Below are 57,671 nucleotides of genomic sequence, written 5' to 3'. Positions count from 1 at the left end.
GCTGGGACCGGAAGTCCGGTTGGTGAACTGGATATTTCGAGACTGTGCGATTTGGGGTTGTGCCCGAAAATTTTCCACATCATCATCTCTATTACTCATTGGTGCTAAATGTTTTAGCGCCCGTATTTTGAGTGCCAAGCTGTTCGGCGGAATCAAAGGAAAATATCCGTTTCCAATCTCTTTTCATGCTGATCACAATCCAGTTTCTTTTTTTCGCCGTTTTATACAATGATTCGGAAAAAGCGCCGACTTTGGTGTCAGGCAGGCCTTCTGCGGGTCCGTAGGCGTATTCGCGTTTGGCGTCATCGTGGAGCACCAGCATCTTCAGACTTGATTTACTTCCTGCATCGGTCCACTCCAACATCTGGCGGTCACCGTCGGAATTGCCTATGGCGACGACAGGGCGCTTGCCGATAAAACGGTTAATGGCAACGGGTTTCCCGGCTTTGTCGCTGATAAAATCGATTTTAGCCTGCCGCATCAGAACCGGCTTTCCCTGCTGCAATTCGTACTTGATCTCTATGCTTGAGCCGATGACCTGTTCTGGGGGGATACCGTAAACTGCTTGTGTCATTGGTCTCATGAATTCAATGCCACCCCCGGAAACGATATACGTTTTGAAACCATTGTGACGCAGATATTTGAGCAGCTCGATCATCGGTTGGTAGGCCAGTTGAGTGTAGCGCTTTTTGAAGTGGGGATGCTGCGCGGTTTTAAACCATTCTGTGACAATGGCTTCGAATTCGGCAGTGCTCATTCCCGCGTGGGAGGCCATTACGAGTTGTGCGACACCTTCCTCGCCCGAACTCGCCAGAGTGTCCATATCATTTTCCAGGACCGCTTTGAAAGGTTGTTTTGTCTTCCATTCCGGGTGTTGCGGCGCCATTGCCTTTATACGCTCTATGGCAAACGCGAGCTGGGTATACATGGGATGGGATGGCCAGAGAGTGCCGTCATTATCAAAAGTGGCAATGCGATGCTCCTGCGGGATAAAGTCTGGGCTGGATTGGTTGGTTGTCCGGTTCACGAAGGCGGTGATGGCCTGTTTTGTCGGGCCTTCGTTCCATGAGGGGAGGGGATCTGCTGCTGCAAGAAGCGTATTGCTTAATATGAGTGTTGTGGATGCCATTAAAAGGCTGAGTAAAACTGAGTGGCGGTAAGCTCTCATGGGTTGTTCACCACTGTTGGGTCAAGAAGCGCTCTGTGCTTTTCAGATAAGTACACCGCATTCGCATCCGCAACATTGCGCGATCCCGCCTCGGCAATGTGGTTTTGGGCCTTGCGAAACCATTCGCTATTGGGATAGGCGCTTGCGGGCACATTTTGTGCTTTTCCACCCATCACCGGAGGCTTTCATAGGGACCCAATATGTCACTACAGCCAGAAAGCGAATTCAGCAGAAGTTTCTTAAACAATAGGTCATTCTGTTTGTGCTATTAAAAAGGGGCGCGTCTTCTTACCTTTCAGCGGGTGCCGGGGCACAGTATTCTGCGGTCGTGGGTATATCATCGTGATTCAGCCCGCCAAACTGCGGTCATTAAGGATCTGTTGTTGGATAAATTGGAGATATGACTCAAAAGTGCGCTATGGGTCACGGGCAGAGGAAAAGTCCATAGAACAGTCGCGGCACAATAGAATCGTTTGTTGCCTTCTACGGACCTGTTAGGGAACCTCTGATTAATTCGCGTGGACACTATGGTAGCTTCCGGGGCGCTCAGGCAATAGGACGGACATTTCGAAAACGTACGAGTACTTCCCTGTAGCTCCGACGGATACATCCCTGTATCCGACGGTTTCGAAATGCCCGTCCTATCACCTGAGCTTCACATCCGCCCCCGAAGCGCCTCTGCCACCAGAAAGTGACTTAATCAGAGGTTTCTTAGATGAACTCTGTTTGGGTCTTGTGATCCCCGGGAGCAGTCGCTAGTCTTCCCGCTTTGCTGCAGTGGCAGCCCAAATGCACAAGATGTAAGCAGGTTTATGAGCACCAAAGATAAACGCCCCCTCTATATCCCGCACGCCGGACCTTCTCTGTTGGAAATGCCGCTACTCAACAAGGGCAGTGCCTTTACGTTGAAGGAGCGGATTGAATTCAACCTCATCGGCCTGCTGCCGAATAATGTGGAATCTATCGAGGAGCAGGCCCGCCGGGCCTACCGTCAATACCAGCAGTGCAAGACGGATCTGGATCGCCATGTTTATCTGCGCGCTATCCAGGATGATAACGAGACACTGTTTTTCCATTTGATCGAGCAGCATATCGAAGAGATGCTGCCGATTATTTATACGCCGACGGTGGGTGCCGCTTGTGAGGAATTTTCCAATATTTATCGCAATCACCGTGGGCTTTTCGTTTCCTACCCCGATCGTGAACATATGGACGACATACTCCGCAGCGCGACCAAGGAGAATGTCAAAGTGATCGTGGTGACTGATGGCGAGCGCATTCTCGGTCTGGGAGACCAGGGGATCGGCGGCATGGGTATCCCCATTGGCAAGCTGTCCCTGTACACCGCCTGTGGTGGCATCAGCCCCGCCTATACATTGCCGGTGATGCTGGATGTGGGCACCAATAATCGCGCGCTGTTGGACGATCCCATGTATATGGGGTGGCGGCACGAGCGCATCTCTCAGGAGGAGTACGACGAGTTTGTGGGCGAGTTTATCGCCGCGGTCAAGCGCCGTTGGCCGCGGGTATTGGTGCAGTTCGAGGATTTCGCCCAGGCCAATGCGATGCCGTTGTTACAGCGCTACCGAGATGAGCTGTGCTGCTTTAACGATGATATTCAGGGCACCGCCGCCGTGAGTCTGGGAACCATACTCGCGGCCTGTAAAGCGAAAAAGGAAAGTCTTGCCGAGCAGCGCGTTGTGGTGGTGGGAGCCGGCTCCGCCGGCTGTGGTATCGCTGAGCAGATAGTTACCGCCATGGTGGATGAGGGGCTGAGTGAAGAGCAGGCCAGAAGCCACATCTATATGTTTGACCGTTACGGCCTGGTTACCAAAGACATGAAGGGGCTGCATGATTTTCAGGCCCGGCTGGCCCAGGACCCCGCTAAACTGGAAGGCTCGACTGAGTGGGAGCTGACCGATCTGATTGCGCAGGTAAAGCCCACCGTTCTCATCGGCGTGTCGGGGCAGGGTGGACTGTTTACCCGCGAGGTGATCGAGCGCTTGCACGAGGGCTGCGCGCGGCCCCTGGTGCTGCCCCTCTCAAACCCCACTTCCCGTGCCGAAGCCAGGCCTCAGGATATCTTCAACTGGACTCAGGGCCGGGCAATGGTGGCCACCGGAAGTCCTTTTGAGCCTGTGGAACTGGACGGGCAGTGCCATGTGGTTGCACAGTGCAACAACGTCTATATCTTCCCTGGGATCGGTCTCGGCGTGATCGCCGCCGGTGCCCGCCGGGTGACCGATAATATGCTGATGGCGGCTTCCAATGCGTTGGCGGAGCAATCGCCAGTAGTGAAAAAAGGGGAGGGGGCACTGTTGCCGCCACTTTCGGAAATCCGCGACTTGAGCCGCAGCATCGCCTTTGCGGTGGCTAAGCAGGCCCAGGAAGATGGTGTGGCTCCAGTGGTGGACGATGAGCGACTTTTGCGCGCTATCGAACGCAATTTCTGGACCCCCTGTTATCGGCACTACCGCCGCCGCTCCTTCTAAAGCCTTCTGATCATTGGCGTGAGCGCTGCCGTTGCGTCGGCGCGCTCAGGGCCAGAGCAGAATCACTGCCAGTCCGGAAACAAATGGCGCGGCAAAAAGCAGTAGCAGTCGGCGGAACAGTAACTGGCCACCAAGCACACCCGCTGCTGCGGCTTTTAATGCCAGATTGGCCAGCAGGGCGATAACCATGGCACGCCATGCGGTGGAAGGGGAAAGCGTGCCGCGCTCGGCGAGATTGGCACTGGAAAGCGTAATGGCGTCCACATCGGTAAAACCAGAGATCAGGGCGACTACGTAAATCCCCCGGTCGCCGAAATAATCACGGGCGGCTGCAATGGCCAGCAGAATGACGGCAAAGAGTGCGGCGAACAGCAGCGCCGGCACCAATTCCGCGGGGTTGCTCTGTTCTGGCATTTCACTATTGCGGTGTTCCGCGAAGCGGTAAGCCACCGCGCAGGTGGCGACATTGACCGCCAGTAAAAATACCAGCGGTGGCAGCAGCCTGGACATCATGTGTGGGCTTACCACGGCAATTTCGACAAACATGCGGATAAACATGCTGGTAGAGGCGATCAGTATCACCAGTGCCACCATGTTCACCACCCCCTTTTCGGTCTTTGCGCGGCGCGCGTAGCTGACTGTGGTGGCAGTAGAGGAGATCAGGCCACCGATCAAGCCGCTCAGCAGAGTGCCGGCGCGTGCGCCCACGAGCTTGTAGGCGCCGTAACCCCCAAGACCAATGCCGACAATCAAGACCACTAAAAGCCAGATTTTAAAAGGGTTGAGCACGTCATAGGGACCGAAGGTACGGTTGGGCAGTACCGGCAGAATGATCATTGAGATCAGCGCAAACTGCATGATGGCATGCAGGTCCTGTTCCGGTAGCTTGTGGGCGAACCGGTGCATGCTGGGCTTCAAGTGCAACAGCACGGCGGTGGTACCGCCGAGGACAACAGCCACCGACAAATCGCCGAGAATCAGAAAAGCGCCCAGCAGGTACATCAGCAGGGCGGACACTTCTGTGGTGATACCACTGCTTTCCTGCTCGCCGCGAATCCGCTCCAGATTGCCGAGTACGATCAGTGTCGTCATGCACAGCAGTCCGGTGGGTACCAGCCAGGGAATGTCGTTCAGTGCGCCGATTCTAGCGGCGAGGGCGCCGAAAATACCGATCAGCGGGTAGGTGCGAATCCCGCCAAGGCGGTCTTTCGTCCTTTCCTGCTGCAGTCCTATTAACAGGCCCAGTCCCAGCGCAATGGCAAAGGCGATGACACTTTCCGAGTCGATAAATGCTTTTAGCGATTCAGGTATTGCGTCTTTGGTGCTGGCTGGAGGTGGGGGTTGCTGCATCGCTACTCCGGTGGCCTCTCAAAGATGCCATTGCATGATTTTAGAGAACCTCTGATTGAAGTGTGCGAATGCGCGACAGGAGACTGCTTTTCGAGGTAAGTGTCGGGTTGCTGTGAGGTGCGGGGCAATATTCCGGGCACAACAGCACCGCGCGCGGGGCGCGGCGCTGCCAGAGAAAGCGGATTACTGCTCCTGCTTCTCCACTTCGGGTTCGACCACTGTGGGCAGGGGTGCCTCTGTCATGCGGATTTGCAGGTACTTATCCCAGCTGAAACCCTGGTTGGGGTCGGCCGGGTCCTTGCGCAGAAAGTCGATGGCTGCGCGGGCGCCGCACACGAACAGGTGCTCCAAGTGTGATTGTGGCATGGAGAAATCCAGCCAGTGCGGGCGCTCACCGTTCGCCAGTCTGGTGATTGCGATTTCTTTAACCAGCTGGTTGTACTCCGCGTTCACACTGGCGCGGAAGTGGTTGTCGAGCATGTTCCGGCAAGTGTTGATCAGCCCCATGGTGAAACGGCCGATTTTGTTGCTAGTCGGCTGGTACAGATCCAGTTCCAGTTTGACGCCGAAGGTAGGCAGCTTGGGTACGCCGGATTTGATATGGAAAATATCAAAGGGAAAGTTGGAGACCAAGCCGCCATCGACAAACTCCACGCTTTGGGGGAAACCCTTTTTAAAGAAGGTTTTCGGGTTCCTGATCCCCTTGAACTTTTTCCAGTTCTCCGCCACTTCGCTGTGGAGTTCGATATGGGGAATATTGCGCACTCGATGCGGTTCGAAGAAACCGGGTACCGACATGGACGCGCGCACATACTCCGCGGGGTTGACCGCATCGGGATTGGAAAAGTAAAGCTGAGCGATCTCTGGGAATATGGCCCGGGTTTCCGTACGGATATCCGCGGCGACCAGGGCAACGGCGCCATTGCCCACCTGGGTGTCCTTCTTGCCACGGTATTTCAGGGCCGGAAACTGATTAATTCGCGTGTTGAGTTGCGCGGTGGACTCTATGCCCAACTGCTTGAGCTGATCCTGCAGCCACTGCTTAAAGTTGTCGCCGGGATTTAATCCCTTGTGCTTGAGTAGGTATTGCAGGGTGCGGAAGGCATCGATCGGATGCAAGGCGAGGGCGCCGAAGAAACCCTTGCCGGAGAGCAGTCGCTGGACCGTTTTCTTACTGAAATCCCTGCCGTCTTCGAAACTGGAGAAGTCAGTATTGGACAAAATCGTCAACAGTCGCTCGCTCTTGATTTCATTGGGCTTACCGGCTGCGGCGAGGAACAGAGCGTTGATGGCGCCGGCCGAACTTCCCGCTATTTTGCGAAAGCGGATGCCGGCTTTTTCCAGGACGTAGGTATAGCCGACCAGCGCGATGCCCAGCATACCACCGCCTTCCAGAACCAGGTCGACATATTGATGGCCCTCGTCGTCGCGAACATCGCTGTAGGTATTGCCAATAATGTGGGACTTGGATAGTTCCCATTGCGCATCCGCCTTGGCGATTGCGCTCTCAAACCAATTTGAACTTCCCATATGAATCTCCTTTGCCACCCGGCATTTTTGTTCAGGGAGTATTTGAACCACACATCGATTGCGCCACCGGTCCCGAGGCATTGCGGCTAACGCCAACCAGTGGTGGGAAACGATGAACCTTGGGGGGAATTACAGCACCCGGTCGGATGTCATTGTGCGACTGATGGTCCGATCACAGGCCGCTATCAATGTAGATCATCGGTTCAGAATCCGGACTGGATTTTTGCGCAGCTGGCGCCTGACTTTCCACCGGACAGCGGATTTTAACCCCGAGTGGCTATCGCCTTTTGAGACTGCACACTGGGTGGTGGGTAAGCCTTGTGTTTATCGGAGGCTGCGTAGAGCCAGGCCGAGGTTTGCAGAGCAGTGGGCGATAGCTTTGGACTTCTGGCCGTAGCGAAGGCTGGCTCCCGGTCAGCCGCTGTCGAGCCGGTCGAACAGTGCCAGGGCGCGGGTCAGGACAGCCGCCGCTGCCGGGTCTGTCACCGGATGCTGTCGCAGCAGCGCCAGCCCGCGAGGGGAGAGCCGCCGCAAGCCCCAGAGACTGCGGCGCAGGGCCTCCGCTTCCCCCTCCCGGCGCAGATAAAGCGGCAGGTTGGTATCAAAATAGGAGAGGCTGTCCGCGTCCCGGAGCAGGTCCGCATCTTCGTTACCGCCCACCTCATGCAGGCGTACCAGTTGGCAGGAGCGCTCGATGATTGCCCGCTCCACCCCCTGTTCCTCCAGCAGCCGTTCCAGTAGCTGTGCCCCATGGTGGGCGTGGGCCGCTTTGAAGGCATCGTAATCGGCAAAGTCCTGGCGGCGGACCTTGTCGGGGGAGGCTCGGTCGATATCGTGCCCTAGAGCCGCCAGCTGCAGGGCTGGATCCGCGTCCGCCCTGAGCCGCAGCAACCACTCCAGAGTGTTGTCCGCATGGGCCGGATCCTCCTCGGTGGAGGAGCCGGCGATATAGCGGCGAATGGCCGCCATGGCCTGTTGCAGAACCCTATCCACGGCAGACCACCATACGGCGGATCGCTTCCCCGTTCATGGTTGTGGCGATCACCACCAGGGTGGTGAGGGGCAGGTTGAAGAGGGCCCCCAGGGCGATCACCAGCAGGCGCAGATCCCGCCCCAGGCGGAAGCGACTGCCGCCCTTGTCACGCATGAGGCCGTCGTACTTGTCCGCCGTATAGCTGAGCACCAGAGCCCCGGTGACCGCGAGAAAGCCGATGGGGATGGCAGCCGGAGTACCGATTTGCCAGCAGTGCAGGGCGAGCGCGGTGAGCAGCAGGGCGTCGGAGTAGCGATCCAGTACCGCATCCAACCAGCCGCCGTAGTCGCTCTGCTGGTGTTTGAGCCGGGCGATTTCCCCATCGCAGCCATCCACAATGGACGCCCCCTGGGCCAGAATGCCGCCCAGTAATAGCCCCCAGTAGTGGGGGATCAGCATCAGCGCTGCACCGAGCAGCGAGAGCCCAAAGGAGAACAGACTGATCTGATTGGGCGTCAGCCCGGTGTAGGCCAGGCGTTTAGACAGCCGCGCCGAGAGGGGGCGGTTCAGATAGCGGGAGACGGGGCCGTCCCGCTCCTTGCCCCGAGCCAGCCCCAGCAGGGCCTCTTCCGCCCGGCGGAAAGCGGCGTCATCATCTACATCGATCCAGAAGGCACCGCTCACATCCAGTGTTCGCGCCTGTCCCTGGTCGGCCAGTCTGCGCACGGCACCGCTAAGGGTGCTGTCACCGGTGTCGATGGCCTCCTGGAGCCGGTCGAGAAAACCGGGTGCACAGAGAAACAGGCCGGTGTCAAAGGCGTTGTAGTCCGCCAATCCCTTGCCGATTGCCTGGATGGCTCCGCTGTGGGTATCGACCCGTACTCGGGTGACATCCTCCAGATCCACCAGCGGATTGCACCGGTGGTGGTCGCAGGCCAGCAGGATGCCGCCCTCCGGCAGGGAGGCGCCCAGCAACCGGCGCACCGTATCCGCCTCAAAGAGGTGGTCGGCCATAGTCAGCAGAAAGGGGGCCTGCTGCAGATACGGGCGGGCGCAGAGTAACGAATAGCCGTTCTCCCGGTGTTCCCAATCCGGGTTGTTTACCGTGGTGACCTCGACCTGTAGCCGTTCTCCCAGAGCCCTGACAAAGGTGCTGACCCGCTCGGCCTGGTAGCCGGTCACCACGACAAATCCCGTGACACCGCCCTCCATGGCGGTGCGCATGGTCCTCTCGATCAGGGGAAGACCCAACAGGGATGTGAGGGGTTTGCTGTCAGACCGCTTCAGCCGCCGGCCTTGTCCAGCGGCCAGTATGACGCACTTCATCGAGGTCCACCCTGTTGTCCTGAATAAAGGCTTCTGTCATGCGATAGGCTTCGTCATCCGGGTACTGCTTCATCGGATGCTTGCACAGGTAGGCACTGGGCCCCTCTAGAACTCCGCCGATACCCCGGTCCAGCGCCAGTCGGGCAAGGCGGATGGAGTCGATGGCCACCCCGGCGGAGTTGGGGGAGTCTTCAACGGACAAGCGCATCTCCAGGTTCATGGGTACATCCCCAAAGAGCTTGCCTTCCATGCGCAGGAAGCAGACCTTGTTGTCCTTCTGCCAGGGGATGTAATCGCTGGGACCCACATGGATATTGGCTTCGTCCAGCCGCTTGGCGGCAACGGATTGTACCGCTTCGGTTTTGGACTCCTTCTTGGAGGCGAGGCGGTCCTGATTCTTCATGTTGAGGAAGTCCGTATTACCACCGGTATTGAGCTGGTAGGTGCGCTCCAGTTTGACCCCCCGCTTCCTGAACAAGTCGGTCAGGGTGCGGTGGGTGATGGTCGCTCCCAGCTGCGCCTTGATGTCATCACCGATGATGGGCACCTTTTTCTCTGCGAAGCGTTTGGCCCATTGCGGGTCGGAAGCGATGAATACGGGGATGTTGTTGACGAAGGCGACCCCCGCTTCCAGGGCACACTCGGCGTAGAAGCGGCTGGCCTCCTCGGATCCCACCGGCAGGTAGTTCATGAACACCTCGGCGCCGCTCTCCTTGAGCAGAGAGACCACCGTATCCTTGTCCGGCTCCGGCTGGTCCGCCAGTACGAAGGTGTGCTCCTGGGGATGCTGGGCCATGTGGTCGGAATAACCGTCGAGGATTCGGCCCATGCGCACCTTGACGCCAGTGGGCGGAATATCCTTGCAGAACACCTGGGTGCAGTTGGGCGGGGCAAAGATGGCCGTAGCAACATCCTGCCCGACCTTGCGGGCGTCAATATCCCAGGCGGCGACAATGTCGATGTCACTGACACCGTAGCCACCAATCACCGGGTGCATGAGTCCGGCCGCCTCTTGTGGATCCCGGTTGCGGTAGTAGTGGATACCCTGAATCAGAGAGCTGGCGCAGTTCCCAATGCCGGCAATGGCAACCTTGATTCTTTTCATGCTTCACCTCTGTATTGTTCAGTGTGTTGGTCAACAAGACTGGATTCCCTGTTTTCGCCACGGAGCGGACACGGCCCGGCTGAACACAAAGGAGCAGCGGCCATCAGGACAGTGCGCCGTTGGCAAATGAAGGGACTACAGAAAGTGGAGGCCGTCGAAAAAAGGTCGGCTCCGGAGATCAACTAGGGCGGATTCGTTGCGGGAGTGGAATCCCCGCCAAAGGAAAACGTCATGAAGTGGTTTGGGTGACCAGATGATTTTTCCATACAACCTCCGTAAAGATCATAAAAAATCAAATGGTAAAAAGATGTGCGCGCCTCCTCGGGGCGCATACAGGGGCGAGATGTGGGTGTGAAATCGAATTTTTCAAGGGCGCGAAATGATTTTTTTTCGTAGCCGCTGGATAGGCCGGTAAGAACAGAACCATCGGGGTTCAGTGGCGGGCAGCCTGCGGAGTATCTATGTCTTGTCGGGCTGCTCGTAGCGGATATCTACAATGTAGTAGCGAGTCCAACGGTCACTGTTCTTGAGCTCCACCTCGTCGTCGAGACGTCGGCCCAGCAGGGCGCGGGCCACGGGGGAGTCCATGGAGATCAACCCAGCCTTTACGTTGAATTCGTCAGGGCCGACGATGCGGTAGGTTTTACTATTGCCCTCGTCGTCTTCGAGAGTTACCCAGGCGCCGAAGAAGACCTTTTCCGTATCTTCCGGGATGCGGTCCACCACAGTGACTTCCTCCAACCGCTTGGTGAGGAAACGCACCCGGCTGTCGATTTCGCGCAGGCGTTTCTTGCCGTAGATATAGTCCGCATTTTCGGAGCGATCCCCCAGCTTGGCGGCCTCGCTGACAGCGTGGGTAACGCGGGGTCGCTCCACTTCCCACAGTTGTTTCAGTTCAGCGCGCATACGCCGCGCGCCTTCTGGTGTGATATAGCGGGAGCCGCGCGGGCGCGGTGGTCTCCATCTTGCCATTGTGTATTACTCGTTATTACAGGTTCTCAATGGTAATGCCGGGGCCGGATTCCGGCAGAGGGAAATTGAAAATGCGGCTGTAGAATTCCAGCTCGCCTTCCAGTGACATTTTTATGTTTTCGCCACTGCGGAATCCGTGCCCTTCATTTGCGAAGGTAATATAAGCCACCGGTATACCGCGCCGTCTCAGCGCATCGGCCATGGTTTTCGCCTGGCTGGGAGGCACTACCTTGTCTTCTAAACCCTGGAAGAAGATTACCGGGCAGTTCAGCTGTTCCACGTGTTGGATCGGCGACCGTTCTCGGTAAATGGCTTCCGCTTCCGGCCAGGGGCCCACTAACTTGTCCAGATAACGGGATTCGAATTTGTGCGTGTCCCGAGCCAGTGTGGTGAGATCGCCGATACCATAGTGACTGGCTCCGGCCTTAAATGTATTGTGGAAAGTCAGTGCCGCGAGTACCGTGTAACCGCCGGCACTGCCGCCCTTGATCAACAGCCGCTCCGGGTCCGCCAGCCCCTTGGCGACCAGGTATTCAGCCCCGGCGCAGACGTCCTCTACATCGGTGATTCCCCAGCTGCCGCGCAGACGTTCCCGGTAAGCGCGGCCAAAGCCGGTGCTGCCGGAATAGTTGACATCCAGAATGGCAAAGCCGCGGCTGGTCCAGTACTGGATTTTCAGATTTAGCCCGGCGGAGGTGGCTCCGGTGGGACCGCCATGGCTGAATACAATCAGCGGTGGTTTTTCACCTTCCGGCGCTGTGTAGGCCGGATTGTGTGGCGGATAGTAAAAGCCGTACACACTGCGTCCGCCAGCGGGGAATTCAATTTCTTGGGCAATGGAGAAAAGCGCTGGTTGCAGAGTGGTGTTATTGCTGCTGGCGATGGTCTCGAATTTACCGCTGTGGCTGTTGTAGGACACCACCGCCGGGAAGCGATCGGCGCCAGCGGCGATCATCACGGCGCTGTGGCTTTCACAGCGGACACTTTCGATGTCGCAGTAGGGGAGTGCCAGCAGCCGGTGCTCGCCGCTGTGAATATCGATGGTTGCCAATTGCCAGCGGCCGCTTTCGGTGAAAGTGCACAGGATTTCGTCTGAGGTTAGAAAACCGTAGGTGGACATACCGAATACCCACTGCGGTGTGGCGAATTCGGCTTTTTTTTCCCACAGTGGACGCTCGCTGCCCAGGCGGTAGATGTTCCACCAGTTGCTTTTGTCCGAGACATAAAACAGCTCCCCCTCCGGGGACCACTGTGGCTGGAAAATCGATTCCCCGCTGCCACCGGCGACCTGGGCGACATCACTTACGTTTCCATCGGCATCCAGTTCGGCCACACAGAGTTCAGTGGCATCCCAGGGCATGTCCGGGTGGTGCCAGCGCAGAAAGGAGAGCCGGTCGCCTTTGGGGTTCAGTCGGGGATTGGAATAAAAGTCGGCGCCCTGAGCGAGAATGCGTGGTGCATTCTGCAGTGGTCGGTCCAGATCAATGGACAGTATGCGTGCCACCGGCTGTCCGCCTCGGGCGCATGGAGTGTGGTCTTCCTCCACGCACAATAGGCGATTGCGTTTGCGGTCGAGGGTGAGATCAGCATAGCGGCTGTTGTTTTCCGCGGTAATGGGTTCTGGCAGCTGGCTGTTCAAATCCATGCGGTAGATTTGCTGGTCGTCCGCCAGTACAAAGTAGACGGTGTTGCCGTCGACCAAATAGCTGCCACCGCCGTATTCGTGCGCTTTGGAGCGGATACTAAGGGGCGCCGGGAGCACATCGCGCCTGCCTTCTTGCGGGGAAAACTGCACTAGCACAGAGCGGCCCTTTTCCGCCGGGCGGGATTCCAGCCAATAGTAGCGCCCGTCCACCAGGCTGGCTTCACTCAGGCGCACACTGCCTTGGACCAGCAGATCCGCATCTATGGAGGATCTCCAGCTGCCGAATGGAGCGGTTTTTACTGCGGTGGCGTCGCTCATGGGGTTGCTTCCTTTTTTTGCCTGGGGCGGTTCGCGGCGAATTCTGCCGGTCGCCGGCAGGCAATACAAGCCGTTGGGGAGGCGGTCGCTGGTCATCTACTTTAGTGCGCGCGCGGATCAATATGTGGGCTCCTCGAAAGAGAGGCGTGTGTGTAGCAGCGCGGCGTATGGGGAAGCCCCTCTCCGTGTGTATTTTCACGTCGTGCATGGGGCGTGCTACTCAGTAAAGACGGGTTTTTTTCTCTTTGAATCTGTGCGCCCCACCGGCTTTTGTAAAAAACGCCGCCAGTGGCCATTCCGTTGAGAACCAGTGCTCACCCTATGCTGGCGGAATCCATTAGGCTCCGCCGCTCATTCGGTTCAAATGTGACACTGCCTGTCACTTATTGTCTGGGGAGCGCGCAATGTCCGGGCAGGAAAAATATCAGCTGGTTTCCGCGGGAAAGACGCTGCGTGCCAGGGCGCCGGAGGAGGTGCTGCGGGATGCGGCACAGGCTTTTTCCATTCCTCTGTCCCAGGCGCGTAGGTTGTTGCTCAAGGGTTGGGTGATCAAGGACCAACTATCGTCGAAACAAGCGCTGGAATACCGCGTACGGCTGCAGCAAATCGGCCTCAAAGTGGAGGTGTTTCCGGCCGGAAAGTTTGATAACCGAGCACTGGTTGCGCGGATGCAGTTCGCGCAGAAGCGGCGGGCGCGAGCCTCCGCCCAGTCAGTAAAAAAAGCGGCGCGGGTCAAGCCGGACTCCCCTACGGCGGCGGCGCCTTCGGCAGAGAAGCCACGCGACAGTGCCAGAGCGCAGATCGATGCGCTATTTGTCGAAGCGTCACCGGCCGTGAGCGAGTCTCCGGCGGAAAAAATGCAGCTGTTGCTGGGGCTCTTCCCGGCGGCACTGGTTCCGGCGCTGTTTGTTTTTTTGGCGGGAGTGTGTGCATACGGCGCGGCAAGCGCGCTGTGGCGGATTCCCCAGGCGGTTTTTGCGGGGCAATTCAGTGCGCTCACCGCTGTCGGTAGTTTGTTTGCGATATTGATGGCCGCATTTGTCGCAGCACTTTTCGTCTGGCCTTTTTTTGCCGGTCGGCGTCTGGCGCAGCCGGAGTGGCGCGCGGTGCCGCTGAAGCGGCAGGAGGCGCCGGGTTTATACCTTTTACTGGAGGTGTTGGCCGAAAAGGCCGGCCTGCCAGTCGCGGACCGCATATCCGTAACTGCCGGTGTAGAGGTGCTGACGCAGCCCGGGCTGACGGATATTCGCCACCAGCGACTGCCTCTCAACATCGGGTTGGCAGCGGTGCGCTCGCTGAGTGGTGGTGAAATGCTGGCCCTGGTCGCCCAGGCACTGGGGATTTACCGGGGCCAGTTGAGCGGGCTTGCCACTTGGCTGGTACTGGATAGCGCACGGCGACTGCAGCAAATGCAGTGGGCGCTGGAAAACGAGCGCCATATACTCGCTCCCAAGGGGGAGCCCCGTGGGCTCAAATCACTACACACTTTCTTCGCTGCCTGTGGTGGGGTACTACTGCCCCTGGTGGATCGCTTGTGTGAATGGCACCGCCTGTTGACGGGGGCTCTTGCGCGTCTGTTGGTGCGTAGGGGCGATGCCTGGGCCGCGCAAATACTCGGCAGCGAAGGCTATGCCCATTTCGCGGAAAAGTGGCACCAGTTGATTCACGCGGAGTTGCTCGTATCGGAAATCAACCGCGAGGCATCGGTATCAGGGCAGCGGCTGCGGGATTACCCCGAGGCGGTGCACTGGATATTGAACAACCTCGACGGCGAGACCCGCTCCAATATCGAATTGGCAATGGCGCAGACCAGCGATGCCTGGGATGTTACCCAGCCGCCTGACAACGACCGTATTGCCGCGGTCGAGGCGCTTAATCTGCAACCGCTGGTCGGGCGGGATTTTTCCTTCCGCAAGTTGTTTGACAACCCCGAGGCCGCTGCCGAGGCGGTCAGTGCTTTGGTGGCTCCCGATGGGGCACGCCCAGTGGAAAACCGGCAGCTGCTCTGCGTCAGCAAGGAGGCGGAGCAGGCGCAAAAGGTATTGGGAGAGTACTTCAATCAAATGCCCCCGCGCCGCTTCCTGGCGCTGGAGCTGCCCGCGGGTGAGACGATGCAGTCGATGGATTTGCAAGAGACGGTTGACTGGTTGCGGAGCAAGCTGGTCGAGCTGCGGGAGCTGGAACAGCGCGGCGAGGAGTTGCGTGCACGCGGCGCGGCCATGCAGCTGGGCACAGGCCTGATCAAAATTCAGGAAAAGATCGATCCGCGGGCGTTCTTCCTCAGCGGTGCCACGCCGGCGGCGGCGGAGGAATGTATCCGCGACAACCGGGTCCAGCGGGGAGAGCTGCAGCAACAGTTAACGCAGATTCACCGGGTTTTCTTTTTGCGCGTGCAGCGCGCGCTACAATCCATGTCCGCAGCTGAGCGGCAGCCGGCCCAGCGGCAGCTTGCGGCATTGCGCGCCTATTCGGATCTGGCGCTGCGATTGGAGAAGTTGGAGAGCTACGTGGACATTCTTAGCCTGATGATCGACCGCTTGTCTCTCCAAGCCGCTCAGCGCGAACTGGTACAAAAATATTTTTTAATGGCGGGGCAGGCGCTGGAGGGGCTCCTCACAGCGGTAAAGGCTTCCGCGGATCTGCGCGCTCTGGGCCTGGATACGGCGCTGCGGGAGCGCCTGGGTGACACTGCGTCAATGGCACTGCCGCAGCGGCGCCAGGAACTCGTGGATGCTTTGCAGGCACTGGAACTCAGAAGCAAGAATGCCTGTGCGGCCATTTACGAACACTACCGGATACAGTTGGCGCGGTTGGTGGAACTCTGCCTGAAAAGAGAGCAGGCGCTGCAGATTCGCCCGCTGCGCTTGGTGAAGCAGGTGTAGAGGCGGCTTCAGCCGCCCGCCATCTTCACTGTGAAACCCTTCGCCTCGAGTAGGGCTTTGACTTCGCTGCGCTTGTCGCCCTGGATCTCGATCACCCCGTCTTTGAGAGCTCCGCCGCAGCCACAGCGTTTCTTCAGCTCCGCCAGCAGCAGCTTCAGTTCTGCATCGGTGCCGCCGAGGCCGCGCACACAGGTTACTCCTTTGCCTTTGCGCCCCTTGGTTTCACGCTGGATGCGCACTACGCCATCGCCCTCGCGGCGGATTTCCGTTTTAGACGTTTCCTTGATGCGCCCCCGGTCGGTGGAGTAGACGAGGCGGCTTTCTTTTTTCATGGCAACCACTATTTCACCCGTTTTCGACCGCGCAAGGGTACGGTACCAGGCCGGGTCTGTCACCTGTCGCTTCCGGTAAAAAGGCGCCGGCGCTATAGTGCGGTTTTTTCCGGAGGAACCATGGCACTGACAGGTAGACGAAAATGGCTCAATGAGGTGATTTTCGGTACGGATACACCGGCCGGAAGAAACTTCGATGTTTTTTTGATCTGGGCCATCCTGGTCAGTGTCGGGCTGGTGTTGCTGGCTTCGGTGGAGCGCATTGCCGGCCGTTACGGTGAAACCCTCTTTGCGCTCGAGTGGTTTTTTACCGCTTTGTTTACCGTCGAGTACTTCTTGCGTATCTACTGTGCCGTGGAGCGCCGCCGTTATATCTTCAGTTTTTACGGTATTGTCGATCTGCTGGCGATATTACCGAGTTATTTGGCACTGGTGTACACCGGAGCAAGCTATCTGCTGGTTGTGCGGTTGTTGCGGGTGTTGCGCATATTCCGTGTGCTCAAGTTGGTGCGTTATCTGCGCGATGCCAATGTGCTGTTGCGATCATTTGGCCTGGCGCGGCGCAAGATATTGGTCTTTTACGCCAGCGTACTGGTAATGTGTGTGATATTCGGTGCGCTGATGTTCCTGGTGGAGGGCCCCGGACACGGCTTCACCAGTATCCCGAAGAGCGTTTACTGGGCCATTGTGACCATTACCACCGTGGGCTACGGCGATATTTCGCCACACACCGTGCTGGGGCAGGCGATTGCCTCCATGACCATGTTGATCGGCTATTCCATTATTGCCGTGCCCACCGGCATAGTGACCGCGGAACTGGCTTCCGAGCTGCATCAGGAACGCAGTCTGCGCCGCTGCGATAACTGCAGCCGGGCGGGGCACGATCGGGATGCGGAGTACTGTAAGTACTGTGGCTACAAGTTGGAGGACCTCCATGCGGAGCTGTAGCCGTCGCATTTGCGCTATCGTTACGGCACTGCCGCGCCCGGATTACCAGTTGTCCGGCACCCGCACTGCCACCACCTCGGCCGTGGCGCAAACGCGTCCACTGCTGTAGAGGGTGCAGTGCAGCAGCGTTTTTCGATTTGAGCGTTCGATGATGGTTGCCTCGAGAATGACCGGCTTGTCGATGGCTGCCGGTGCGCGGTAGTTCACCTCCAGTTTCCCGGTGGCATACCAGATTTTGTCTCCTGTGCCCGGGTCTCGTCCCGCCTGCCGGTAGGCATCGGCGATGGCTGTGCACACCGTGTGGCAATCGATTACGGTGGCTATGATACCGCCGTTTAGGTATTGCTGTGGGCCCGCATTGTGATGGGGGAGCGGCAGGAACTCGCAGCGGGTTTTATCTTCACCATCCCAGTAGCTTTTGATGCGCAGTCCCCGTTCATTTTCCGGGCCGCAGCCGAAACAGTGGTTGCCCGGGATCTGATCCTGTATTGCCTTTTGTTCACTCATTGTTGTGTTCCCAGTTGATTCGGCGCCATGCTAACGATTTGAGCCGGGCTGTGGAAGAAACTACTATTGCGCCTCATTTTACCCCGCAGGATGGAGACCCATGGAGATCTATGGTTTTTGCGCCCCCGGTTTGGAGCCGCTGTACGATACCTTTGCCGCCAATTTCCGCGAGTGCGGCGACAGCGGTGCAGCTTTTGCGGTGCGTCAGCACGGTGAACTGGTCGTGTCCCTGTGGGCGGGTAGCGCGGACCGCAACGGTGAAACTCCCTATACCGAAGATACTCTGGCCAATGTTTTCTCCTCTTCTAAAGGGGTATTGGCGCTGTTGGTACTGCAGCAGGTGGCAGAGGGCAGGCTGGATCTGGATCGGCCAGTGGCGGATTACTGGCCTGAGTTTGCCGCGGCCGGCAAGGCGCAAGTTACTGCGCGGCAGTTACTGTGCCACCGCGCGGGCCTGGTGGCATTCCGCGAAAAGGTTGCTGACAGCCTGATCTATGACTGGCCCGGGGCCTGTGCCCAGGTGGCTGCTACCGAACCCTGGTGGGAGCCCGGCAGCAAGCAGGGCTATGCGCCATTCCTATACGGCTGGAGTCTCGGCGGTCTGCTCGAGCGTGTCGCCGCCACCGGACTGCTGCAACTGTATCGGCAAGGGCTGGGGGGGACCCTGGATCTGGATGGGGGCTTCGGCGCCGTGGGCCATAAATCAAGCCGGATTGCGGATGTGGGGCCACTCAAACAGCCGTTGCCTGAATTGCGTGAGAATGCCGTGGGCCGGGCGATCAAGGAGGATCGCAAGGGTCCGGTGGCCATGGCCTTTACCAATCCCATGAGCCTGATGATGGGCACCAACAGTGCCGAGTGGCGCGGTGCACTGATACCTGCCGCCAACGGTCACTTCAGTGCCCGTGACCTGGCCACAATCTACGGGGATCTCGCTGCAGAACAACCGCGGACTCTGCCCAAAGTGCTGGTGGAAGAGGCCGGGCGGGAACAGAGTCGCGGGCGCGACGCGGTGCTGCAAGCAGAAGTGAGTTTTGGTTGCGGTTATATCCTCAGTGGCAGGGCTGCGGATCTGCGCTTTGGCGGCGAGCACGGCTTCGGCCATCCCGGTGCCGGTGGCAGTGTCGGATTCGCCGATCCGGATCGGGGCCTCGGCTGCGGGTATGTCACCACGCGCCTGGGCCAAAGCCTGTTTATGGATCGGCGTTCGGTGCGTTTGGTGGAACACCTGTATCAATTGTTGTGAAGGGCGGTACGGTTATGGAACAACGTATGGCGGAATTGTCGGCGAGGGTGGAGGAGTTGGAGAGCCGCGTTGCCTTCCAGGAGGACCTCCTGGGGCAGCTCAACGATGTGATTGCCGCACAGGATGCGGATATCCGGCAGCTGGTGGCACAAGTGCGTGAGCTGGCGGAAAAGTACCGGGATCTGACGTTTGAGATACAAGGTGGCGCCGGTAGCCGGAACGAAAAGCCGCCGCACTATTAGGGATAGGGAGCCTCTGATTAATTGGCTCCTGGACGACAAAGAGACATATCACCCAAATGAGAAGCTCAGGTGGTGGGATGGATATTTCGAAACCGTCGGATACAAGGAGGTATCCGGCGGAGCTACAGGAGAGTGCTCGTGCGTTTTCGAAATATCCATCCCATTACCTGAGCTCCCCGGAACCAACGACTGTGCTCAGGTGAATTCATCTGAGGCTCCTTAGGATCTTCTGCTGAATTCACACGGGAGCTATGCCGCTTTCGCGCGCTCGGGCCAAGGGGGGATAGCGGGAAAACGCATCTTTTCTTCCCCATCGCTCAGGGCCTGTGTCCGAGGGGGCAAAGTTTCAGCCTCGTGATACTCGGCACGTGTGTTATCCCTGCGCGGAAGCGGAGACGACAGAATGAGTAGTCGCCAGGGGGATTTCTGATTGGTACAAACGTACCTTAATTACCAGCACGCTATAGTCCACTGTCATCTAATCATAAATTTTTCTTAAAAATTTATTTCCCACCTGGAAGTCAAGTATTGACAAAATTTTTTCCACATGTATTTGGCAATTGTGCGTGTTTATCCTCAGCTTGCGCCAAAGTGGTACGAAAGCACTTTAATACGACGTAAGCTACTGATTTATAAGGAAAAATTTAAAAAGGTTAAAAAGTGTTCGATTCGCTAAGGGTAAGAAATTTCGCTGGCTAGCGCTGACATTAAGCGGTTCTTGCACAGAGTTATCCACAGAATTTGTGGAAGAAAGAGCGCGCTTCGGGTGGCGTATGGGTCGACGGCATCTTAACAATCCCTGACACTTCTGCCGTCGAGATTTGAGCGGTAAGCAGTAGACGTGCCTGCTTTTTCGCCATAGGCTTCGCTACCGAAATGAAGGGGCGATTCAGCTGCCAGACAGCTGTATCCGGCATACTTCCCCTCACTCGACACATTTCATCGAAAAAAAGCGTTAGGAGAGTCTTAGATGAAAAAAATGGTAGCAATTCTCGCACTGGGCTCGCTGGTAGGCTGTACCACGCTGGATCCTTACACCGGGGAGAGCAAGACCAGTAACGCCGCAAAGGGGGCCGGTATCGGTGCCGTGGCGGGAGCCATCGTCGGTGCGGCTACCGCCAGCAAAAAAGACCGTGAGAAGGGCGCTATTACCGGCGCACTGGGCGGTGCGGCCATCGGCGGTGGTATCGGCTACTATATGGATCGTCAGGAAATGGCGTTGCGCCAACGCCTGGAGGGAACTGGCGTACGAGTACAGCGTGAAGGCGACAACATCCGTTTGATTATGCCGGGCAACATTACCTTTGCCACCAACCGCGCGGATATTCGTTCCGACTTCTATGACACCCTGGACTCCGTCATTCTGGTACTCAAGGAGTTTGACCAGACCGCAATCCGCGTCAGTGGTCACACCGATAGCACAGGTTCTGATGTTTATAACCAAACACTGAGTGAGCGCCGCGCCAATTCCGTTGCCAACTTCTTTGTCAGCCGTGGGGTTGCGGCAGGCCGCGTGCAAGCGGTGGGCTACGGAGAGCGCTACCCCATTGCCAGCAACGACACAGAGTCTGGCCGCCAAGCCAACCGCAGGGTGGAGCTGGAGCTGTTGCCGCTCAAATAACACGGGAACAAAGGGCACTCTGGTGCCCTTTTTTGTGGGCGCAAGACAAGATAAGGAGGCGTGGAGTGGATAACAACGGAAGTGGAAGGCGCCTGTCCGCAAGGGCAATTTTCCTCGGTTTGGCGATGTTGATCGCGCCCCTTTTTGCGGCGGCGCAGGTTGAGAACGGTGACACGCTCGCTGAGCGTTTTGCGGAAGCGGAGCTGGTCGCGCAGGTGCAGATTAACGCTATTCACCGGGATGTGGATAACGCCCTGTCCGAACCGGGCATGGTAGCCATTTCTGGCTACGTCTATTCAGCCACCTCCATGCGGGTCTGGAAGGGTAAGGCCGATGGTTTGATCGCTTTCCGGCTCGGCTTTGAGTCCTGTGACAAGAAATTGGAAAAGGGCGCCCGGTACCTGATATTTGCCAGTCCGGACAGCAAGGGCCGCCTGCAGCTGCGCGGTTGTGATGCTGTGATGGAAGAGTCCGAGGCCGCGCCCCTGCTGGCGCGTTTAAAACAGTTTCAGCTACAGGGGTAGAGCCCCTGGATACTTATGCGGGTGGACAGGGCGAGTGTTGGTTCACCCGCTTATCTCCTTCGCTGTGTGCTGGCAAAGAGGGCTGGTGGAAAGCCCGCGGAATTTTCTCTGTCGCTTTATCAGATAACTTTTTGGTGTGGCTGAAGCGGATCTTCACCCCCAGGGTGTAACGCACTGAAGCTTCCCGGGAACAAAGTGCCGTAGCTAGTGGTTTTTTGTTTCCCAGCACTGCACACTGATAAATCCTCTTGTTGTAATTTCGCTTTTTTTAATAGCAATTGGTGCTGAACAAGGGGAAGCATGTTCCTTGAAGAACCCAAAGGCCGAGTTATTCTTATCAATATTGGCGTCAACTTCTTTTGCCAACCCGCGTATCGCGGAGAACGGCTTGGCGTCAAGGGGCGAGTGGAGGGTGCAGAGTTACTGTTGGCCACCGGGGTCCGGTGCTGCAGCATGCCTCGCTACAAAAGTCTCAATACGCAACAGCCAGGGGTCAATAGGTGGGTTTATGAAAAAGCTTTTGCTTCCACTGATAATCTTGCTGCTGATTATCGGTTACTTTATGTCGCGCGGCGGCGATCACAAGGCCAAAGATGCCTATGATTCGCTCGATAAGCCCGGAACCGAACAACATATGGAGGATACCACTCCACCGGACAACACCGCCCCTCCAACTGATACTGAGACACCACCCGATGGCATGGGCACAGATATGCCACAGGAATCCGATCGGCCGGATACTGTGCCGCCGGGAGCGAGTAGTGATCCCTCGTTGATGGATAAAGCGGAGGGAGCTGCCAAGGATGTCGGAAAGGCTGTCGGCGACGCTGCGGAAGATGCCGGACGGGCGGTGAAGGACGCTGGTGATGCCACCAAGAAGGCCGCTGAAGATGCGGCGGACAAGCTGCGGGGCAAGCACACCGACAGTGATGAGAGTTCTGACAGCGACAGTGATGATGAACCGCAGAACTGATACTTTAATTTCACCACAGTCAGTGGAAGCCGCGCACCCGTCGCGGCTTCCGCTATACCGTGACAGATGATTGATCATAATTGGCACTGGGGACACAAAGTACTCGAAGTGCGGCCCTCGGGCCCTCTGGAGGAAGAAGATTTCCGGATACTGGCAGCTCAGGTGGACCCGGTAATCAGCGAGTATGGCCGGCTGAACGGGCTCTTGGTTGATGCGAGGGATTTTGCCGGCTGGGAGAGTTTTGCCACGCTTGTCTGTCACTGTAAATTTGTCCGCGATCACCACCGCTATATTCACCGGATCGCGGTGGTCTCCGATCACGGCCTGCTCGGTTATATGCCGCGCCTGGTCGACCATTTCGTCAGTGCCGAGGTCCGGCCTTTTCCCTCGGCGGACTATACGCGGGCGCTGGAGTGGCTCGCCGAGCCGGGTTAGCATTCCGCTCTTCTGAAACAACCTCTGGACAGGATGTGAGAAATCCATTGGCCCTGGTCGCCGGTGCGGCCGAATGCTTGCCCGAGGCCCGGGCACTGGCGGACGAGTTGAAAATCCCCTGTTTGGACTGCGTAGATCCGGTGGATATCGCCGAGCCGGCTTATGTGCTGCAGCTGGGTGCGCAGTTGCAACTGTGCGCTACCGGGCGCAAGGCACCCGGTCCGGTACTGGTGGATTTTGTCGGTGGCACGCTGGCGCACCGGCGCAAGTATGGCGGTGGCAAGGGACAGCAGATCGCCAAGGCGGTGGGGATACGGGGCGGATTTGGTCCGCGCGTAGTGGACGCGACCGCAGGCTTGGGGCGGGATGCCTTTGTGCTGGCGTCTCTCGGTTGTGCAGTGCATATGCTGGAGCGCAATACGGTTGTGCGCGCACTGTTACGGGATGGATTGGAAAGGTTGCGGCGGGCGGCGAGCGAAGATCCGACACTGGCTGAAATCGCCGCGCGCATGACCTTGGAGGAGCGGCCAATTTCTGCGCTGGATTGGCTCGCGCAGCAGCCGGCGAACTCAATACCCGTAGTCTATCTGGACCCGATGTTCCCCGCGCGGGACAAAAGTGCCAAAGTGAAAAAGGAGATGGCGGCTTTTCATCAGTTAGTCGGTTCTGACGAGGACGCGGACGCACTGCTGGCGCCGGCCTATGCCGCCTGCTATTACCGGGTGGTGGTCAAGCGTCCGCGTGTCGCCCCCTTCCTGGCCGGTAAAAAACCTGCCCTGTCACTGCAGGGTAAGTCGGGGCGCTTTGATATCTATACCAAGCACGGTATACCGACTTGACCGTTGGTAATGCCGTGTGGGAACACGGGACAATGGTGACCAATCGAGGGGATTGCCGCTCGGGGAACCTCTGATTTATGTGCAAAAGTGCTGTAGTTAGTATCGAGACGCTCAGGCTCTGAAGTCTCTTTACCGACAGGAATTAAACGCATCAGAAGTTCTCTAGGGAGCCACTGATTAATTCACCTGAGCACAGTCGTTGATTCCGGGGCGCTCAGGTAATGGTGGATATTTCGAAAACACACGAGTACTTTCCTGTAGCTCCGCCGGATACCTCCTTGTATCCGACGGTTTCGAAATATCCATCCCACCACCTGAGCTTCTTATTTGTGTGATATATCTCTTTGTCGTCCAGGAGCCAATTAATCAGAGGCTTCCTAGCAGTTCACCGCGTTTACCGCCAGTCCGCCGAGAGCGGTTTCCTTGTACTTGCTCTGCATATCGATACCCGTCTGGCGCATTGTTTCGATAACGCTGTCCAGCGGGACAACATGAGCGCCGTCTCCCCGCAGTGCCAGGCGTGCGGCGTTGATTGCCTTGACCGATCCCATGGTGTTGCGCTCGATACAGGGCACTTGTACAAGGCCGCCGATGGGGTCACAGGTAAGGCCCAGGTTGTGCTCCATGCCGATCTCGGCGGCGTTTTCTATCTGCTGGTTGCTGCCGCCCTGAACCGCTGCCAGACCCGCGGACGCCATGGAGCAGGCCACGCCGATTTCTCCCTGACAGCCTACTTCCGCCGCGGAAATAGAGGCGTTCTTCTTGTACAGCATGCCGATGGCGCCAGCGGTGAGCAGAAATTTGACCACCTGATCTTTCAGGTCGCCGTGCACCGCTGGGTCGTGGACAAAATTGACATAGTAGGCGATAACCGCGGGAATCACGCCGGCGGCGCCGTTCGTGGGAGCTGTGACGATCCGCCCGCGGGCCGCATTTTCTTCGTTGACCGCAAGGGCATAGAGGCTGACCCAGTCGAGAATAGCGAGACCGCTCCTGCGCTCTTCCTCCGATTGCCCGCTGAGTTCCCTGTAAAGCTCAGCCGCGCGACGGCGCACATTGAGACCGCCCGGCAGTATGCCCTGACGGCGGCAGCCGCGTTGGATGGAAGCGTCCATCACCTGCCAGATATGCCACAGACGATCGGTTACTTCCCGCTCACTGCGAAACGCTTTTTCGTTGGCCATGGCCAGCTCGGCAATGGTCCAGCCGTGTTTGTCGCACAATTCCATCAGCTGGCGGGCGGAGCTGAAGTCAAAGGGCAGCAAGGTGGCGATTTCCTCTTTGTGGGCGAAATCTTCTTCCGATAGCACGAAACCGCCGCCGATAGAGAAATAGCTGCGTTCGAACAGCAGCTCGCCGCCCCGGTAGGCCTGGCAGGTCATGCCATTGGCGTGTTGCGGTAGGAATTGGTCGCCGTGGAAGATCAGGTCCCGGTTGCGATCAAAGGTAACGGGGTGGCTGCCCCCGAGTGCCAATTGGCTTTCCCGCGCTATGGCTTCAAGCCTGTCGTCGATACTGTCCACATCGATGGTATCCGGTGCCTCGCCGAGAAGGCCCATCAACACCGCCATGTCGGTGCCATGACCCACACCGGTCAGGGCCAGCGACCCGTACAGGTGGACTTGCACCCGCTCGGCTGCCTGTAGTTGCCCGCGTTTATCCAGGTCGTGGACGAATTGGCGGGCGGCGACCATGGGCCCCACGGTATGGGAGCTGGAGGGGCCAACGCCGATTTTAAAAAGTTCAAATACGCTAATGCTCATAAACGCTCTCGGGGCTGGACACCCGGATAATGCACCATTTGAGCGCAGACTGTGCCAGTCGTGCGGCACTGATCAAGAGGCAGGCGAGGAAAAGATAGAAAACTCTGAAACTAGCGCATTTACGCGTACAGAATCCTGCTTGGATGAGGGAAGCGCCGGCAAAATCGCAGGCGCTTACAACAGTTTCTGACTATTAGGTCGCGTTTGCGACCACAACGGCCCGTAGAGGCGCCGGATGCCCTTCAATGGTTTTGTGTGGCGATTTGGGGTCAAGAAAATCCGCCAGAGATTCGAAATGCATCCAGTCGGTGCGACGCTGTTCCTCAATGCTGGTCGTGTTGAGGTTCACTGTGCGTGGATTTTCAAAGCCGCATTTGCGCAGCCAGCTCTCCAAAGTGGCACAGCTGGGAATAAACCAAACGTTGCGCATCTTGGCATAACGCCCCTCGGGAACCAGGCACTCGCCCAATTCACCTTCAATGACCAGCGTCTCCAGGATCAGCTGACCGCCGGGGCGCAAAGTTTCGCGCAGTTCGCGCAGGTGATCCATCGGCGAGCGGCGGTGGTAGAGCACGCCCATGGAAAAGGTGGTATCGAAAGCGCGCAATCTGGGGGGCAGGGCCTCAATGCCGAGAGGCAGTAAGTCCACTGGCTGATCTTCGCCCAGGTATTTTTTCAGAGCGTAAAACTGCGCCACATATTTTGCCGAGGGGTCGATGCCCATCACCCGCCGTGCGCCGGCGCCGAAACTGCGCCAGCAGTGGTAGCCGTTGCCGCAGCCGACATCCAGTACCAAGTGATCCTTGAGTGGCGCCAGGTGCGGCAACACCCGGTCCCACTTCCAGTCCGAGCGCCACTCGGTGTCGATGGTGAGGCCGAATACTTCCCAGGGCCCCTTGCGCCAGGGGTGCAGTTTGCGCAGCTGTTGCTCCAGTTCCGCCAATTGTTCTGGAGAGGCGTCTTCTGCACTGCCGATACTTACCGCACATTGTACGTCGATGGTGGATGGGGCAATGTCCGGCAGTGCTCTGAGGGCCGCGTGCCAGTCCGGCAGGTCGCCCCAGCGGTGCGGGCTCAGGCCCTCGGCCACTTGTGCCGGGAGTTGTGCCAGCCAGGGGCGCAGCTCGGGAATATGCTGAAGGGCGGCGTAGAGCGGAGTGTAGTCGATCATCGATTAGGGTACCTCTGAAGAAGTCGCGTCCTGGCGGTAAAGATACTTCGGGGCCCGAAGGGCCCGGAATCAGCTACAGCGCTCATGGGGATTGAATCAGAGGCTCCTTGGCGTCACTAGCGCCGCTATGTGAGGGCGTCGGCTTCGCTTTAATCGCAATAAGAGAGGCAAAATTAAAACACTGAAACCAGACGTCCACGCTAGTGAAGCCCACGGCTTTCAGACGTTCGCGGTGGGTATCGAGGGTTTCCGGGATCAACACGTTTTCCAGCGCGGTGCGTTTCTGGGCGATTTCCAGTTCGCTATAGCCGTTGGCACGTTTGAAGGCGTGGTGCAGATCGATCATCAGTTCGCGGTGGTCCGGGTCAGTGAAGTCCACCTTTTCCGAGATGATCAGTATGCCGCCGGGACGCAGGCCGTCGTAAATCTTGCGCGCGATAGACAGGCGATCCGCCACCGGGACAAACTGCAGGGTGAAATTGAGCACCACCACGGAAGCGTTTTCAATCCGCACATTTTGCAGATCGTCACAGATCAGCTGCACCGGTATCCTGCCGCTGTCCGCCGCCAGCACTTTGCGCGCTTGCTCCACCATGGCTTCGGAATTGTCCACGGCGATAATCTCGCAATCCGCCGCCGGAATCCGGTGGCGCATGGCGAGGGTGGCCGCGCAGAGGGAGCTGCCCAGATCGTAACAGCGGCTGCCGGCCTGGGCATAGCGCTCGGCCAGAGTGCCGATCATCGCCACTATGGTGGTGTAACCGGGCACCGAACGCTGGATCATATCGGGGAAAACGTCAACGACGGACTGGTCGAAGGTAAAGCCGCTCACCTCGCCAAGTGGGCTCGCGTAGATATTGTCGCGTCGGATTGCGGTCCCGTGATTCTGCGGGTCGGAGTTTCGCCCCATCAAAGCTTCTCCTCCGTCAGGCCGAGATCCAGCCCTTCCGCGCGTCCCGCTTGTCCGGTAACGACTGCGGTGCTTGCTCTGTCCGGAGAGAGATAGGTGTCGGCAACTCGCTTGAGATCCTCCAGGCGCACCTCGGTCACCCGGCGGCGGAATTCCTGGCGCACCTGATGGGTGCGACCGTAAAGCGCGGAATGGAAGGCTTTCTTGGCTTCGCCAGCGGGGGAGCCGGGCTTGTCCAGAGCGCCCACCACGCCCAGTATGGCTTCTTCCACCTGTTCCTCTTTGTGGGGCTCCTCTGCGAGCCACTGCAGGGATGCGTCAAAGTCTTTGAGGGTTCCGGCCATGCGTGGATCGCGGTAGGAATAGAAGCGGAACACACCGATATTGCTGTCGTGACTGGCGCCGCCACCGTAGGCGCCACCTTGTTCGCGGATGGCCCGGTGCAGGAAGCCGTTGCGAAGGAATCCCCCCAGTACAGCCAGTGGCGCGGCATCCGGATGGGTGAAGGGCACTGTGGCATAGGCTTTTGCGCAGAAGTTGACCTGACTGTTGGCGACCCACAATTCCCGCGTCTGGCGGGGATCGAAGGGGGCGTTGGGATCCGCTGCAGCAAGGGCCGGTGCGGCGGCGAGGGGCGCCAGTACCCGACTGAAATCCTGCAGCCTGTCGCCTTCGCCGATCAAAAGGAACTGGCGCTCGGCCTTGAGAATTTTATTGTGAATGTCCCTCAGAGTGGCCGCGAGATTCTCCAGGGCCTGCTCGCGGTCGATATCGCGGACCAGGGTCTTCAGCTGGCGCAGACCCAGCAGGCCGCCGCTGGCGTGACTTTCGTAGGCGGCGCGGTTGTAGCCGGCGCTGGCGGCGGCCATGGCCAGGGCGTGGCCATTGCCGACGACGCTCTGATCGCGCCGGGCCAGCGTTTGCAGCAGTAGCTCCTTGATGCGCGGGAGTTCGTCAAAGCGCGCTTCTTCCACCGTCGCCTGCATCAGTTCGGTAAGTGCAGCCTGGTTGCGGGCCAGGGCCTTGCCGGAGAGCACGAAGTGACCGGAGAGCTGCTGCAAGTTGTCGATGGCGGTGCGGCTGCTGGTATATCCGTGCAGGGCGCCGGCGACGCGGGTCTGCCACTGCTGCACTTCCAGGTAATCCTTATTGCCGAGGCCCACTTCGCAGAGTATCTGGCAGTAGTAGGGCAGGAGTTGTTTTTCCTCCTCGCTGAATTCGGGCAGCGCGCAGATCAGTTGCTGATAGACGAGTCCATTGGTCCCTGTGCTGTAGCGGGTGAGCTTCCGGTCGCTTAGAGAAACCTCTTCACCTTCTACTTCGGGGAGTTGCGAGGGAATATCTTCGACGCCCACCTTGGGAAGGATGGATATGTCGTCTTCCTGTTGCTGGCGCTCCTGTAGAGCGCGGGCAGTCTGCACAATACGCTGTTTTTCGTTTTCATCGAGGCCAGCCTTGATTGCCGCCAGACGCGCTTTTTCCTCGGCTTCGCGGCGCTCGGCCAGCTTGTTATCTGGCGTCAACACCAGCCGTACCCGGTGCTGATTTTCCACCAGCAGTTGGCGCACCTTATCGGCGATAAAGCGGGGGTCCTTGATCTGTTCGCGCAATTTCTCCAGCGTGGGGTCTATATTCAACAGGCCGATGGCGTCGCCGCGGTGGGTGGCACCGGTTAGCGCGGTCAGTATCAGCTGCAGGCCGTATGGATAGCCGTCCCCGGTGATTTCGCGTTGGTGCAGTTCCAGTTGGTGCAGACTGGCGGCCACCTGTTCGTAGGGCAGCCCTTTCTCGGCCACTTCCTCGAGCACGGCGAGTATCTGTTTTTCCAGCTCGTCGGCGCGGTCCCGTTCGCTGCCTTCAATGCCGCAGACAAAGACCAGCTCGCGCTGGGAGTCGTCCAGCCCCACCAGTGGCGACGGGGCGGTCCCCAGGTCCGTGGTCTCCAGCAGTTTCATCAGTGGTGAAGCGCTGTTGTCCAGTAGCACGCCGGATATCAGGTGGGCGGTCAGTACGTCTTCCAGGTTGGTGACGTCACCGAGCAGCCAGCCGAGCACAATATGGGTTTTCTTTTCGAGAGATTCCTCGTTGAGTGGGTAGTGCTCCTCGACGCGCAGCGGTGCCAGGTAGCGGTCTTCGCGCCCGACGGATATGGTCTCTTGCAATGGTTCGAATTTGTGCAGCGCTTTTTCCTCGAACACCGCTTGGTGTTCCGCGGCGGGAATATCGCCAAAGGTCATGAAGATAGCGTTGCTCGGGTGATAGTGGGAACGGTAGAAATCCACCAGCTGCTCATAGGTGAGCTTGGGGATATCCGCCGGATCGCCACCGGAGTTGTAGTGGTAGGTAGTGCTGGGGAAGAGGTATTTGCTCAGTGTCTGCCACAGTTGAGAGCCGACAGAGCTCATGGCGCCCTTCATTTCGTTGTAGACCACACCTTTGTAAACCAGCTCGCTGTCCGGGTTGTCCATCTCCGCGAACTCCAGACGGTGGCCCTCCTGTGCAAAATCCAACGGATCGAGGCGGGAGAAGAAGACCGCATCCAGGTAGACGTCGAGCAGGTTGTTGAAGTCTTTGCGGTTTTGGCTGGCAAAGGGGTAGGCGGTCCAATCCGAACTGGTAAAGGCGTTCATAAAAGTGTTCAGGGAACGCCGTATCATAGTGAAGAAAGGATCGCGCACCGGGTACTTTTCGCTGCCGCAAAGCGCCGTGTGCTCAAGAATATGGGCCACACCGGTGGAGTCCTGGGGGACAGTACGCAGCGCCACCAGGAAGACGTTCTCCGGATTGTCTGCGGCGATATGCAGGTGCTGGGCGCCGGTCTTGATGTGGCGGTACTCTTCCACGCGTACACCGAGAGATTCGATTTCCGCGCTGGTAACCAGTTCGAAAGCAGGGTGTGAGTTGCTCAAAAGACAGCTCCGTTGATTTATGCAAATTCTGCGGCCGGCCAAGCCGGCATTGGGACACTATTCTACCGTTTGCCCCGCGGGGAATAACAGTATTGACACGGTTGTCGGCTGGGCCAAGACTTCGCTGCACAAAGATCGCGGAGGGGTAATTTTACGGGATCGTCGGCAAGCGGTCTGCGTTCTCCCACTGGTGGCCAAGTATCGCGACGCCTTTAATTTATGACTGAAACTGGCGATACTCGAGTAGACCGAGCATAACTGTAGACGAAGACGGAGTAATGCGTTGACTTGGCTGGATATCGCTAGCGTCAGTGGCTTTATGATTACCTGGGCGGGCTATACCGTGTTTGCGCGTAGGAAGGCGAAAGTGACCTGGTCCCTGTCTTCGTCCTTGCAGTGGTATCGGGTGGAGTGGATGCTGTGCATGCTACAGCGGGATATGCGCATGCCGGATGCCGCCATTATCGGCAACCTCGAACGGGTGATCGGCTTTTTCGCCTCTACCAGTATTCTGATCCTGGCGGGTTTGGTGACGGCGCTTTCCGCAAACAAGGCCGCGATAGAGGTGTTGAGCAGCCTGCCGTTCGGCGAGCAAACCGCGGAGCAGTTCGAGTTGAAGATACTGCTGTTAGTGCTCATTTTTATCTTTGCGTTTTTCAATTTCACCTGGTCCCTGCGCCAGTACTCTTTCGCCAATGTGCTGATGGGCGCCGCGCCGCCAGCGGATGCCGATGACATTACTGAGGAGGAGCGGCGCCGCTTTGCCATCAGTACCGCCAAGGTGATTGATCAGGCTGGGCACAGCTATAACTATGGCCTGCGATCCTATTACTTTGCGATGGCGGTCATGGGCTGGTTTATTCATCCGGTGCTTTTTATCGCCTGCTATCTGATGGTGGTCTGGGTGCTCTACCAGCGGGAATTCCGTTCACGCACTCTCCAGGCCATACTGGCCGCGAAGGGGCGCGCAATGGAACAGCGATGGGATAAGTAAATGGATAGCAATACGATCCTCGCAGCCTTTGACGACGTTGCCCGCCGCCGCGGCTGGCAGCCGCTGCACAAGCCGAAGAATTTGGCCATGGCGCTGTTCGTGGAAGTCGCCGAGTTGTGCCGGCACTTGCAGTGGCGCAGTGACGGGGAAATAGAGGCTATGATGCGCACCCCGGAAGCGGGCGAGGTGGCGGCAGAGCTGGCGGATATCCAGATGTACCTGATGAAATTGGCCGCGATACTGGACGTGGATATGGAGAAGGCTCTGGCCGAAAAGATTGCCGAAAACCGACGCCGCTGCGCGGATAAAACTGCGGAGGTCTATCCCGGATGACCTCAGACCGCAATTTTGACGATTTGGCGCACCGCTTTCGCAACCGCATCTACGGTGGTCTCAAAGGGGACATCCGCTTGGCCGTGCTGAACCGCGATTTGGCGCCATTGCTCGAGGAGGGCGGGCCGAGCCTGAAGGTGATTGATGCCGGCGGCGGTCAGGGGCAGTTCGCGATGGATCTGGCCGCCGCCGGGCATCGCGTTTTCCTGGCCGATATTTCCGCGCAGATGTTGGCGCAAGCCGAGCAACAGTTGCAGGAGCGGCAGCTGCAGGAACGGGTGACCCTGTTGCAGCGGCCACTGCAGGAGTTGGCGGAATTGCCGGAGCTGCAAAACGCCGATCTGGTGATCTGCCACGCTGTGCTGGAGTGGCTGGCACGGCCCAAGGAAGCGATCGACCGTTTGCGCGCGCTGCTGAAACCCGGTGGGCATCTGTCCCTGACCTTCTACAATCGGCGCGCCTTGGAATTCCGTTTGCTGCAGCGGGGCAGTTTCCGGCAGCTGGACCACAATATCGAAACGGGGCATTGGGGCGGCCATCCTGGCAGCCTTACGCCGCAGAATCCGCTGTTGCTGGAATGGGTGGGGGACTGGGTGGCCCAGGCGGGGCTCGCGGTTGTCGCCCACAGTGGCATTCGCTGTTTCCACGATTTTATGACGCCGGAAATGCGCGACCGCCTGCCCGCGGCGGCGATCGTGGAAAAGGAGCTGGCTTATTCCCGTGTGGAACCTTACCGGCAGCTGGCGCGCTATATCCACCTGCTCTGTATGTTGCCTTAGGGAACCTCTGATTAATTCGCGTGAACACTCTGGTAGCTTCCGGGGCGCTCAGGCAATAGGACGGACATTTCGAAAACGCACGAGTACTTCTCTGTAGCTCCGACGGATACATCCCTGTATCCGACGGTTTCGAAATGCCCGTCCTATCACCTGAGCTTCACATCCGCCCCCGAAGCGCCTCTGCCATCAGAAAGTGACTTAATCAGAGGTTCCTTAGGCGTATCCAGCGTGATGGAAGGCGCGTGAGTTACTGGGGCCTGCAGAGGTTTCTGTGCCAGGCAGCGAATGTACCTGCGGTTTCTAAAGGTCGCGCAGTAGCAACTCCTTTGCGGCATTGACCCGCGAGGCCAGATAATCACTGCCTCCCCGGTCCGGGTGCAATTTTTGGATCAACCTGCGGTGCGCATCGATAATTTCAGCGCGACTGGCGTTTTCGCCAACATTGAGTATGCGGCGCGCCTCGGTGGCGGTTAGCGGCGGCTGGCGGTCGGTATCGCCGCCGTTCCGCTCAGTTTGCTCTTTTCTGGCCTGGGCGTGGCGGGCCAACAGCGGTGCCAGCCACGGCAGGTGGCGGCCGAGCCAGCCGAGCGCTTTCCCGGCCAACGGCAATGCGACTGCCACGGCGGCGCCAACCCAGTGCAGGCGGCCGCTAATGGCGAGCAGCACCGCCGCTAGCGCCAGACCGATCAGCAGCCATTGCAGCAACAATTTGCGGCGCTCGCGCGGAGCGCTGGCTTTGAATTTTTGCCATGCCAGCCAGGCAAAGATACCGACGGCGATCAATAGAATGATGCGGGCCAAAGGTCAATCCTCTTGCGTCGAACTCCGGTCCGCTAGCTTATCAGATGTCGACCCTTACGCCCGCCGCGATAAAGTCACCGGAGGATTCCGCCACCCGGTTACTGTCGTCTATACCTCCTTCGATATAGAGGCGTACGTGGGAATTCCACTTGTAGTTAAATCCCAGGAAGTACTTGGCCAGGCGGTATTTATCCCCTGTCACCAGCCCCTCTTCAAACTCGTCGTCGTCATAGGATTTCAGTAGGTTGTGTCCACCGTAGATGGAGTAGCAGTTCAAGGCGCCCCAGGTCCAGCTGACGTAGGACTCAGAGCCGATCGCGTTGAAAAAATTGAGGACACCCATGGTTGAGTTCGGCGGGGCGATTTCATTGTTGTGGGAGCGGTGCCAGTTAAAGGCGGCATACAGCCCTTCTTCCAGGGGGCCCTTACCGTAGGCGATACCGCCGATAAAGGCGAAATCATTTCCGCTTTCGTTAATTTCTTCGTCGTCGCGGATCAGTACAGGAAAGGCCGGGTCGGAAATATCGAACAGCATGCCATCTTCCGTAAAGAGATCCAGGTTCACCCGGTTGTACGCAGTGCCGAGAAACAGCCCATCGCCGATATCCACCGTGTAGGTTAGGGAGGCGCCGCGTGAAATGCCGTACTCGCAGTCATCTGTCGGGCATACGAGCAGTGTGTCCGGCCCCCTGGCATCTTGCACCATATAGTCCAGTTTTCCCGCGTGCGCGGCGTACTGTAGGCCTATTTGAAACTCGCCGCCGAAACCTTTCCAGCGTTTGCGCCAAGTGAGAGCCGCGTCGGCACGCCCAGTACCGGTGACGCCGCCATCTCCCCCCAAGGCAAAGGCACCGCTGGCGAGTGCGCCCGATACGTTGTACCAATCGGTGATATAGGCGATGTCGTAGTAAACCGACCACTGCTTGCCGACACGGAAGTCGCCCCAAAAGTCATGTTGCGCAAACGCGTTGCCGTGACGGATGTAGAGCGGGTCTGCGATCTCGCCGGATTCCGCCTGCTGGTCACCGGATATGACGATTTCCTGATCGGGGGAAACGGCCAGAAGGCCCCACTCGAGAAAGAACCCGACATTCCATTGATCGTACGCGGGTGTCTCCAGTTTTAAACTGAGCCGCGAGGCGCCGTCGATCAGTTCCGTGTTACCGTCGATATTGATTTGATGAGCCGTCAGGTAGCCGTTGATGTGAAGGGATACCAGATCGGATTCATATAGGGGCAGGGCCGTGCCGATCCCTGAAAACAGCAGGCCGCCACAGGCGGGGATAATCCATATACATCTGCGCATTTTGCTCTATACCACTTCCCTGTTGTGTTGTACGGACAATTTTTTATCCGCGTCCTATAGGGTAGATCATCGATGTGTGGAAGGTGGAATGCCGCATAACCAATGTTGAAGCCGCCAGCCGGTACTTCCCCGCGACAAAAGAGCTGCCGTAAAGGCGCGGTGAACAGTTTCTTGTTCTGCGCGACGCGTATTTCGCGACAGATGAAGCTTTGTTCGCCAAAAGATAAAATTGAGCGGATTTGATCGCTGGAATCTCTGTGTTGGGGCATTGAGGAACTATTGATTAATTCGTAGCAGTGCTGTAGTTGCTCTCGGGGCGCTCAGGCAATGGAATGAACATTTGGCCGCAAAGCCTTAATTTAAGGAACCTCTGATTAAGTCACTTTCTGGTGGCAGAGGCGCTTCGGGAGCGGACGTGAAGCTCAGGTGATAGGACGGGCATTTCGAAACCGTCGGATACAGGGATGTATCCGTCGGAGCTACAGGGAAGTGCTCGTGCGTTTTCGAAATGTCCGTCCTATTGCCTGAGCGCCCCGGAAGCTACCATAGTGTCCACGCGAATTAATCAGAGGTTCCTTAAATCCGGAAACAAGTGCATCCCGCCCAGCGGGGACTTTACGCGATCATCAGGCCCCCTTAACTATCATCTGATCTCTTTCTGTGAGGAGTCACTGCCAAGTTATGACACAAATAAAATACAGTCGGCGCTTGTTCGGGCTCACCATCCGTCAGAATGCCCATCCGGATATGCGCAGACTGCGGCGGCAGGCCGGGGAGCCGGCACTGCATGGCAACAAATTTTGGAAGAGCAGCTGTCTGATGATGGATTATCTGAAGAAAAATCCATTAAAAAAGGGCACACGGGTACTGGATCTAGGCTGCGGTTGGGGGCTCGGCGGGATATTTTGCGCGAAACATTTCCAGGCGGATGTCACCGGGCTGGATGCAGATCCGAGTGTTTTTCCCTTTGTGGAATATCACGCGGAGCTCAATGATGTTCAAGTAAAAACCTGGCGCTGCCGCTATGAGCGAGTCACGCGGGTGGATCTGGCAAACTTTGATGTATTGATCGGCACCGATATCTGTTTTTGGGATCAGCTGGAGAATCCCTTGTACAACCTGACCCGGCGTGCGTTACAGTCCGGTGTCCGAAAAGTGATTCTGGCGGACCCCGGGCGCTCTCCGTTTCTGCGCCTGGGGGCGCGCGCGCAGGAAAGACTGGGCGCCGATTTTATTGACTGGGCGGTAACCCGACCGATGAAGGCCAGTGGTTGTCTGTTGATCGCAGGTGGGGACCTTTAACATTTGAGGTGCGCGGTTTTTGTGGCCGGACCTCGCTAACGCTGTAGACAGGAAACGCAATGCAATACGACAAATTCACCATTCCCAGTCCGGAAGAAGCTCTACCCGGCCGAGACCAGCCGATGCCCATCAGCGGCGTGCACTATGTGAATGGGCATACAATGAAGGAGCCTTTTCCAGCGGGGTTGGAAAAAGCGATTTTCGGCATGGGTTGCTTTTGGGGAGCCGAGCGGCTTTTCTGGCAGATAGAGGGTGTCTACAGCACGGCAGCGGGCTACGCGGGCGGAAGTACGCCCAACCCCAATTACCGGGAGGTATGCAGCGGAGGTACCGGTCATGCCGAAGTGGTGCTAGTCGTCTTCGATCCGCACAAAGTTTCCTACGAGGAATTGTTGCGGAGATTTTGGGAAGAGCATGACCCGACCCAGGGCATGCGTCAGGGCAATGATTTGGGCACACAGTACCGCTCTTGTATCTATTGCTTTGGCGATGCACAGCTGGCGGCAGCGCAGGCCTCGGAAGCGCTGTTCCAACAAGCGCTGGAAGAGAAAGGGTTAGGCGCCATCACAACTGAGATCGCAGAAGCGCCTGTTTTTTATTATGCGGAGGAAGACCACCAGCAATACTTGGCGAAGAATCCGGATGGCTACTGTGGCCTGGCGGGCACCGGTGCCTGCTTGCTTCGCTGATGACTGACTATAGGTGCGTACAGTGCTGGATTACTCCGATTGTTCGGTTTGCGGATAGAGCATATGTGCGCACCAATCGCTCCAGCTGCCTGGGTAGAGTAGGGCATCTGTGCGGCCGATCAGATATAGCGAGAAGTAGTTTACGCAGGCCGTGACACCGGAGCCGCAGTAGTTCACCAATTGATCGTCGGCGGGAATATCCTGCCAGTGTTTCCGCAGCTCGGAGCGGCTCTTTAGGCTGCCGTCTTTCCGGGTCACTCCCTGCCAGGGTTTATTGATGGCAGTTGGGATATGACCCGCGACCGGATCAATCGGCTCTTCGATACCGGCAAAGCGCCGGGGATCGCGGGCGTCAATCAATTGCCAGGGCGGGTTGTCGAGGGCGCTGAATATACGCCCGTGATCCAACAGAATTTCCTGGCGTGGAATCGCGGTAAAGTCGCCGTCGTCAGGTCGGGCAGGGACCGTGTGTTGCAGGGGCAGGTCGGCATTTCGCCAGGCGTTCAGCCCGCCGTTCAATATCGCGATGCGATTGTGGCCAAAGTAGTGGAACAGAAACCAAGCGCGGGCTGCGAAGGCCAGGCGGTGATCGTCGTATAACACCACCAGAGAGTCGCGTTCAATGCCTAGGGCGCGGGCGAAGCGCTGAAAGTCTTCCGCGCTGGGCATCGGGTGGCGGCCGCCATAGCGGGCCTTGGGACCCGAGAGGTCCCGGTGCAGGCTGGCGTAATGCGCTCCCGGAATGTGCCCCTTGGCATAGTCTCTGGCACCGGCCTCGGGATCGGCCAAGTCGTAGCGGCAGTCTAGGATCACCACTTTAGAGGATGGCGCTATCTCCGCCAGTTCCCGGACCTCGATCACTTCCTTTGTGTCCATACTCATTGTGTTGCTGTAGTTGTCTTTGATCTTTTTTATCTGAACCGCAAAACGCGCGGCATTCGCGCTTCACTCCGCCTGGCCGTCCACGGCGGGCACAGACCAGGCGCCGTTCGCGGAGCGCTGACCCGCGAGCTCTTCCTCGCGGCAGACCAGGACTGTTTCCCGCTGGGGTTCTCGAGGGTTGTCGAGAAAGCGGGCCGCGGCCTGCTCTGCGCAGTTACTGGCGGATACGACATCGTGCGCCAGTTGCGGGAATAGCAGCCATTGGTGATTGGCTAGTTTGCGCCGCGCTTTGTCGGCATCGTCCGCGCGGAGCACTGGGTCCAGTGCGCCGTGCATCACCAGCACCGGCAATGATGTCTCCACCGGTTGGGATTCTCGTAGCGATGCGGAGGGGATGGCCCAGATACGGCACTGCATTTGAATCAGATCGATGTCGCTGCGCACGGCACCACCCAGAATGCCGCTTTCCGCCGCACTGGCGCGGGCTTTGTCGAAGTCCACAAAGGGGGCTTCTTCATAGCAGAAGTGACTGATGCCAGCTGCGTCACCGAAATAGGGGTCGAGCAGTATCTCCATAAAGCTGGCGACAGCCGCGCGGGCCGGCTCCTCTTCGCGGTTTTCCAGGGCCTCGATCAGTTGGGGGAGGTCGCTGTAGAAGTTTTCATCGTACAGAGCTTGAAACAGTACCCGCAACAGCCTTTGTCCGTTAAGCACAAAGGGGTATTCACTGTCGCTGAATCGGTGTTTGACGGTTACGGTAAGCGGATTTTCATCCAGCGACTGCACCAGGTTTTCCAGTCTCTGCTTGAGATTGGGATAGCGGCTGTTACAGGTTTTGTTTTCGCTGCAGTAGCGCAAACCCCGTTCGTAGGCAGCCAGTGCGTCATCGGCCAGCTGCTGGGTATATTTGATGTCCGGGAACACGGCGCTGTTGAGTACCAGGGCGCGCACGGAATCCGGGTAGTCGCGGGCGAGGGTGAGGGCGTAGCGGGAGGCGTAGGAGACCCCGTAGAGGTTGAGTTTCTCCAGCCCCAGTTGTTTGCGCAACTCCTCTACGTCCCGGGCCACGGTGGCACTGTTGTACTGTGTCAGGTCGGCGATTTTCGACAGGCGGCTGTAGCAGCGTTCCATGCTGAAGGTGAATACCCTCGCTTCCTCGTCCGGTGACAAATTCTGCCGGTATGCAGTATCGGCGTCCTGGATAAATTCATCGCAGGTGAGCCGCGGTTGGGCCATGCCGGTACCTCGTGGGTCCATTACGATCAGGTCGCGGCCGTTGTCGACGGTCATTGCGGCGTAGTTGATCCACAGCCACTCGCTGGCGTTTTCCGGCTCCAGCCCGAGGCTGGCGCCGGGGCCGCCAGCGCCCAGATGCAGCAGGGGTAGTTTGTCGGGGTCGCGCTCCGGGGCGAGAAAACGTACCACTGGAAAGCGAATTGTGCGGCCCGCCGGCTGGGCGTAATTTTCCGGTACCTCCATCATGAAGCACTGGCTTTCCGGCCAGCTGTCATCGGTTTCAAACCAGCAGGCCTTGGGAATCAGGCGGGCAGGGGACACGGCCTGATCCTGAGCCAACTCCCGGTCGCAGGCGGCGAGCAGGAGGCAGATGATAAGAAGAGTAATATTCGCAGCGCGGAAGCGGTTCTCCGCCGGGAAATTCGTAAAAAACTGCATGCCGTTCATTTGTTGCCGAATCGCGCGATGGGCGCGGACAGATTCCAGCGCAATGCCGCGAGGCGTATCGCCAGAGTTACCAAGACTGCCGTGGCCACTACCGCTTCGCCGGGCACCTTGCCGCTGGCTCGCAGCAGCACCAGTGTGGCAGCACCGGCCAGCGCGGCAGTGGCGTAGATCTCTCGGCGCAGCAGAAGCGGGATATCGCCTGCAAGGATATCGCGGATCAGACCGCCAAAGGTACCGGTCATTACCCCCATGACAATGGCAATTGTCGGGGAGTGGCCGAGCTCCAGTACTTTTTGGGTCCCGATAACGACGAAGACCGCCAACCCCATGGCATCGGCAACCATGAGAAGGCGCATGGGGACCTGTAAATAGCGGATCAGGTAAAAACTGATTACACCAGTGACTGCGGCGATCCACAGATAGTGCGTATCCTGCAGCCAGAATACTGGAATATTCAGAATCATGTCCCGGGTGGTGCCGCCGCCAGTGGCCGTAACGCAGGCGAGCACCACTGCTCCGAACAGGTCCATCTGTTTGTGCCCGGCGGCCAGCACGCCAGTGAAGGCGAAGACCACGATGCCGATTAGGTCGAACCAGTGGAGCAATTGTTCCATAAGTTTTGGCTTCCGGGGTGGCGACGGCGTTTGTATGTGGCGCAAGGCCGCACAGGTGGGAATTTACGGAGGCGGCGCATACGAGTCCACAGCTGTTTACGTCCATAACGGGCATGGAAAGGCCCGGATGGCCCCCGGTAGTCCGGTTGCCCTCCGAGCGGAGCCCCGGGTTTGCGCCCAGATGTCAGCAAAACGCCTGCAGGCCCGTCTGTGCGCGTCCGAGAATCAGTGCGTGGACGTCGTGGGTTCCTTCGTAGGTGTTGACCGCTTCCAGGTTCATCACGTGGCGGATTACATGGAATTCGTCGGCGATGCCGTTACCGCCGTGCATGTCGCGAGCCACGCGGGCGATTTCCAGTGCTTTGCCGCAGTTGTTGCGCTTGACCAGGGAGATCATGGTGGGGTCAAAGTGTTTGTCTTCATCCATGATGCGACCAACGCGCAGGGAACCTTGCAGGCCTAGGGCAATTTCCGTTTGCATATCGGCGAGCTTTTTCTGGAACAGCTGGGTTTGTGCCAGAGGGCGGTTGAACTGTTTGCGGTCCAGCCCGTACTGGCGAGCCGCGTGCCAGCAGAATTCCGCCGCGCCCATGGCGCCCCAGGAAATGCCGTAGCGGGCTCGATTCAGGCAGCCGAAGGGGCCGCGCAGGCCGCCGATTTCCGGGAACTTGTTTTCTTCCGGTACAAACACATTATCCATCACGATTTCGCCGGTGATGGATGCGCGGAGAGAGAACTTTCCTTCAATCTTCGGTGCGGACAGCCCCTCCATGCCTTTTTCGAGAATAAAGCCGCGGATAACGTCCTCGTCGTCCTTGGCCCAGACTACGAATACATCGGCGATGGGACTGTTGGTGATCCACATTTTCGAACCGGTCAGACGATAGCCGCCGTCGACTTTCTTGGCGCGAGTCTTCATGCCGCCTGGGTCGGAGCCAGCGTCCGGTTCAGTGAGTCCGAAACACCCGACCCATTCACCGGTAGCCAGCTTGGGCAGGTACTTTTCTTTTTGTTCTTCGGAGCCGTAGGCCGAGATGGGGTACATCACCAAGCTGGACTGTACGCTCATAGCAGAGCGATAGCCGGAATCCACCCGTTCCACTTCGCGGGCCACAAGGCCGTAGGAAACATAGTTCAGGCCCGCGCAGCCGTAGCCCTCAATGGTCGAACCCAGCAGACCCAACTCGCCCATCTCGCGCATGATTTCGCGGTCAAAGATTTCGTGGCGATTGGCCTCCAGGACACGGGGCATGAGTTTGGTTTGGCAGTATTCGCGCGCGGTGTCGCGCACCATGCGCTCTTCGTCGGTGAGCTGGCGGTCCAGCAGGAGAATGTCGTCCCAGTGGGCCAGGGGCTGATGTTTACTCATTGTATTTCTCGTCTACTTCCAACTTGATTGCGGCCGCTGTGTGACCGTTCAGTTTAGTGTGGCGCATCATACCTAAGTAGAGGCCACTCGGCACGGCCGGATTGTCTCAAGCCTCACCCCCCGAAACGTAAACAACCGTAAATTACCTTGCGGGCGCAGGGGTGTTTCCGATAATAAGCGCAAAAATTTTCCAAGATCCACACTAATACAGATAATTTGGTGGTATATCTTTGCGATTTCATCGGTTAATTGCGCTTTGTCTGCCGCTACTCACCGCTTGTGCCTCCCCGACTCTGCCTCCGGACTTGGCAAAAGAGAGTCTTGGCCTGCCTGATACCTTCCGCGCTTCCGGCACTGAAATGGCCGAAATGCGCTGGTGGCGGAGCTTCAATGATCCGCAGATGGATCGACTGGTACTGCTAGCACTACAAGACAGCCCTGACCTTCAGGCCACTCTGTGGCGACTGCAACAGTCGGCCGCCGCCGCGCGCGGCGCGCGCGCGGGGTTTTGGCCGCGGCTGACTGGCAGACTGGAGAACACGGAGCAGCGTCGCGCGGATGGTGACTTTGATTTCGAGGGCAGTGAGAATGAGGGCAACACCTGGAGCGGGCGTCTGGCGGCCAGCTATGAGGTGGACCTCTGGGGCAGGGTGCGCGCCGGCAGTAAGGCCGCCGAAGCGGACTACCTGGCCCAGGAGCAGAATCTACAGACTGCCGCACTCAGCCTTGCCGCGGAAGTATCCATTGCTTGGTTGGAGCTGCGTGAACAGTGGGGACAGCGGGATCTTTTGGCGCAGCAGCTGGAAATCAACCGACAGACACTGCAGGTCTTGGAGATGCGTTTTGGCCGCGGTGTTTCCGCCGCCGCTGACGTGCTGCAGCAGCGTCAGCTGGTACAGCAATCCGAGCAGGAGCTGCAGCAGGCAGAGGCGGATATAGAGACGCTCAAAGTGCAGTTGGCGGCCCTGCTGGGTATCAGTGTTCAGCGGCTCGAGCCTTTGGTACAAACCGCTCCGGGAATGCCATCTATGCCCGCGCTTCCGGACACAGGTGTGCCTGGACGCCTTCTGTTGCGTCGCCCGGATGTGCAACAAGCCCAGCGCGAACTGCTCGCGGACTACTACTCGGCGGAGCAGGCCTGGGCGGACCGCCTGCCGGTGATCAGCTTGTCCGCCGTGGCCTCGGGCGGTGGCCCGGCCATCTCGGATATCGTCGACGACTGGCTTCTGACGCTCACTGCCGCCGTCGAAGGCGTGATCTTCGACGGAGGGCAGTTGGCCGCTGCTCAGGAACAGGCGGATGCGGCACTGCAGGAGCGCTGGGCCCTTTACCGCGGCACCGTGATTCAGGCCCTTTCCGAAGTGGAGCAGGCTCTTATCCGCGAACAGGCGGTGCTCGACCGCTTGCGTCATCTGCGCGAGCGCGAGCGGCTGGCGGACATGATTGTGGAACGCCAGCGGCGCAACTATGCCCGCGGTACGGTGGATTTCCTCAATGTGTTGACCGCCACTAATTCACAACAAAGTCTGGCGCGGCAGATACTGACCGCCCAGCGAGAACTGTTGGAAAACCGGGTAACGCTCTATCGCGCGCTCTCCGGCGGTCTTCCGTGGGAAGACCTGCCCGCGGCGGAGCCGGTGGAGTTGGAGCTGTACCGGACGGGGGAACTAGATGCTTAAGCAGTTGAAACGGTTGAACTGGAATTTTGCCCTGCCCATCGCGCTGATTCTGCTGGCGGTATTGATCGCCAGCTGGTTGTTGCGGGATAAGCCCACCATGAGCCGCGGCGATCGCAAGACGCCGCCGCCCACGGTGGACACAGTGGTGGCCGAGCGGGGACAGTTTCCTTTGACGGTCACGGGGCTCGGGCTGGTTACCGCAAGGGAAACGGTAGAACTGCAGCCGCAGGTGGAAGGCCGTGTGGAGTGGATCGATTACGGACTGGGACCGGGCTCAACCCTGGAGCGGGGTCAACCGTTGCTGCGCATTGAAGCCGAGCCCTACCAACTCGCCCTGCAAACAGCGCGTAGCACACTGGCCGAGCGCCGCGCCGAACTGCAGCAGGAAGAGGGCCAGCGGGCGGTGGCACAGGAGGAGTACGCCTTATTGGGGGCCACCTTGCCGGAGGCTGACCGGGCCCTAGTGCTGCGCGAGCCGCAACTGGCGGCAGCCAGGGCGCGGGTGGATTCGGCGGAAGCTCAGGTGCGCCTGGCCGAGCGGGATCTGCGCCTCACCCGCATCACCTCTCCCTTTACTGCTCTGCTGGTGAGCCGCAGTGTGGATGTGGGGGACCGCGTGGCCCCGGGCACGGAGCTCTATACCCTAGCCGGCGCCGAGCGTTTTCAGATCGAGGTGGAAGTGCCGGCATCCCGCTTGCGGTATGTCAGCAGCCCGGACACCGAAGTGCGTATCCGCGGCAGCCAGTGGCCGGAGGACCAGTATCGGCAGGGCGACTTCGTGCGTGCCATCCCGGTGCTGGAGGAGCAGGGCAGACTGGCGCGGGTGCTGGTGGAACTGAAGGATCCGCTGGCGATCGATGATCCATCCCAGCCGCAACTGCTGCTCAATGATCTTGCCCAGGTGGAAATCACCGCGCGTACAACGTCCGATAGGGTACGGGTACCGCTGACCGCCGTGCAGGATGGAGATGTGGTGTGGATAGTTCAAGGCAATCGCATCCAGATACGGCCGGTAAATATCGAGTACCTAAGTGATGACTACGCGGTGCTCGCCAGCGGCCTCCGCGGCGGGGAGCGGCTGGTGACCACGCGCCTAACCACGGTGACCAGCGGCATGCCGGTCAGGGTTGCCGGTGAGGAGCCCGTGCAGCGCCCGGAGGCGCTAGGTATGCGTGCGCCTGGAGCGGAAGGTGAGCCCCGGCAGAGACAGATGCCGCCGCAGGGAAGGAGGGGGGAATGAATCAGGCCAAACTCTCCAAATCTCCGGTGGATACCCGCACCGGCGCTATCGCCTGGATGACGCACAATCACGTCACCGCCAATTTGCTGATGCTGGTGTTTATCCTCGGCGGTTTGCTTTTCTCTCTCACCATTAAGAAAGAGGTCTTCCCCGAGTTCAGCCTGGACACCGTCACAGTGAGCATCTCTTACCCAGGGGCCAGCCCCGCGGAGGTGGAAAGAGGCGTGTTGGTGGCCGCTGAACAGGCGGTGCAAGGGATCGTCGGCATCAAGGAAATGCGTGGTAACGCCTCCGAAGGCAGCGCCAGCCTGACCCTGGAGCTGGAGGAGGACGCCAATGCCAACCAGGTTTACCAGGATGTGCAGCAGGCGATAGATCGGGTGACCACGTTTCCATCCGATATCGAGCGCCCTCAGGTCAGCCTCGCCGAACGCAAGCGGGATGTGATGGATCTGGTGGTCCACGGACATCTCGATGACCGCACTCTGCGCGATGTCGCCATGCAGGTGTACGACAAGCTGGAAGCGCACCCGGATATTACCCAGCTCGAGACCTCCGGTGTACGCGATTTCGAGGTGGCCATCGAAGTGAAGCGCGACGACTTGCGCCGCTACGGTCTCTCGCTGCCGGAGGTCGCGCAGCTGGTGGGCAATGCCGCGGTGGATGTGCCGGCCGGCGGCGTCAAATCGGATGAGGGGGGGGAGATTCTGGTCCGGGTCACCGAGCGGCGCGACTGGGCGCGACAGTTCGGTGATATTGTTGTGGCCCAGGGCTCCGGGGGTGGCGCTGTCTACCTGCGGGATATTGCGCGCATTCGCGACGCGCTGGTGGATGAGCCGCGCAATATGCTCTACAACGGCCAACCGGCGGTAGGTATTGACGTATATCGGATCGGCGATCAAACGCCGATGAGTGTCAGCGAGGCTGTACGCGAAGTGCTGGCGGAGTTGGAAAGCACACTGCCGCCGGGCGTGCACGTGACCATCCGCGATGACGATTCACTGGTGTTCAAGGAGCGTTTATCGCTGCTGCTGAAAAACGCTTTTGTCGGTTTGCTGCTGGTGTTTGTCGTGCTCGGAGCCTTTCTCGAGCTGCGCCTGGCCTTCTGGGTGACGCTGGGTATTCCCACCAGTTTTCTCGGCGCGCTGCTGTTTTTACCGGGGATGGGTATCTCGGTGAATATGGTCAGTATGTTCGCCTTCATCATCGCGTTGGGAATTGTGGTCGATGACGCGATCATCGCCGGTGAAAACATTCACGAATGGCGCAGCCGCGGTTACAGTAACCTGCAGGCGGCCATCGCGGGCGCGCGCCAAGTGGCGGTGCCGCTGACCTTTGCGATTCTCACCAATATTGTCGCCTTTATTCCCCTCATGTATTTGCCCGGCTTTATGGGCAAAATATTCGGTGTCATCCCCCTGGTAGTCGGTTCCGTGTTCGTGATCTCCTGGGTGGAAGCTCTGTTTATTCTTCCGGCGCACTTGGCCTATTCCCGCCGTGGTTACCGCAAAGGCTGGGCGCGCCGTGTCGCGGCGCGACAAAAGCTAATTGCGCGGGGATTGGACCGCTTTGTCGAGATGCGCTTCAAGCCGTTACTGGATTTGTGTGTGCGCCACCGCTACACCTCAATCGCTGTGGCGATCGCTGTTTTGCTGGTGGTGGGCGGCTACGCCGCCAGCGGGCGCATGGGCTTTACCCTTATGCCCAAGGTGGAACGGGATTCCGGCCGGGTCGAGGTCACTTTTCCTCCGGGTATCGCCGAGCAACAGCTGAACAGGGCGCGCAGCCAGATTATGGCCGCAGCGGACCGGGTGCTGGCGCAGAGGGAGCGCGACAAGGTATTTCTCGGAATGCGCGGACTTGTCCGGGATAACTCGGTGGTGGTGGATGTTTATCTGGTGCCTTCGGATCAGCGGGATTTCACCACCGGAGAATTCGTGCGCGATTGGCGCCGCGAGGTGGGGATCGTGCCCGGTGCGCTCAGTTCCAGCTTTGCCGCCGATCGCGGTGGGCCCGGTGCGGGCGCCGCGCTGACAGTGGAGTTGCGCCACACGGATACAAATGTACTCGAAGAGGCGGCACAGCGGCTGGCACGGGAGCTGGAAGCCTTTCCCGCAGTGAGCGATATCGATGCGGGTATTTCTCTGGGCAAGCAGCAACTGGATCTGACACTCACCGAAACTGCCAAGAGCCTGGGACTTAGCGCGGAGGATATCGGGCGGCAGTTGCGGGCCTCCCTGTACGGCGCCGAGGCGATGCGTCAGCAGCGCGGCCGCGATCAAGTCAAAGTGATGGTACGCCTGCCCGAGGAGGAGCGAGTATCCCTGGATGATGTGTCCAGCATTATGATCCGTGCTGGCAATGGCCTGTGGCTGCCGCTGCCGGACCTTGTCGAAGTGGATAAGGGCCGCGCCTATGCCACCATCAGCCGGCGCGAGGGGCGCAGGGTAATGACGGTCACCGCCAATGTGGATCCGCCGGATCAGGCCGCATTGGTCATCAATGAACTAAACCGCAGTGTGGTGCCTCAGCTGCAGGCGGAGTTCGCGGGGCTCACGATTTCCTATGAGGGGCGCCAGGCGGACGAGCGCGAGGGACTCGCCTCACTGGGCTTGACCTTCTCTCTGACGATCGCCGCACTCTACCTCTTGCTGGCTGTTCCTCTGAAGAGCTATATCCAGCCTCTGACCGTGATGGTAGCGATTCCCTTTGGCGTTATTGGCGCACTACTGGGACACCTGGTGATGGGCTATGGCCTGAGCATGGTGAGCCTGCTGGGGATGGTGGCGCTGGCCGGTGTGGTGATTAACGATACGCTGGTGATGATTGAATACGGCAACCGTTTGCGGGAGCAGGGTGTCGATATCACTAACGCAATCAAACAGGCTGCAGCACGCCGATTCCGCCCGATTATCCTCACTACGGTGACCACTTTCTGCGGCTTAATGCCGATGATTTTTGAGACATCGGTACAGGCGCGATTTATGATTCCAATGGCCATCTCCCTAGGCTACGGCATACTGGCGGCGACCGCCATTTCCCTATTGCTGGTGCCTTGTCTATACCTGATGTTTGCCAAGGATATTCCGCAGTTTTTCGGCCTGTTGCGCAATGGCAGAAAACCGGCCAAAGCGCGGGTCTAGGGAACCTCTGATTAATTCGCGCGAACGCTTTGGTTAGTTCCGTGGCGCTCAGGCAATAGGATGGCTATTTCGAAAACGCACGAGTACTTCCCTGTAGCTCCGTCGGATACATCCCTGTATCCGACGGTTTCGAAATAGCCATCCTATCACCTGAGCTTCTCATCTAGCTCCAAAGAATTTTTACCGTCGGGAAGCGAATTAATCAGAGGTTCCCTAGCGCTGCTTATCCTGCCCGCCGGTTACCTTCGGTCCGGCGGGTTGGGTTTACCTCCTGTTCTTTAATCCCTAGTCTCTGCGCAATTCGTCCCTGATGGCAATGGGATTGGGGAAATTCAGCACCACAATGTAAGAAGAGGCCAGAAAGGTCAGGATCGCCGTGGCCTGGATCAGGTGCGAGGCGGCACTCCCGATCAGTTGTTGTTTAAAAGCGAGGAAGGCAATCAGCAATGAAAATTCGCTGATTTGCCCCAGTCGAAAGCCTATGTCCCAGGCCAGCACTTTCTGTTCGCTTTGGTTGCCCAGTAGGTAGCGGAAGACCAGCGGCTTAATCGTCAGTACCGCTGCGGCTGTGGCCAGAGCGGGAAGGGCGATTTCCGGCACCATCGAAAGTTTGAACTGGGCCCCGAGGCTGAAGAAAAACATGACCAGAAAAAAGTCCCGCAAGGGTTTCAGGTTGAGTGCGATGTATTGGGAGATAGAACTGGTAGCGAGGCTAATACCAGCGATAAACGCACCAATTTCCCGCGATAGTCCCAGTACTTCCGCCAATTCCGCCAGCCCCATGCACCACCCTAGCGCGAGCAAAAAGACATACTCGTGAAAGCGGTCAAAGCGGGCGAAAAGAGGACGCAGCGGAAACTTTACGAATAACCAGGCCAAAACGAGCAGTAGGGGCAGGGCAGCGAAGGAAAGGATCAGCCGTGCAAAATCCACCGCACCGGCGCTGCCGGAGAGCAGTATCACCAGGCAGAGGATGGCGGCAAAGTCCTGAAACAGTAGCAGGCCAACCATCAGCTCTCCCAGATACTTGTGGTGCAGAACTGTGGTGGGTAGCAGCTTGATGCCGATAATTGTGCTGGAAAACATCAGTGCCATACCGATTACCCAGGATTCGATATCGGTAAAGCCGAACAGCCGCCCAATGGCAAAGCCGAGGACAAGAAAGAGGGTACAGCTGGCCAAACCTACCACCGTGACCTTGCGTAATACGGAAGCCAGGGCTTTTGGCTGCATTTCCAGCCCGAGTAGAAACAGCAAAAAGACAATGCCGATGCTCGACATTTCCGCCAATAACTTGACGTCGCCTACAACGGCCAGGCACGAAGGGCCGAGCAGTACGCCCAGGGCAATGTAGGCAACCAATAAGGGCTGTCGCCCGTAAAGAAACAGCGAAGCGACAATGGCGGCGCCGGTGAAGATCAGAAAAAATGACTGAAAAAGAGTTTGTTCCGCCACTAGACATCCCTTGCCGGTGGGCATTGCACCCCGTTGTGGGGCGGGCCGGAACGCGCGCTTTCTTATCCCGTGGTGGTTAGCTGCAGGGGGACCCCTCAGCGGCGCGCGCTACTCGACCGGTGGTATCGGTAGTTCTGTTGTGCTCTTAATTTGCTCCAGTGCGAAATTGGACACAATATCGCTGATCCCCACATGCTGGATCAGCTCTTTGTAGAAGCGGTCATAGGCGGCGATGTCCCTGACCACAATTCGGAGCAGATAGTCATAGTCGCCGGCCATGCGGTAGCAGTCCACAACTTCCGGCAGTTTTGCCATGTGGGCGGCGAAGGAATCAGCCCATTCCGGAGTCTGCTGGCCAGCCTTGACCTGTGCGAATACCGACACTGGCAGTCCCAGGATTTCGGCATTCAGCAGTGCTACCTTGCGACGGATAATTCCACTCTTTTCCAGTTTCTGTATGCGCCGCCAGCAAGGGGTTTTGGTCAGCCCCACACGGTCCGCCAGTTCTTCTATAGAGAGGCTGACATCGGACTGAAGTATGGCAAGAAGTTGTCGATCAATGGCGTCGAGTAAGGACATGGTTCCACTAAGCTCCCAGAAGTCGGGGCCGTGCATTCCTTAGTGACGTTCGCAGCGCCGTCAATGGCGCGGTACCCCTGTGAAAATACCCGATTACTTAGAGTCAGCGCCGCCCGGTACCCCCTCGGGGGTGTCTGGGCTCACGCGGTACTCACTGGTGTAACGATAGGCTCCGATTGATCGTGCCGGTAGCGCAATGTTGCCGCGGTATCCAATTGGGGGGGCAAATTGAGATGGGAGTGGCCGAAGCCAGCTCCCGGGGAAAGACAAATCGTTATCGCTCAGGCGGCATCCTTGGGCGGGAAGCGGGGCTCGAACAGCCCCAGCTCCATGGCCTGCCGCACCATTGCCATTAAGTCGCTCTCGGTCAGTTGCTGCAGCTGTTGCAAATCATTGAGCACATAGTAGATGGGCTGCACTATATCGATGCGGTAGGGGGTGCGCAGGGCATCCAGCACATCGAAGTCGTAGCGCTCGGGCTCGTCGCCGAGGGCGTAGAGGGTTTCCTTTGGCGAAGAGAGGATACCGCCACCGTAAATCCGCAGCCCCTTGTCGGTATGCAGCAGGCCGAATTCCACCGTAAACCAGTAGAGGCGGGCCAGGAAGGCGCGTTCTTTAGGGGTCGCTTTCAAGCCCAGTTGGCCATATTTTTGCGTGAAGTTGGCGAACGCCGGATTGGTGAGCATGGCGCAGTGGCCGAAGATTTCGTGAAAGATATCCGGTTCTTGCAGGTAGTCGAACTCTTCTGGGGTACGGATAAAGGTAGCCACAGGAAACTTGCGCTCCGCCAACAACCGGAAGAAAGTTTCGAACCCGATCAGTGCGGGAACCCGTGCCACTGCCCAGCCGGTTTCACGCTTCAACACCGAGCTGATTTCGTCCAGTTGGGGAATGCGATCACGGGGCAGATCCAGCAGCTCCAGGCCGCGCAGATATTCGTCGCAGGCGCGGCCGGGAATTACTTTGAGCTGGCGCTCGATCAGGCGCTGCCAGGTATCGTGCTCCAAATCGGTGTAGTGGATAAAACCCTTTTCATCCGGTTCACGGGCCACATATTTGCTGGGTTTCTTGGCGTTTTTGGTCATGGCTTTGTACTCCCGGCGGCGGTCCACCTGCGGGCGGGAAGACCGGGTGGAGGCGCGCCGCTCTGTCTTTGTTGTTATCTATGCGTCTATTTTTAGGGCGTAGTGGGCTCTACGGGGAGAGTTGCGGGGCTTTTCTTGTGAGATGAGTGCCGCCAGCGCTACACTTTTTGTAAATAATTATTGCCGGGTGCACGGTGAGAATTGAGATAACTTGCGCCAATCGAGTCGGTATTTTGTCGGAAATTATGGATATTTTCGGTGAATACCGAATAAACGTAACTTCTGGTGAGCTGGGTGGAGACAGTGGGGACAAGGTCTATCTGTCGGCGCCGGGCATGCTGGCTACTCAATACCAAACCATTGAGAAATCCCTGTACAAGGTGCCGGGTGTGCAACGGGTGAGGCGCATTGCGCTGATTCCATCGGAACGGCGCAACTTCGAGCTGGATACCCTGCTGCGCCATGTGGCCGATCCCGTGCTATCCGTGGACCGGGAGGGGCGGGTGGTCGCCGCCAATCTGGCCGCGGCGCGGGCTTTCGGGGTCAACCTGGACCGGGTTCCCGGTCTGCAGTTGCAGCGTTTCTTGCCGCTGATGCAGGTAGCGGAGCTATTGCGCGACTTCACTGTGCCCCGGTACGGCTTGCCGGTTGTGGTGCGCGGTCGCTCTTACCGCATGGACTGGGCGCCCATCGCACTCGCCGACGGTGGCCATTGCCCCGGAAGTCAGCTCGAGGCAGTGGACTCGCTGGCCGGCGCGGTGTTGACGATGCAGCCCTGGGGCTCGGGCCAGCCCCTGGCGGAACAGCCTCGGCCCGCGGCGCTTTGGGACTTTGGCGAGCGTCGGCAGACGTGTCTCCAACTCCAAGAGATGGCCACCCTTGGCTCCCCCCTGCTGATCGCTGGCGAGTGCGGTAGCGGCAAGAGTACATTTGCCGCTGCCCTGCATTACTTGTCCCCTTTGGGGGCAAGTGGCGGATGTTACCGCTGTACCCCCTGCGAAGGCCGCCTGCAGCTCCCCGCGAGCTTGCGCGCCCCGGCCACCTTGATACTCGAAGACCTGCACCACACCAGTGCCGAGGCGCAAGTCGCGCTGGTGCGGAATCTTTGGGATCTGCCGCGAGAAATAAGGCTGGTGGCGACTTGTACCACAACGGATCGCCTGCAACCGGTGCTGGTGCAGTTATTCTCAAGCCTGGCACTTCGCCTGCCACCGTTGCGTACCATGCGTCCGTCGCTTGCGCGTTTTGCCGCAGCCATAGTGCGGGAAGAGACGGCAGCCGATGGCGGGGCCGATCCACTGCCAATCCACGAGGATGTGTTGCCCCTGCTGCGCACACACGACTGGCCGGATAATTTCTATGGACTGAAGGATTACCTGTCCGTCGCTGTCCGTCGCTGTAGGGCGCGCGGAGGCGATCGGGTTGAGCCCGAGGATCTGCCCGACCTGGCGGTGAGAGCGGAGCTACCCTGGCGGGACTGGGGGCGCGGACTCAGTTATCGGGAGATGATGGAGCAGGTGGAACGGGCGCTGTTGACCGACTTGGCCGCGGAACAACCATCCGCCCGCAAGCTCGCCAAGCGTTTGGGCATATCCCACACGGCAGTGGCCAATAAATTGCGTAAATACGGAATTTTTAAGTAGGGGAGGAGAGCAAAAATGCTTTTACACGACGCCAAGCACTTTGCTGGATAGCGCACTGCATCCGTCGGTTTCGAAAAGTTTATCCCATCACCAGGGTTTTTCATCTTACCCCGGAACTTCTTTATCGACAGAAAGCCATTGAATCAGAGGCCCTCTAGCGGGCTATCCGCCCCAGCAGCATATCTTTAAACATCACGAAATCCCCCCACAGACTGTAGAAGGGGTTTTTGAAGGTGGCCGGCTTATTGTGCTCAAAAAAGAAATGCCCAATCCAGGCAAACCCATAACCGGCAATGGGCATGGCAGCGAAGAGTAGCAGTTCGCCAGTAACCAAGGCGGTGGCAAAGAGCAGGATCACTAAGCCAGTGCCGACAAAGTGCAGGCGGCGGCAGATTGGGTTACTGTGCTCTTGCAGGTAAAAGGGGTAAAAGTCGCGGAAGGATTGGAATTTTCGCGGTTGCGCTGTGGTCATGTCACAGTTCCTTATTGTTATAGCTTGGGTGAGTTTACGGCTATTCGCGTTTTAAGTTCAAATCGGGCGGCGTCGGTTCAAATCTGGTAGGCTGCGCAGGTTTCTCCCACGGGGAGAATGGGCAAGCTAAAAGAGGAAATTATGGCAGGTCCACTCGCACACCTGAAAGTTCTCGATCTCAGCCGCATACTGGCCGGCCCCTGGGCCGGCCAGGTGTTTGCCGATTTCGGCGCCGAAGTGATCAAAGTTGAACGCCCTCAGCGGGGAGATGACACCCGCCACTGGGGCCCTCCCTACCTGAAGGACGGGAAGGGCGTCGATACGGATGATGCTGCTTACTATTTGGCCGCCAATCGCGGTAAAAAGTCCATCACCGTGGATATAACCACTGAGGCGGGGCAGAAGCTGATCAAGGAGCTTGTTCAGCACTGTGATATTGTGCTCGAAAATTACAAGGTGGGCGGCCTGAAAAAGTATGGCTTGGACTATGACTCCTTAAAACAAGTCAATCCGCGCATCATTTACTGTTCTATCACAGGCTTCGGTCAGACAGGTCCCTACAAGAATCGAGCTGGCTACGATGCCATGATTCAAGGCATGGGCGGCTTGATGAGTATTACCGGTGTGCCCGAGGGGCAACCCGGCGCCGGCCCGCAAAAAGTGGGGGTGGCGGTTGTGGATCTGATGACCGGTATGTACGCGGTTTCCGCAGTACTCGCCGCAGTGATTTACCGCGATAAAACTGGCGTTGGCCAGCATATTGACCTGGCCCTGCTGGACACACAGGTCGCCTGGCTGGCCAACCAGGCACAGAACTACCTCACCTCCGGGGTAAGCCCGGTGCGCCAGGGTACCGGTCACCCGAACATTGTTCCCTACCAAGCGGTGCCCTCCCGAGACGGTTATTTTATGCTCGCGGTGGGTAATGACGAACAGTTCAAGCGCTTTTGCCATATCGCCGGAATAGAAGAGCTGGCCAAAAATCCTGCTTATGCCACCAATGCCGCTCGGGTGATGGCGCGGGAACAGTTGATGCCGCTGATTGAAGAGGCGACCCGCAAGCAGGACTCCGCCTGGTGGCTGGAAAAACTCAGCGATGCCCATGTACCCTGCGGCCCCATCAATACGCTGGAGGAAGTCTTCGCCGATCCGCAAGTGAAGGCCCGGGAGATGGTTGTCGAACAACCGCATCCCAAAGCAGGCAGGGTAAAAACCGTACGCAATCCGGTTTTGTTTTCCGAGACCCAGCTGGAGTACGAGCAGGCGCCGCCGTTGCTTGGTCAGCACACCGAGGAGGTGTTGCGAGAGCTGCTGGGTAAAAGCGATAGCGAGATCGCTCAACTGAAAAAAGGCGGCACTGTTTAAGTGATGGAGTGACGCTTTCTTTCAGAATAAAAAAAGCCCCGCATTTGCGGGGCTTTCTGATTAGAAGGCCACATTTTTGGGTGTGCGCGGAAAGGGAATCACATCGCGGATATTACCCATGCCGGTCACATAGGCCACGATGCGGTCGAAACCGAGACCGAAGCCGGAGTGGGGCACAGTGCCGTAGCGGCGCAAGTCGCGGTACCAGTAGAGATGCTCTTTGGGAATGTTCATCTCCTCCATGCGCTCATCCAACTTCTCCAGCCGCTCTTCGCGCTGAGAACCGCCGATGATCTCGCCGATGCCCGGTGCCAGCACATCCATGGCTGCCACTGTTTTGCCGTCATCATTCATACGCATATAGAAGGCTTTGATATCCTTCGGATAATTCATGACGATGACAGGCTTCTTGAAGTGCTTTTCTGCCAGATAGCGCTCGTGTTCCGAAGCCAGATCGATCCCCCAGGATACAGGGAACTCGAACTTCTCCCCGCATTTTTCCAGTATCTCGATGGCATCACTGTAGTCGATGCGCGCAAAGTCGTTCTCGATGATGTTTTCCAGGCGGGAAATGGCTTCTTTGTCGATGCGCTGAGCGAAGAAGGCCATATCGTCGGCGCGCTCCTCAAGCACCGCCTTAAAGATGTATTTGAGCATCTCCTCAGACAGATTGGCCACGTCTGCGAGATCGGCGAAAGCCACCTCCGGTTCCACCATCCAGAACTCTGCCAGGTGGCGGGTGGTATTGGAGTTCTCCGCGCGGAAAGTGGGGCCGAAGGTATACACCTTTGACAGCGCCAGGCAGTAGCTCTCCACGTTCAGCTGGCCGGACACGGTGAGGAAGCTCTCCTCGCCGAAGAAGTCCTTACTGAAGTCCACCTCGCCTTTGTCGTTGCGCGGCAGATTTTGCAGATCCAGGGTGCTCACCCGGAACATCTCGCCCGCGCCCTCACAGTCAGAAGCGGTGATGATCGGCGTGTGTACATAGTAAAAACCGCGCTCATGGAAAAAGCGGTGAATGGCCTGGGCAATGCAGTTGCGCACCCGCGCCACGGCGCCGCTGACATTAGTGCGCGGGCGCAGATGGGCGTGCTCGCGCAAGTGCTCCATGGTGTGGCGCTTGGGGGACATGGGGTAGGTGTCCGGGTCCTCGACCCAGCCGACCACCCGAACCTCACTCGCCAGCAATTCAATGGCCTGACCCTTGCCCTCGGAGGGCTTGAGCGTGCCGGTAATATCCACTGCACAGCCGGTAGTCAGGCGCAGCACTTCCGACTGATAGTTGGGTAGGTCCGCCTCGACCACCACCTGAATCGGGTCGAAACAGCTTCCATCGTGCACGGCCAGGAAAGACAAGCCCGCTTTGGAATCGCGACGGGTTCTGATCCAGCCCTGCACGCGGGCCTCACTGCCCTCGCGGCCGCTGGATTTCAACAGGGAATCTACGGATTCAACTTGCATGTATCTGCTCTTAACAATGGTTCTTTTGGGAGAGGCATCCCCTAGGTTGTTACGCTGCGCATATTGACGTTTTGGCGCTGGGAAATCCAGTCCCCAGGCAGGGGGGAGCGGGACGTAGATCGGCGTGGCTGCGTACAAGGTTAAAACCGACCGCAACTACGCCCAGCAAGTCAGAAACAAACCTTCCTATGGCGTGTCCATCTGGGCTCCACAGGCCTGCTCACCGATTCTTCCGGAGGAGTGGTACTGAACGCTGGGGGAGAAGATCCCGGACGCCTGTTGATCTTCAAGTACGGGTGGCGTCAGCAGCCCCGACAGGACGATCTGCCGCGGAGTCTATTTCCTGAGGGTGCCATTGTTAATGAAATCAGATAAAACGCCGCACCCAATGGGTATAGGAGCGCTTGATCTTAAATATTAAGCCGTTCTGAGGAAATACGTAGCTGCACACTGTTTAAAAAATGTGCTGGCGAGTATCTAGTGGTGAACGTCATCCATGATCATGGTAGAGATCTTGGGAACTGTTTTTATATGCAGCGCTGTTGCAGGAACGGCTATGTTAAGCCTGTGTTCAGTAGCCAGTGGCTCTTGTTCACCGATGAGCATCCGCTAAGTTATTGACTTTAAAGGACATAGTGATAAAACTTTGAGCTGCATAAACAAAAAAATAACTGAGCATCAGGCCCGTTTAACTCCTGAATTTAAAGAGAGCTGTAAGTTATCTAATTGATTTCAATGAAGGTTTTCTAGAATGTGGCATTGCGCGCCTGTGAACAAGGGCCAATATGATATAGAGCCGGTGGCTTGTGAATAAAATTGTTAGGCCCATAAAGGACTCGGAAGTTTGAGTATGATCGAGACAGGAATATCGATTATCGGATCTATAGCATCGATTGGTGGTGCTATATGGGCTTTTATTGAAGCTCGCAAGTCCTCTAGAGCTGCTACAAAAGCAGAGAGAGTAAGGGACGAGATTGTTACTCGCAGAAAATTAATCGAAGTGTCCCAAGTTCATGCAGAGACAGCGAGGATTCTGAAAATTGTTTCAACAGTGGGGCCTGCTTGTAATCCGTCCCTCCTTAGGGGGGTGAATTGTGGTTCAATCGCCAAGGACGTTGAAGAATACTCAAGATATATAAATGAGCATAGCTCTCATTTTAATGACTTTTTCGAAAATAAAGCCAAAGAGCTATGCCAAGACCTGCATCCCGATATCGAGGCTCTTTCTGAGGCCAAATCTTTTGACGATAAAAAAGCCGCCGGAAAAAGCATTTACTACAAGATTGACAGCTTTATGCCATTCGTAAAAGAACTCTCCGATGAACGAAAAGAAAACGTCTCGATAAGATAAAGGGTTTAGTGTATGAAGATTACAGACGGCGAAAAATTGATCCTGTTAATGCTCAGCGAGATCTACGATAAGCTTGGCGTTGATGGTGAGGTGGAACCTGATTTTATCCGCTCAGCTATTTTTTCCAACAATACTTGGAGTATTCCTTGGAAGTATGTGGGCATACCGTTCGAGGAACAAGAGACTCCCGAGGTTGTGAAAGAAGTTCTTGATGTGCTCGATATGTGGAGCATGATTGAGAGAAGCTACGAAAACCTATCCAAGGAAGAGAAAGAATGGGTTGAAAAGGAAGCGGCACCATTTGGTAAAAATCCGAGATTCCCTGGTTTTGATGGGAATAATGAATCTGAATATATGGGAACAGCTTCATTCTTAGTTAATGATTTGGATCGTTTTGAGGAGTTTAAGGGGCGGAACTTCAATTCCCACTGTCCTTCGATCGAGTCATATCGGCGTATGCTGGAAGTATTTAAACCAATTGTGAGAGATCTAAATTTTGAGCCCCTTTCTCCGCAGAATATTGTGGATGTTCTTAAGGAAAGGGTACATCCAGAGAATAGGTGAAGGCCTAACCAAGGGCTTAAGCCGACCGGTACTACGCTGCGCTCCGTACCGGCGGCTTAGCCCAGGCGTTAGCTTTCGGAGAGAGTTTCAAGTGACAAACTGCGCTCTTTGCTTACAACAAAAAACGCTCAAAAAGTCTCATGTAATACCAGATGCTGTGTTCAAGCGTATTTTTAGGGCGAACAACGGCCAGGCAGTTACTTTTAATGATGACAAAGATAGTCCTATTGACCGGTCGTCTGACAGTTGGTGGAGGGTGTTCAAAATTCTGTGTCAGCCAAATAGCCTCATAGACTGATGTATTTCTCCAAGCGTTCCGGGAAGTGGATCGCCAGCTGTGACAGCGTCAGGTTGAGGGTGTTCAAAATTCTGTGTCAGCCAAATAGTCATAGACTGATGTATTTCTCCAAGCGTTCCGGGAAGTGGATCGCCAGCTGTGACAGCGTCAGGTTCCAGTTCTGGATTGGGTGCGCCCAGCGCTCGAAGACCTTCAGTATACCGGCGTACAGCAGCTTGAGTAAGCTGTTCTCATTGGCGAAGCCACCCTTGGTTTTGGTCAGTTTTCGAAACTGCCTGTGCACGGCTTCAACGGCGTTTGTGGTGTAAATTGGCTTGCGTACGTATTCCGGATATTTGAAGTAGGCCGATAGTGTGGGCCACTTGCTGCGCCAGGATTTGATCACCATCGGGTATTTGTCGCC

Annotated in this window: 48 protein-coding genes; 22 read left to right on the top strand and 26 right to left on the bottom strand. The window is 57.8% G+C overall.

What is annotated here, in order from left to right:
• Positions 1-91 precede the first annotated feature (91 nt).
• Positions 92-1,168, bottom strand: coding sequence for an HAD family hydrolase (locus tag BM155_RS13455; protein ID WP_067152987.1), 1,077 nt, complete (start codon positions 1,166-1,168; stop codon positions 92-94).
• Between the two features lie 812 nt (positions 1,169-1,980).
• On the opposite strand from BM155_RS13455, the gene BM155_RS13450 reads away from it, so the two are divergent.
• A complete protein-coding gene (locus BM155_RS13450; RefSeq protein ID WP_067152989.1) occupies positions 1,981-3,660 on the top strand; it encodes an NAD-dependent malic enzyme in 1,680 nt (559 codons plus the stop codon).
• 45 nt (positions 3,661-3,705) lie between these two features.
• Here BM155_RS13450 and BM155_RS13445 read toward each other — a convergent pair whose 3' ends face one another.
• The 7 genes from BM155_RS13445 to BM155_RS13415 form a co-directional block, all read right to left on the bottom strand.
• Positions 3,706-5,010, bottom strand: a complete 1,305-nt coding sequence (locus BM155_RS13445) for an MgtC/SapB family protein (protein ID WP_083421203.1) — start codon at positions 5,008-5,010, stop codon at positions 3,706-3,708.
• 183 nt (positions 5,011-5,193) lie between these two features.
• The gene (locus BM155_RS13440) at positions 5,194-6,540 is read right to left on the bottom strand and encodes a patatin-like phospholipase family protein (RefSeq protein WP_074903682.1); all 1,347 of its coding nucleotides are present in this window, start codon (positions 6,538-6,540) and stop codon (positions 5,194-5,196) included.
• A gap of 414 nt (positions 6,541-6,954) precedes the next feature.
• Positions 6,955-7,533, bottom strand: a complete 579-nt coding sequence (locus BM155_RS13435) for a DUF4202 family protein (protein ID WP_139223271.1) — start codon at positions 7,531-7,533, stop codon at positions 6,955-6,957.
• Positions 7,526-8,839 carry an NTP transferase domain-containing protein gene (locus BM155_RS13430; protein ID WP_074903680.1) on the bottom strand — a complete coding sequence of 438 codons (1,314 nt, stop codon included), beginning with the start codon at positions 8,837-8,839 and terminating at the stop codon, positions 7,526-7,528. The genes BM155_RS13435 and BM155_RS13430 overlap by 8 nt, the downstream gene beginning before the upstream one ends.
• On the bottom strand, positions 8,787-9,944 hold the full coding sequence (locus BM155_RS13425) for an inositol-3-phosphate synthase (RefSeq protein WP_067152997.1): 1,158 nt from the start codon (positions 9,942-9,944) through the stop codon (positions 8,787-8,789). The genes BM155_RS13430 and BM155_RS13425 overlap by 53 nt, the downstream gene beginning before the upstream one ends.
• A gap of 459 nt (positions 9,945-10,403) precedes the next feature.
• Positions 10,404-10,916: a transcription elongation factor GreB gene (gene greB / locus BM155_RS13420; RefSeq protein WP_067152999.1), complete on the bottom strand. Its 513-nt coding sequence runs from the start codon at positions 10,914-10,916 to the stop codon at positions 10,404-10,406.
• A gap of 16 nt (positions 10,917-10,932) precedes the next feature.
• Positions 10,933-12,879 (bottom strand): S9 family peptidase, encoded by a 1,947-nt coding sequence (locus BM155_RS13415; RefSeq protein WP_074903836.1) that lies wholly within the window; start codon positions 12,877-12,879, stop codon positions 10,933-10,935.
• Between the two features lie 404 nt (positions 12,880-13,283).
• On the opposite strand from BM155_RS13415, the gene BM155_RS13410 reads away from it, so the two are divergent.
• Positions 13,284-15,761 (top strand): M48 family metalloprotease, encoded by a 2,478-nt coding sequence (locus BM155_RS13410; protein WP_074903678.1) that lies wholly within the window; start codon positions 13,284-13,286, stop codon positions 15,759-15,761.
• An 8-nt stretch (positions 15,762-15,769) separates the two neighbouring features.
• On the opposite strand, the gene yciH is transcribed toward BM155_RS13410, so the two are convergent.
• Positions 15,770-16,093, bottom strand: coding sequence for a stress response translation initiation inhibitor YciH (gene yciH, locus BM155_RS13405; protein WP_067157648.1), 324 nt, complete (start codon positions 16,091-16,093; stop codon positions 15,770-15,772).
• 120 nt (positions 16,094-16,213) lie between these two features.
• Here yciH and BM155_RS13400 point away from each other — a divergent pair, with 120 nt between their 5' ends.
• On the top strand, positions 16,214-17,041 hold the full coding sequence (locus BM155_RS13400) for an ion transporter (RefSeq protein ID WP_067153004.1): 828 nt from the start codon (positions 16,214-16,216) through the stop codon (positions 17,039-17,041).
• A gap of 42 nt (positions 17,042-17,083) precedes the next feature.
• Here the strand turns inward: BM155_RS13400 and BM155_RS13395 are convergent, their stop codons facing one another.
• Complete coding sequence (locus tag BM155_RS13395; RefSeq protein ID WP_067153006.1) at positions 17,084-17,548, bottom strand: PaaI family thioesterase; 465 nt, start codon at positions 17,546-17,548, stop codon at positions 17,084-17,086.
• A gap of 100 nt (positions 17,549-17,648) precedes the next feature.
• Between BM155_RS13395 and BM155_RS13390 the strand changes: the two genes are divergently transcribed.
• The 7 genes from BM155_RS13390 to BM155_RS13360 all read left to right on the top strand — a co-directional run bounded on the left by BM155_RS13390 (position 17,649) and on the right by BM155_RS13360 (position 23,428).
• On the top strand, positions 17,649-18,794 hold the full coding sequence (locus tag BM155_RS13390) for a serine hydrolase domain-containing protein (protein WP_067153008.1): 1,146 nt from the start codon (positions 17,649-17,651) through the stop codon (positions 18,792-18,794).
• 14 nt (positions 18,795-18,808) lie between these two features.
• Positions 18,809-19,036: a SlyX family protein gene (locus BM155_RS13385; protein WP_067157650.1), complete on the top strand. Its 228-nt coding sequence runs from the start codon at positions 18,809-18,811 to the stop codon at positions 19,034-19,036.
• A 970-nt stretch (positions 19,037-20,006) separates the two neighbouring features.
• Positions 20,007-20,657 carry a YiaD family glycine zipper/OmpA-like lipoprotein gene (locus BM155_RS13380; protein ID WP_074903676.1) on the top strand — a complete coding sequence of 217 codons (651 nt, stop codon included), beginning with the start codon at positions 20,007-20,009 and terminating at the stop codon, positions 20,655-20,657.
• Between the two features lie 65 nt (positions 20,658-20,722).
• Positions 20,723-21,181 carry a hypothetical protein gene (locus tag BM155_RS13375; protein ID WP_139223270.1) on the top strand — a complete coding sequence of 153 codons (459 nt, stop codon included), beginning with the start codon at positions 20,723-20,725 and terminating at the stop codon, positions 21,179-21,181.
• Between the two features lie 508 nt (positions 21,182-21,689).
• Positions 21,690-22,154 (top strand): hypothetical protein, encoded by a 465-nt coding sequence (locus tag BM155_RS13370; protein ID WP_067153015.1) that lies wholly within the window; start codon positions 21,690-21,692, stop codon positions 22,152-22,154.
• Positions 22,155-22,220: 66 nt separating this feature from the next.
• On the top strand, positions 22,221-22,589 hold the full coding sequence (locus BM155_RS13365; RefSeq protein WP_067153017.1) for a SpoIIAA family protein: 369 nt from the start codon (positions 22,221-22,223) through the stop codon (positions 22,587-22,589).
• Between the two features lie 35 nt (positions 22,590-22,624).
• Positions 22,625-23,428, top strand: coding sequence for a class I SAM-dependent methyltransferase (locus BM155_RS13360; protein ID WP_067153019.1), 804 nt, complete (start codon positions 22,625-22,627; stop codon positions 23,426-23,428).
• A 377-nt stretch (positions 23,429-23,805) separates the two neighbouring features.
• Here BM155_RS13360 and BM155_RS13355 read toward each other — a convergent pair whose 3' ends face one another.
• From BM155_RS13355 to BM155_RS13340, 4 genes are all read right to left on the bottom strand, one after another.
• Positions 23,806-25,191 carry an L-serine ammonia-lyase gene (locus tag BM155_RS13355; RefSeq protein ID WP_067153021.1) on the bottom strand — a complete coding sequence of 462 codons (1,386 nt, stop codon included), beginning with the start codon at positions 25,189-25,191 and terminating at the stop codon, positions 23,806-23,808.
• A 193-nt stretch (positions 25,192-25,384) separates the two neighbouring features.
• Positions 25,385-26,362 (bottom strand): tRNA 5-methoxyuridine(34)/uridine 5-oxyacetic acid(34) synthase CmoB, encoded by a 978-nt coding sequence (gene cmoB / locus BM155_RS13350; RefSeq protein WP_074903675.1) that lies wholly within the window; start codon positions 26,360-26,362, stop codon positions 25,385-25,387.
• A gap of 82 nt (positions 26,363-26,444) precedes the next feature.
• Positions 26,445-27,272, bottom strand: coding sequence for a carboxy-S-adenosyl-L-methionine synthase CmoA (gene cmoA, locus BM155_RS13345; RefSeq protein WP_067153025.1), 828 nt, complete (start codon positions 27,270-27,272; stop codon positions 26,445-26,447).
• A complete protein-coding gene (locus tag BM155_RS13340; RefSeq protein ID WP_074903673.1) occupies positions 27,272-30,181 on the bottom strand; it encodes an insulinase family protein in 2,910 nt (969 codons plus the stop codon). The genes cmoA and BM155_RS13340 overlap by 1 nt, the downstream gene beginning before the upstream one ends.
• A 283-nt stretch (positions 30,182-30,464) precedes the next feature.
• Between BM155_RS13340 and BM155_RS13335 the strand changes: the two genes are divergently transcribed.
• From BM155_RS13335 to BM155_RS13325, 3 genes are read left to right on the top strand one after another with little or no spacing between them, the layout of a single operon-like run.
• Positions 30,465-31,175 carry a DUF599 domain-containing protein gene (locus tag BM155_RS13335; protein WP_231902492.1) on the top strand — a complete coding sequence of 237 codons (711 nt, stop codon included), beginning with the start codon at positions 30,465-30,467 and terminating at the stop codon, positions 31,173-31,175.
• A complete protein-coding gene (locus BM155_RS13330) occupies positions 31,176-31,508 on the top strand; it encodes a nucleotide pyrophosphohydrolase (protein ID WP_067153029.1) in 333 nt (110 codons plus the stop codon).
• Positions 31,505-32,287 (top strand): methyltransferase, encoded by a 783-nt coding sequence (locus tag BM155_RS13325; RefSeq protein WP_074903670.1) that lies wholly within the window; start codon positions 31,505-31,507, stop codon positions 32,285-32,287. Before BM155_RS13330 ends, BM155_RS13325 begins: the two co-directional genes overlap by 4 nt.
• 300 nt (positions 32,288-32,587) lie before the next feature.
• Here BM155_RS13325 and BM155_RS13320 read toward each other — a convergent pair whose 3' ends face one another.
• Both BM155_RS13320 and BM155_RS13315 read right to left on the bottom strand, forming a co-directional pair.
• The gene (locus BM155_RS13320) at positions 32,588-33,088 is read right to left on the bottom strand and encodes a J domain-containing protein (RefSeq protein WP_067153034.1); all 501 of its coding nucleotides are present in this window, start codon (positions 33,086-33,088) and stop codon (positions 32,588-32,590) included.
• A gap of 40 nt (positions 33,089-33,128) precedes the next feature.
• Complete coding sequence (locus BM155_RS13315) at positions 33,129-34,394, bottom strand: porin family protein (protein ID WP_074903666.1); 1,266 nt, start codon at positions 34,392-34,394, stop codon at positions 33,129-33,131.
• 681 nt (positions 34,395-35,075) lie between these two features.
• On the opposite strand from BM155_RS13315, the gene BM155_RS13310 reads away from it, so the two are divergent.
• On the top strand, positions 35,076-35,696 hold the full coding sequence (locus BM155_RS13310) for a class I SAM-dependent methyltransferase (protein ID WP_074903663.1): 621 nt from the start codon (positions 35,076-35,078) through the stop codon (positions 35,694-35,696).
• A gap of 59 nt (positions 35,697-35,755) precedes the next feature.
• Positions 35,756-36,385, top strand: coding sequence for a peptide-methionine (S)-S-oxide reductase MsrA (msrA, locus tag BM155_RS13305; RefSeq protein WP_067153040.1), 630 nt, complete (start codon positions 35,756-35,758; stop codon positions 36,383-36,385).
• Positions 36,386-36,415: 30 nt separating this feature from the next.
• Here the strand turns inward: msrA and BM155_RS13300 are convergent, their stop codons facing one another.
• The 4 genes from BM155_RS13300 to BM155_RS13285 form a co-directional block, all read right to left on the bottom strand.
• Positions 36,416-37,267 (bottom strand): sulfurtransferase, encoded by an 852-nt coding sequence (locus tag BM155_RS13300; protein ID WP_254773192.1) that lies wholly within the window; start codon positions 37,265-37,267, stop codon positions 36,416-36,418.
• A 63-nt stretch (positions 37,268-37,330) separates the two neighbouring features.
• The gene (locus BM155_RS13295; protein ID WP_083421211.1) at positions 37,331-38,941 is read right to left on the bottom strand and encodes an alpha/beta hydrolase; all 1,611 of its coding nucleotides are present in this window, start codon (positions 38,939-38,941) and stop codon (positions 37,331-37,333) included.
• Positions 38,942-38,946: 5 nt separating this feature from the next.
• Positions 38,947-39,564: a trimeric intracellular cation channel family protein gene (locus BM155_RS13290; RefSeq protein ID WP_067153044.1), complete on the bottom strand. Its 618-nt coding sequence runs from the start codon at positions 39,562-39,564 to the stop codon at positions 38,947-38,949.
• Positions 39,565-39,748: 184 nt separating this feature from the next.
• Positions 39,749-40,933 (bottom strand): acyl-CoA dehydrogenase, encoded by a 1,185-nt coding sequence (locus tag BM155_RS13285; protein WP_067153046.1) that lies wholly within the window; start codon positions 40,931-40,933, stop codon positions 39,749-39,751.
• Between the two features lie 230 nt (positions 40,934-41,163).
• On the opposite strand from BM155_RS13285, the gene BM155_RS13280 reads away from it, so the two are divergent.
• From BM155_RS13280 to BM155_RS13270, 3 genes are read left to right on the top strand one after another with little or no spacing between them, the layout of a single operon-like run.
• Positions 41,164-42,612 (top strand): efflux transporter outer membrane subunit, encoded by a 1,449-nt coding sequence (locus BM155_RS13280; protein ID WP_074903658.1) that lies wholly within the window; start codon positions 41,164-41,166, stop codon positions 42,610-42,612.
• Positions 42,605-43,852 (top strand): efflux RND transporter periplasmic adaptor subunit, encoded by a 1,248-nt coding sequence (locus BM155_RS13275; RefSeq protein WP_067153050.1) that lies wholly within the window; start codon positions 42,605-42,607, stop codon positions 43,850-43,852. The genes BM155_RS13280 and BM155_RS13275 overlap by 8 nt, the downstream gene beginning before the upstream one ends.
• Positions 43,849-46,995 carry an efflux RND transporter permease subunit gene (locus tag BM155_RS13270; protein WP_074903656.1) on the top strand — a complete coding sequence of 1,049 codons (3,147 nt, stop codon included), beginning with the start codon at positions 43,849-43,851 and terminating at the stop codon, positions 46,993-46,995. Before BM155_RS13275 ends, BM155_RS13270 begins: the two co-directional genes overlap by 4 nt.
• 285 nt (positions 46,996-47,280) lie before the next feature.
• Here the strand turns inward: BM155_RS13270 and BM155_RS13265 are convergent, their stop codons facing one another.
• The 3 genes from BM155_RS13265 to phhA form a co-directional block, all read right to left on the bottom strand.
• Entirely contained in the window at positions 47,281-48,474 is a 1,194-nt protein-coding gene (locus BM155_RS13265) for a cation:proton antiporter (protein WP_067153055.1), read from the bottom strand.
• 84 nt (positions 48,475-48,558) lie between these two features.
• Positions 48,559-49,029: an Lrp/AsnC family transcriptional regulator gene (locus BM155_RS13260; protein WP_067153057.1), complete on the bottom strand. Its 471-nt coding sequence runs from the start codon at positions 49,027-49,029 to the stop codon at positions 48,559-48,561.
• Positions 49,030-49,310: 281 nt separating this feature from the next.
• Positions 49,311-50,114 (bottom strand): phenylalanine 4-monooxygenase, encoded by an 804-nt coding sequence (phhA, locus tag BM155_RS13255; protein ID WP_067157657.1) that lies wholly within the window; start codon positions 50,112-50,114, stop codon positions 49,311-49,313.
• A gap of 194 nt (positions 50,115-50,308) precedes the next feature.
• Here phhA and BM155_RS13250 point away from each other — a divergent pair, with 194 nt between their 5' ends.
• Positions 50,309-51,757 carry a TyrR/PhhR family helix-turn-helix DNA-binding protein gene (locus tag BM155_RS13250; RefSeq protein ID WP_139223269.1) on the top strand — a complete coding sequence of 483 codons (1,449 nt, stop codon included), beginning with the start codon at positions 50,309-50,311 and terminating at the stop codon, positions 51,755-51,757.
• A 154-nt stretch (positions 51,758-51,911) separates the two neighbouring features.
• Here the strand turns inward: BM155_RS13250 and BM155_RS13245 are convergent, their stop codons facing one another.
• Positions 51,912-52,229 (bottom strand): Mpo1-like protein, encoded by a 318-nt coding sequence (locus BM155_RS13245; protein WP_067153063.1) that lies wholly within the window; start codon positions 52,227-52,229, stop codon positions 51,912-51,914.
• 141 nt (positions 52,230-52,370) lie between these two features.
• Between BM155_RS13245 and BM155_RS13240 the strand changes: the two genes are divergently transcribed.
• Complete coding sequence (locus BM155_RS13240; protein WP_067157659.1) at positions 52,371-53,594, top strand: CaiB/BaiF CoA transferase family protein; 1,224 nt, start codon at positions 52,371-52,373, stop codon at positions 53,592-53,594.
• A 60-nt stretch (positions 53,595-53,654) separates the two neighbouring features.
• Here the strand turns inward: BM155_RS13240 and asnS are convergent, their stop codons facing one another.
• Positions 53,655-55,055 (bottom strand): asparagine--tRNA ligase, encoded by a 1,401-nt coding sequence (gene asnS / locus BM155_RS13235; protein WP_067153065.1) that lies wholly within the window; start codon positions 55,053-55,055, stop codon positions 53,655-53,657.
• Between the two features lie 850 nt (positions 55,056-55,905).
• Here asnS and BM155_RS13230 point away from each other — a divergent pair.
• Both BM155_RS13230 and BM155_RS13225 read left to right on the top strand, forming a co-directional pair.
• The gene (locus BM155_RS13230) at positions 55,906-56,406 is read left to right on the top strand and encodes a hypothetical protein (RefSeq protein WP_074903651.1); all 501 of its coding nucleotides are present in this window, start codon (positions 55,906-55,908) and stop codon (positions 56,404-56,406) included.
• 12 nt (positions 56,407-56,418) lie between these two features.
• Positions 56,419-56,970, top strand: a complete 552-nt coding sequence (locus BM155_RS13225; protein WP_074903649.1) for a YfbU family protein — start codon at positions 56,419-56,421, stop codon at positions 56,968-56,970.
• 386 nt (positions 56,971-57,356) lie between these two features.
• Here BM155_RS13225 and BM155_RS13220 read toward each other — a convergent pair.
• A partial coding sequence (locus BM155_RS13220) for a transposase (RefSeq protein ID WP_139223268.1) occupies positions 57,357-57,671 on the bottom strand: 315 nt, incomplete at its 5' end.

It is taken from the genome of Microbulbifer thermotolerans (genome assembly GCF_900112305.1).
Lineage (GTDB): Bacteria > Pseudomonadota > Gammaproteobacteria > Pseudomonadales > Cellvibrionaceae > Microbulbifer > Microbulbifer thermotolerans.
Note: the sequence above shows the minus strand (reverse complement) of the source record. Positions and strands in the feature narration are given on the sequence as shown.

What these genes read in the sequence shown, in the direction of transcription:
- BM155_RS13355 (WP_067153021.1), bottom strand. Translation starts at nt 25,191, where the DNA reads ATGAGCATTAGCGTATTTGAACTTTTTAAAATCGGCGTTGGCCCCTCC.
- msrA (WP_067153040.1), top strand. Translation starts at nt 35,756, where the DNA reads ATGCAATACGACAAATTCACCATTCCCAGTCCGGAAGAAGCTCTACCC.
- BM155_RS13455 (WP_067152987.1), bottom strand. Translation starts at nt 1,168, where the DNA reads ATGAGAGCTTACCGCCACTCAGTTTTACTCAGCCTTTTAATGGCATCC.
- BM155_RS13310 (WP_074903663.1), top strand. Translation starts at nt 35,076, where the DNA reads ATGACACAAATAAAATACAGTCGGCGCTTGTTCGGGCTCACCATCCGT.
- BM155_RS13225 (WP_074903649.1), top strand. Translation starts at nt 56,419, where the DNA reads ATGAAGATTACAGACGGCGAAAAATTGATCCTGTTAATGCTCAGCGAG.
- BM155_RS13290 (WP_067153044.1), bottom strand. Translation starts at nt 39,564, where the DNA reads ATGGAACAATTGCTCCACTGGTTCGACCTAATCGGCATCGTGGTCTTC.
- yciH (WP_067157648.1), bottom strand. Translation starts at nt 16,093, where the DNA reads ATGAAAAAAGAAAGCCGCCTCGTCTACTCCACCGACCGGGGGCGCATC.
- BM155_RS13245 (WP_067153063.1), bottom strand. Translation starts at nt 52,229, where the DNA reads ATGACCACAGCGCAACCGCGAAAATTCCAATCCTTCCGCGACTTTTAC.
- BM155_RS13325 (WP_074903670.1), top strand. Translation starts at nt 31,505, where the DNA reads ATGACCTCAGACCGCAATTTTGACGATTTGGCGCACCGCTTTCGCAAC.
- BM155_RS13410 (WP_074903678.1), top strand. Translation starts at nt 13,284, where the DNA reads ATGTCCGGGCAGGAAAAATATCAGCTGGTTTCCGCGGGAAAGACGCTG.
- BM155_RS13400 (WP_067153004.1), top strand. Translation starts at nt 16,214, where the DNA reads ATGGCACTGACAGGTAGACGAAAATGGCTCAATGAGGTGATTTTCGGT.
- BM155_RS13380 (WP_074903676.1), top strand. Translation starts at nt 20,007, where the DNA reads ATGAAAAAAATGGTAGCAATTCTCGCACTGGGCTCGCTGGTAGGCTGT.
- asnS (WP_067153065.1), bottom strand. Translation starts at nt 55,055, where the DNA reads ATGCAAGTTGAATCCGTAGATTCCCTGTTGAAATCCAGCGGCCGCGAG.
- BM155_RS13230 (WP_074903651.1), top strand. Translation starts at nt 55,906, where the DNA reads ATGATCGAGACAGGAATATCGATTATCGGATCTATAGCATCGATTGGT.
- BM155_RS13285 (WP_067153046.1), bottom strand. Translation starts at nt 40,933, where the DNA reads ATGAGTAAACATCAGCCCCTGGCCCACTGGGACGACATTCTCCTGCTG.
- BM155_RS13270 (WP_074903656.1), top strand. Translation starts at nt 43,849, where the DNA reads ATGAATCAGGCCAAACTCTCCAAATCTCCGGTGGATACCCGCACCGGC.
- BM155_RS13265 (WP_067153055.1), bottom strand. Translation starts at nt 48,474, where the DNA reads ATGCCCACCGGCAAGGGATGTCTAGTGGCGGAACAAACTCTTTTTCAG.
- BM155_RS13300 (WP_254773192.1), bottom strand. Translation starts at nt 37,267, where the DNA reads ATGAGTATGGACACAAAGGAAGTGATCGAGGTCCGGGAACTGGCGGAG.
- BM155_RS13370 (WP_067153015.1), top strand. Translation starts at nt 21,690, where the DNA reads ATGAAAAAGCTTTTGCTTCCACTGATAATCTTGCTGCTGATTATCGGT.
- BM155_RS13430 (WP_074903680.1), bottom strand. Translation starts at nt 8,839, where the DNA reads ATGAAGTGCGTCATACTGGCCGCTGGACAAGGCCGGCGGCTGAAGCGG.
- BM155_RS13275 (WP_067153050.1), top strand. Translation starts at nt 42,605, where the DNA reads ATGCTTAAGCAGTTGAAACGGTTGAACTGGAATTTTGCCCTGCCCATC.
- BM155_RS13260 (WP_067153057.1), bottom strand. Translation starts at nt 49,029, where the DNA reads ATGTCCTTACTCGACGCCATTGATCGACAACTTCTTGCCATACTTCAG.
- BM155_RS13390 (WP_067153008.1), top strand. Translation starts at nt 17,649, where the DNA reads ATGGAGATCTATGGTTTTTGCGCCCCCGGTTTGGAGCCGCTGTACGAT.
- BM155_RS13330 (WP_067153029.1), top strand. Translation starts at nt 31,176, where the DNA reads ATGGATAGCAATACGATCCTCGCAGCCTTTGACGACGTTGCCCGCCGC.
- BM155_RS13385 (WP_067157650.1), top strand. Translation starts at nt 18,809, where the DNA reads ATGGAACAACGTATGGCGGAATTGTCGGCGAGGGTGGAGGAGTTGGAG.
- greB (WP_067152999.1), bottom strand. Translation starts at nt 10,916, where the DNA reads ATGGCAAGATGGAGACCACCGCGCCCGCGCGGCTCCCGCTATATCACA.
- BM155_RS13415 (WP_074903836.1), bottom strand. Translation starts at nt 12,879, where the DNA reads ATGAGCGACGCCACCGCAGTAAAAACCGCTCCATTCGGCAGCTGGAGA.
- BM155_RS13365 (WP_067153017.1), top strand. Translation starts at nt 22,221, where the DNA reads ATGATTGATCATAATTGGCACTGGGGACACAAAGTACTCGAAGTGCGG.
- phhA (WP_067157657.1), bottom strand. Translation starts at nt 50,114, where the DNA reads ATGACCAAAAACGCCAAGAAACCCAGCAAATATGTGGCCCGTGAACCG.
- BM155_RS13450 (WP_067152989.1), top strand. Translation starts at nt 1,981, where the DNA reads ATGAGCACCAAAGATAAACGCCCCCTCTATATCCCGCACGCCGGACCT.
- BM155_RS13440 (WP_074903682.1), bottom strand. Translation starts at nt 6,540, where the DNA reads ATGGGAAGTTCAAATTGGTTTGAGAGCGCAATCGCCAAGGCGGATGCG.
- BM155_RS13240 (WP_067157659.1), top strand. Translation starts at nt 52,371, where the DNA reads ATGGCAGGTCCACTCGCACACCTGAAAGTTCTCGATCTCAGCCGCATA.
- BM155_RS13295 (WP_083421211.1), bottom strand. Translation starts at nt 38,941, where the DNA reads ATGCAGTTTTTTACGAATTTCCCGGCGGAGAACCGCTTCCGCGCTGCG.
- BM155_RS13315 (WP_074903666.1), bottom strand. Translation starts at nt 34,394, where the DNA reads ATGCGCAGATGTATATGGATTATCCCCGCCTGTGGCGGCCTGCTGTTT.
- BM155_RS13445 (WP_083421203.1), bottom strand. Translation starts at nt 5,010, where the DNA reads ATGCAGCAACCCCCACCTCCAGCCAGCACCAAAGACGCAATACCTGAA.
- cmoA (WP_067153025.1), bottom strand. Translation starts at nt 27,272, where the DNA reads ATGGGGCGAAACTCCGACCCGCAGAATCACGGGACCGCAATCCGACGC.
- BM155_RS13425 (WP_067152997.1), bottom strand. Translation starts at nt 9,944, where the DNA reads ATGAAAAGAATCAAGGTTGCCATTGCCGGCATTGGGAACTGCGCCAGC.
- cmoB (WP_074903675.1), bottom strand. Translation starts at nt 26,362, where the DNA reads ATGATCGACTACACTCCGCTCTACGCCGCCCTTCAGCATATTCCCGAG.
- BM155_RS13395 (WP_067153006.1), bottom strand. Translation starts at nt 17,548, where the DNA reads ATGAGTGAACAAAAGGCAATACAGGATCAGATCCCGGGCAACCACTGT.